General features: G+C 58.8%; 50 protein-coding genes, 1 rRNA gene and 1 pseudogene (2 of these 52 only partly in view). 26 read left to right on the plus strand and 26 right to left on the minus strand.

The window, feature by feature from the left end; translation table 11 throughout:
* The 3 genes from BLU25_RS14205 to BLU25_RS14220 all read right to left on the minus strand — a co-directional run.
* A 16S ribosomal RNA gene (locus BLU25_RS14205) occupies nucleotides 1–699 on the minus strand (it extends 838 nt beyond the left edge of the window).
* Between the two features lie 550 nt (nucleotides 700–1,249).
* The gene (locus BLU25_RS14215) at nucleotides 1,250–2,470 is read right to left on the minus strand and encodes a CaiB/BaiF CoA transferase family protein (protein WP_016782960.1); all 1,221 of its coding nucleotides are present in this window, start codon (nucleotides 2,468–2,470) and stop codon (nucleotides 1,250–1,252) included.
* A 14-nt stretch (nucleotides 2,471–2,484) separates the two neighbouring features.
* Nucleotides 2,485–3,666 carry an acyl-CoA dehydrogenase gene (locus BLU25_RS14220; protein ID WP_016782959.1) on the minus strand — a complete coding sequence of 394 codons (1,182 nt, stop codon included), beginning with the start codon at nucleotides 3,664–3,666 and terminating at the stop codon, nucleotides 2,485–2,487.
* 158 nt (nucleotides 3,667–3,824) lie between these two features.
* Between BLU25_RS14220 and BLU25_RS14225 the strand changes: the two genes are divergently transcribed.
* From BLU25_RS14225 to BLU25_RS14270, 10 genes are all read left to right on the plus strand, one after another.
* Entirely contained in the window at nucleotides 3,825–4,721 is an 897-nt protein-coding gene (locus BLU25_RS14225) for a LysR family transcriptional regulator (protein WP_016782958.1), read from the plus strand.
* Nucleotides 4,722–5,157: 436 nt separating this feature from the next.
* On the plus strand, nucleotides 5,158–6,279 hold the full coding sequence (locus tag BLU25_RS14230) for a Re/Si-specific NAD(P)(+) transhydrogenase subunit alpha (protein ID WP_016782957.1): 1,122 nt from the start codon (nucleotides 5,158–5,160) through the stop codon (nucleotides 6,277–6,279).
* A gap of 11 nt (nucleotides 6,280–6,290) precedes the next feature.
* A complete protein-coding gene (locus BLU25_RS14235) occupies nucleotides 6,291–6,614 on the plus strand; it encodes an NAD(P) transhydrogenase subunit alpha part 2 (RefSeq protein ID WP_003438157.1) in 324 nt (107 codons plus the stop codon).
* Complete coding sequence (locus tag BLU25_RS14240) at nucleotides 6,611–8,047, plus strand: NAD(P)(+) transhydrogenase (Re/Si-specific) subunit beta (protein ID WP_016782956.1); 1,437 nt, start codon at nucleotides 6,611–6,613, stop codon at nucleotides 8,045–8,047. Before BLU25_RS14235 ends, BLU25_RS14240 begins: the two co-directional genes overlap by 4 nt.
* Before the next feature lie 181 nt (nucleotides 8,048–8,228).
* Nucleotides 8,229–9,719: an acetyl-CoA hydrolase/transferase family protein gene (locus BLU25_RS14245; RefSeq protein WP_016782955.1), complete on the plus strand. Its 1,491-nt coding sequence runs from the start codon at nucleotides 8,229–8,231 to the stop codon at nucleotides 9,717–9,719.
* A gap of 318 nt (nucleotides 9,720–10,037) precedes the next feature.
* On the plus strand, nucleotides 10,038–10,253 hold the full coding sequence (locus BLU25_RS14250) for a DUF1127 domain-containing protein (RefSeq protein ID WP_083369693.1): 216 nt from the start codon (nucleotides 10,038–10,040) through the stop codon (nucleotides 10,251–10,253).
* A gap of 301 nt (nucleotides 10,254–10,554) precedes the next feature.
* A complete protein-coding gene (locus BLU25_RS14255) occupies nucleotides 10,555–10,872 on the plus strand; it encodes a DUF2388 domain-containing protein (RefSeq protein ID WP_016782953.1) in 318 nt (105 codons plus the stop codon).
* A 200-nt stretch (nucleotides 10,873–11,072) separates the two neighbouring features.
* On the plus strand, nucleotides 11,073–11,366 hold the full coding sequence (locus tag BLU25_RS14260) for a DUF2388 domain-containing protein (protein WP_016782952.1): 294 nt from the start codon (nucleotides 11,073–11,075) through the stop codon (nucleotides 11,364–11,366).
* A gap of 26 nt (nucleotides 11,367–11,392) precedes the next feature.
* The gene (locus BLU25_RS14265; protein ID WP_016782951.1) at nucleotides 11,393–11,713 is read left to right on the plus strand and encodes a DUF2388 domain-containing protein; all 321 of its coding nucleotides are present in this window, start codon (nucleotides 11,393–11,395) and stop codon (nucleotides 11,711–11,713) included.
* The gene (locus tag BLU25_RS14270) at nucleotides 11,710–13,671 is read left to right on the plus strand and encodes a DUF7844 domain-containing protein (protein ID WP_083369694.1); all 1,962 of its coding nucleotides are present in this window, start codon (nucleotides 11,710–11,712) and stop codon (nucleotides 13,669–13,671) included. Before BLU25_RS14265 ends, BLU25_RS14270 begins: the two co-directional genes overlap by 4 nt.
* Nucleotides 13,672–13,779: 108 nt before the next feature.
* On the opposite strand, the gene BLU25_RS14275 is transcribed toward BLU25_RS14270, so the two are convergent.
* From BLU25_RS14275 to BLU25_RS14305, 7 genes are all read right to left on the minus strand, one after another.
* On the minus strand, nucleotides 13,780–14,670 hold the full coding sequence (locus BLU25_RS14275) for a response regulator (protein WP_016782948.1): 891 nt from the start codon (nucleotides 14,668–14,670) through the stop codon (nucleotides 13,780–13,782).
* 77 nt (nucleotides 14,671–14,747) lie between these two features.
* Nucleotides 14,748–15,509 (minus strand): phosphate signaling complex protein PhoU, encoded by a 762-nt coding sequence (gene phoU, locus BLU25_RS14280; protein WP_016782947.1) that lies wholly within the window; start codon nucleotides 15,507–15,509, stop codon nucleotides 14,748–14,750.
* A gap of 85 nt (nucleotides 15,510–15,594) precedes the next feature.
* Nucleotides 15,595–16,428 (minus strand): phosphate ABC transporter ATP-binding protein PstB, encoded by an 834-nt coding sequence (gene pstB, locus BLU25_RS14285; RefSeq protein ID WP_016782946.1) that lies wholly within the window; start codon nucleotides 16,426–16,428, stop codon nucleotides 15,595–15,597.
* A 155-nt stretch (nucleotides 16,429–16,583) separates the two neighbouring features.
* Nucleotides 16,584–18,254: a phosphate ABC transporter permease PstA gene (gene pstA, locus BLU25_RS14290; RefSeq protein WP_016782945.1), complete on the minus strand. Its 1,671-nt coding sequence runs from the start codon at nucleotides 18,252–18,254 to the stop codon at nucleotides 16,584–16,586.
* A gap of 15 nt (nucleotides 18,255–18,269) precedes the next feature.
* A complete protein-coding gene (locus tag BLU25_RS14295) occupies nucleotides 18,270–20,555 on the minus strand; it encodes an ABC transporter permease subunit (protein WP_016782944.1) in 2,286 nt (761 codons plus the stop codon).
* A 217-nt stretch (nucleotides 20,556–20,772) separates the two neighbouring features.
* Nucleotides 20,773–21,759, minus strand: a complete 987-nt coding sequence (locus BLU25_RS14300; RefSeq protein ID WP_016782943.1) for a phosphate ABC transporter substrate-binding protein PstS — start codon at nucleotides 21,757–21,759, stop codon at nucleotides 20,773–20,775.
* 166 nt (nucleotides 21,760–21,925) lie between these two features.
* Nucleotides 21,926–23,215 carry an MFS transporter gene (locus BLU25_RS14305; RefSeq protein ID WP_016782942.1) on the minus strand — a complete coding sequence of 430 codons (1,290 nt, stop codon included), beginning with the start codon at nucleotides 23,213–23,215 and terminating at the stop codon, nucleotides 21,926–21,928.
* A gap of 373 nt (nucleotides 23,216–23,588) precedes the next feature.
* On the opposite strand from BLU25_RS14305, the gene BLU25_RS14310 reads away from it, so the two are divergent.
* Complete coding sequence (locus BLU25_RS14310; protein WP_003438129.1) at nucleotides 23,589–23,990, plus strand: acyl-CoA thioesterase; 402 nt, start codon at nucleotides 23,589–23,591, stop codon at nucleotides 23,988–23,990.
* A gap of 22 nt (nucleotides 23,991–24,012) precedes the next feature.
* Nucleotides 24,013–24,912 (plus strand): D-hexose-6-phosphate mutarotase, encoded by a 900-nt coding sequence (locus BLU25_RS14315; protein ID WP_016782941.1) that lies wholly within the window; start codon nucleotides 24,013–24,015, stop codon nucleotides 24,910–24,912.
* Between the two features lie 240 nt (nucleotides 24,913–25,152).
* Here BLU25_RS14315 and BLU25_RS14320 read toward each other — a convergent pair whose 3' ends face one another.
* From BLU25_RS14320 to BLU25_RS14340, 5 genes are all read right to left on the minus strand, one after another.
* Nucleotides 25,153–25,689, minus strand: a complete 537-nt coding sequence (locus tag BLU25_RS14320) for a DUF3299 domain-containing protein (RefSeq protein WP_016782940.1) — start codon at nucleotides 25,687–25,689, stop codon at nucleotides 25,153–25,155.
* Nucleotides 25,690–25,769: 80 nt separating this feature from the next.
* Nucleotides 25,770–26,018, minus strand: coding sequence for a GlsB/YeaQ/YmgE family stress response membrane protein (locus tag BLU25_RS14325; protein ID WP_016782939.1), 249 nt, complete (start codon nucleotides 26,016–26,018; stop codon nucleotides 25,770–25,772).
* A 104-nt stretch (nucleotides 26,019–26,122) separates the two neighbouring features.
* Nucleotides 26,123–27,208 carry a 5-(carboxyamino)imidazole ribonucleotide synthase gene (locus tag BLU25_RS14330; RefSeq protein WP_016782938.1) on the minus strand — a complete coding sequence of 362 codons (1,086 nt, stop codon included), beginning with the start codon at nucleotides 27,206–27,208 and terminating at the stop codon, nucleotides 26,123–26,125.
* Nucleotides 27,209–27,219: 11 nt separating this feature from the next.
* Complete coding sequence (gene purE, locus BLU25_RS14335) at nucleotides 27,220–27,711, minus strand: 5-(carboxyamino)imidazole ribonucleotide mutase (protein WP_016782937.1); 492 nt, start codon at nucleotides 27,709–27,711, stop codon at nucleotides 27,220–27,222.
* Nucleotides 27,712–27,942: 231 nt separating this feature from the next.
* Nucleotides 27,943–28,860: a LysR substrate-binding domain-containing protein gene (locus BLU25_RS14340; protein WP_016782936.1), complete on the minus strand. Its 918-nt coding sequence runs from the start codon at nucleotides 28,858–28,860 to the stop codon at nucleotides 27,943–27,945.
* A 180-nt stretch (nucleotides 28,861–29,040) separates the two neighbouring features.
* On the opposite strand from BLU25_RS14340, the gene aspA reads away from it, so the two are divergent.
* From aspA to BLU25_RS14365, 5 genes are all read left to right on the plus strand, one after another.
* Nucleotides 29,041–30,465, plus strand: a complete 1,425-nt coding sequence (gene aspA / locus BLU25_RS14345; RefSeq protein ID WP_016782935.1) for an aspartate ammonia-lyase — start codon at nucleotides 29,041–29,043, stop codon at nucleotides 30,463–30,465.
* 502 nt (nucleotides 30,466–30,967) lie between these two features.
* Nucleotides 30,968–32,389 (plus strand): alanine/glycine:cation symporter family protein, encoded by a 1,422-nt coding sequence (locus BLU25_RS14350; protein WP_016782934.1) that lies wholly within the window; start codon nucleotides 30,968–30,970, stop codon nucleotides 32,387–32,389.
* 56 nt (nucleotides 32,390–32,445) lie between these two features.
* Entirely contained in the window at nucleotides 32,446–33,450 is a 1,005-nt protein-coding gene (locus tag BLU25_RS14355) for an asparaginase (protein WP_016782933.1), read from the plus strand.
* A gap of 110 nt (nucleotides 33,451–33,560) precedes the next feature.
* Nucleotides 33,561–34,553 carry an AraC family transcriptional regulator gene (locus BLU25_RS14360; RefSeq protein WP_016782932.1) on the plus strand — a complete coding sequence of 331 codons (993 nt, stop codon included), beginning with the start codon at nucleotides 33,561–33,563 and terminating at the stop codon, nucleotides 34,551–34,553.
* Between the two features lie 128 nt (nucleotides 34,554–34,681).
* Entirely contained in the window at nucleotides 34,682–35,713 is a 1,032-nt protein-coding gene (locus tag BLU25_RS14365) for a histone deacetylase family protein (RefSeq protein ID WP_016782931.1), read from the plus strand.
* A 102-nt stretch (nucleotides 35,714–35,815) separates the two neighbouring features.
* Here the strand turns inward: BLU25_RS14365 and pdxR are convergent, their stop codons facing one another.
* Nucleotides 35,816–37,372 (minus strand): MocR-like pyridoxine biosynthesis transcription factor PdxR, encoded by a 1,557-nt coding sequence (pdxR, locus tag BLU25_RS14370; RefSeq protein ID WP_016782930.1) that lies wholly within the window; start codon nucleotides 37,370–37,372, stop codon nucleotides 35,816–35,818.
* 89 nt (nucleotides 37,373–37,461) lie between these two features.
* Here pdxR and BLU25_RS14375 point away from each other — a divergent pair, with 89 nt between their 5' ends.
* The 3 genes from BLU25_RS14375 to BLU25_RS14385 are packed head-to-tail and all read left to right on the plus strand — an operon-like array spanning nucleotide 37,462 to nucleotide 39,242.
* On the plus strand, nucleotides 37,462–38,091 hold the full coding sequence (locus BLU25_RS14375; protein ID WP_016782929.1) for an FMN-binding negative transcriptional regulator: 630 nt from the start codon (nucleotides 37,462–37,464) through the stop codon (nucleotides 38,089–38,091).
* A gap of 6 nt (nucleotides 38,092–38,097) precedes the next feature.
* On the plus strand, nucleotides 38,098–38,547 hold the full coding sequence (locus BLU25_RS14380) for a GNAT family N-acetyltransferase (RefSeq protein ID WP_016782928.1): 450 nt from the start codon (nucleotides 38,098–38,100) through the stop codon (nucleotides 38,545–38,547).
* A gap of 14 nt (nucleotides 38,548–38,561) precedes the next feature.
* Complete coding sequence (locus tag BLU25_RS14385) at nucleotides 38,562–39,242, plus strand: GNAT family N-acetyltransferase (protein WP_029611662.1); 681 nt, start codon at nucleotides 38,562–38,564, stop codon at nucleotides 39,240–39,242.
* A 336-nt stretch (nucleotides 39,243–39,578) separates the two neighbouring features.
* On the opposite strand, the gene oadA is transcribed toward BLU25_RS14385, so the two are convergent.
* Both oadA and BLU25_RS14395 read right to left on the minus strand, forming a co-directional pair.
* Nucleotides 39,579–41,387 (minus strand): sodium-extruding oxaloacetate decarboxylase subunit alpha, encoded by a 1,809-nt coding sequence (oadA, locus tag BLU25_RS14390; RefSeq protein ID WP_016782926.1) that lies wholly within the window; start codon nucleotides 41,385–41,387, stop codon nucleotides 39,579–39,581.
* Nucleotides 41,388–41,398: 11 nt separating this feature from the next.
* Nucleotides 41,399–42,814 carry an acetyl-CoA carboxylase biotin carboxylase subunit gene (locus BLU25_RS14395; protein ID WP_016782925.1) on the minus strand — a complete coding sequence of 472 codons (1,416 nt, stop codon included), beginning with the start codon at nucleotides 42,812–42,814 and terminating at the stop codon, nucleotides 41,399–41,401.
* A gap of 190 nt (nucleotides 42,815–43,004) precedes the next feature.
* On the opposite strand from BLU25_RS14395, the gene BLU25_RS14400 reads away from it, so the two are divergent.
* A complete protein-coding gene (locus tag BLU25_RS14400; protein WP_029611661.1) occupies nucleotides 43,005–43,967 on the plus strand; it encodes a LysR family transcriptional regulator in 963 nt (320 codons plus the stop codon).
* Here the strand turns inward: BLU25_RS14400 and BLU25_RS14405 are convergent.
* The 3 genes and pseudogenes from BLU25_RS14405 to BLU25_RS14415 form a co-directional block, all read right to left on the minus strand.
* A complete protein-coding gene (locus tag BLU25_RS14405) occupies nucleotides 43,909–44,121 on the minus strand; it encodes a PA3496 family putative envelope integrity protein (protein WP_029611660.1) in 213 nt (70 codons plus the stop codon). The genes BLU25_RS14400 and BLU25_RS14405 overlap by 59 nt on opposite strands.
* Before the next feature lie 253 nt (nucleotides 44,122–44,374).
* The gene (gene hexR, locus BLU25_RS14410) at nucleotides 44,375–45,241 is read right to left on the minus strand and encodes a transcriptional regulator HexR (protein ID WP_016782922.1); all 867 of its coding nucleotides are present in this window, start codon (nucleotides 45,239–45,241) and stop codon (nucleotides 44,375–44,377) included.
* 157 nt (nucleotides 45,242–45,398) lie between these two features.
* Nucleotides 45,399–46,724 (minus strand): annotated as a pseudogene (locus BLU25_RS14415) (putative bifunctional diguanylate cyclase/phosphodiesterase); the annotation flags it as partial.
* 404 nt (nucleotides 46,725–47,128) lie between these two features.
* On the opposite strand from BLU25_RS14415, the gene uvrD reads away from it, so the two are divergent.
* The 3 genes from uvrD to BLU25_RS14430 all read left to right on the plus strand — a co-directional run bounded on the left by uvrD (nucleotide 47,129) and on the right by BLU25_RS14430 (nucleotide 50,965).
* Nucleotides 47,129–49,312, plus strand: coding sequence for a DNA helicase II (uvrD, locus tag BLU25_RS14420; RefSeq protein WP_029611659.1), 2,184 nt, complete (start codon nucleotides 47,129–47,131; stop codon nucleotides 49,310–49,312).
* A 266-nt stretch (nucleotides 49,313–49,578) separates the two neighbouring features.
* A complete protein-coding gene (locus BLU25_RS14425) occupies nucleotides 49,579–50,424 on the plus strand; it encodes a Tim44 domain-containing protein (RefSeq protein WP_016782919.1) in 846 nt (281 codons plus the stop codon).
* A gap of 133 nt (nucleotides 50,425–50,557) precedes the next feature.
* Nucleotides 50,558–50,965 carry an SMI1/KNR4 family protein gene (locus tag BLU25_RS14430; protein WP_016782918.1) on the plus strand — a complete coding sequence of 136 codons (408 nt, stop codon included), beginning with the start codon at nucleotides 50,558–50,560 and terminating at the stop codon, nucleotides 50,963–50,965.
* Between the two features lie 49 nt (nucleotides 50,966–51,014).
* Here the strand turns inward: BLU25_RS14430 and BLU25_RS14435 are convergent, their stop codons facing one another.
* Nucleotides 51,015–52,775: a cation:proton antiporter gene (locus BLU25_RS14435; protein WP_016782917.1), complete on the minus strand. Its 1,761-nt coding sequence runs from the start codon at nucleotides 52,773–52,775 to the stop codon at nucleotides 51,015–51,017.
* Nucleotides 52,776–53,062: 287 nt separating this feature from the next.
* Between BLU25_RS14435 and BLU25_RS14440 the strand changes: the two genes are divergently transcribed.
* On the plus strand, nucleotides 53,063–53,548 hold the full coding sequence (locus BLU25_RS14440; protein WP_029611658.1) for an acyl-CoA thioesterase: 486 nt from the start codon (nucleotides 53,063–53,065) through the stop codon (nucleotides 53,546–53,548).
* Nucleotides 53,549–53,658: 110 nt separating this feature from the next.
* Here the strand turns inward: BLU25_RS14440 and pdxY are convergent, their stop codons facing one another.
* Nucleotides 53,659–54,531, minus strand: coding sequence for a pyridoxal kinase PdxY (pdxY, locus tag BLU25_RS14445; protein WP_016782915.1), 873 nt, complete (start codon nucleotides 54,529–54,531; stop codon nucleotides 53,659–53,661).
* 113 nt (nucleotides 54,532–54,644) lie between these two features.
* Here pdxY and BLU25_RS14450 point away from each other — a divergent pair, with 113 nt between their 5' ends.
* Nucleotides 54,645–55,046 (plus strand): DUF3301 domain-containing protein, encoded by a 402-nt coding sequence (locus tag BLU25_RS14450; protein WP_016782914.1) that lies wholly within the window; start codon nucleotides 54,645–54,647, stop codon nucleotides 55,044–55,046.
* A gap of 287 nt (nucleotides 55,047–55,333) precedes the next feature.
* Here BLU25_RS14450 and BLU25_RS14455 read toward each other — a convergent pair whose 3' ends face one another.
* The 3 genes in view from BLU25_RS14455 to zigA are tightly spaced (at most 39 nt apart) and all read right to left on the minus strand, a layout consistent with a single transcriptional unit that may run on beyond the window.
* Nucleotides 55,334–56,308: a CobW family GTP-binding protein gene (locus BLU25_RS14455; protein WP_029611657.1), complete on the minus strand. Its 975-nt coding sequence runs from the start codon at nucleotides 56,306–56,308 to the stop codon at nucleotides 55,334–55,336.
* A gap of 39 nt (nucleotides 56,309–56,347) precedes the next feature.
* Nucleotides 56,348–57,001, minus strand: coding sequence for a DUF1826 domain-containing protein (locus BLU25_RS14460; RefSeq protein WP_016782912.1), 654 nt, complete (start codon nucleotides 56,999–57,001; stop codon nucleotides 56,348–56,350).
* Nucleotides 56,998–57,240, minus strand: partial view of a zinc metallochaperone GTPase ZigA gene (gene zigA / locus BLU25_RS14465; protein ID WP_016782911.1) — the 3' portion only. The gene runs 966 nt beyond the window's last position; 243 of the gene's 1,209 nt are visible here — the last part of the coding sequence; its start codon lies off the right edge, out of view; the stop codon is at nucleotides 56,998–57,000. Before zigA ends, BLU25_RS14460 begins: the two co-directional genes overlap by 4 nt.

A 57,240-nucleotide genomic window follows, 5' to 3' on the forward strand; every position in this document is an offset into this window, starting at 1 on the left:
ATCTACGCATTTCACCGCTACACAGGAAATTCCACTACCCTCTACCATACTCTAGCTTGCCAGTTTTGGATGCAGTTCCCAGGTTGAGCCCGGGGATTTCACATTCAACTTAACAAACCACCTACGCGCGCTTTACGCCCAGTAATTCCGATTAACGCTTGCACCCTCTGTATTACCGCGGCTGCTGGCACAGAGTTAGCCGGTGCTTATTCTGTCGGTAACGTCAAGACACCAACGTATTAGGTTAATGCCCTTCCTCCCAACTTAAAGTGCTTTACAATCCGAAGACCTTCTTCACACACGCGGCATGGCTGGATCAGGCTTTCGCCCATTGTCCAATATTCCCCACTGCTGCCTCCCGTAGGAGTCTGGACCGTGTCTCAGTTCCAGTGTGACTGATCATCCTCTCAGACCAGTTACGGATCGTAGCCTTGGTGAGCCATTACCTCACCAACTAGCTAATCCGACCTAGGCTCATCTGATAGCGCAAGGCCCGAAGGTCCCCTGCTTTCTCCCGTAGGACGTATGCGGTATTAGCGTCCGTTTCCGAACGTTATCCCCCACTATCAGGCAGATTCCTAGGTATTACTCACCCGTCCGCCGCTCTCAAGAGAAGCAAGCTTCTCTCTACCGCTCGACTTGCATGTGTTAGGCCTGCCGCCAGCGTTCAATCTGAGCCATGATCAAACTCTTCAGTTCAAACATCTTTGGGTTTTTAAGAAACCCTAAACTTGGCTCAGCAATCGTTGGTTACATCTTTGATTTCTCGCGGAGTAACTTGTGATGCTGATAATCTTGTTGACTATCAGTCTGACTCCACAAGCACCCACACGAATTGCTTGATTCAGTTGTTAAAGAGCGGTTGGTTTAGCTTTCGCTGTACCGAGGCGCGCATTCTACAGCAGCCTCTGTTGCTGTCAAGCGGTTATTTTAAGATGTTTTCAAAGTTTCCTCTGTAACATCAACCACTTGCGCTTTCGATCTCTCGTTAGCGGGAGGCGAATTCTACAGCGTTACACGCTGCTGTCAACACCTCATTTCCTGCTTCGATGACTTGAAGCTGGCACCGCCGAAAACTCATCCAACTCATTGAAACTCAAGGAGTTTTCCGTTTCGACTGCGCCGGAAGTGGGGCGAATTATAGACAGTTACAAACCTGAGTCAAGGACTAATTGAGCTGCTCTATCACTTAACCCGAAAACGCCTTTAACACAGCTATATAGAGGGGGCTGACGCCCCCTCTATATAGCTACAGCACACCCGACTGCCGCAAAGCCTCTACCGCATCCGCGTGCAACCCCAGCACCTGCTCCAACACCTGCCGGGTATGCTCACCCAGCAAAGGAGGGGCATTACGGTACTCCACCGGGGTTTCGGACAACCGGATAGGGCTCGCCACTTGCGGCACCAACCCCGCCAGGGCATGGGGCAACTGCATCGCCAAGCCTCGAGCCTGAACCTGCGGATCAGCAAACACCTGCGCCAAGTCATTGATGGGCCCGCAGGGCACACCAACCGCCTCCAGCTGGGTCACCCACTCGGCTGTCGTCTTGAACACCGTTGCCTGCCGCAGAAGCGGCACCAACACTGACCGGTTTGCAACACGCAGCGTGTTGGTAGCAAAGCGTGGATCGTCCGCCCACTCGGGCCTTCCAGCCACTTCAGCAAACTTGCGGAACTGGCTGTCATTTCCCACAGTCAGGATGAAGTCACCATCTGCCGTCGGAAAATCCTGATAAGGCACGATATTCGGATGTGCATTACCCAAGCGTTGCGGAGCCACACCCGTGGTCAGGTAGTTCATCGCCTGATTTGCCAGACAAGCAACCTGCACGTCCAGCAACGCCATATCAATATGCTGACCACCGCCATCATGCTGACGATGAGCAAGTGCCGCCAGAATCGCGACCGTCGAGTAGAGCCCAGTCAGTATGTCGGTCAGCGCCACGCCCACCTTTACCGGCCCCGCACCCTCCTCACCTTCAGGCCGCCCGGTAAGGCTCATCAGCCCACCCAGCCCCTGGACCATAAAGTCATAGCCCGCCCGCTTGGCATAGGGACCGGTTTGACCGAACCCCGTGATCGAGCAATAGATCAGATCAGGGTTCAACGCCTTGAGCGACGCATAGTCCAGGCCATACGCCTCCAGACCACCCACCTTGAAGTTCTCGATCAGGATGTCGGACTTGGCGGCCAGCGCTCGAACCAGTTGCTGGCCTTGTGGCTTGGTGAAATCGATAGTGACCGATTGTTTGTTGCGGTTGGCCGACAAATAGTAAGCCGCCTCCCCCGTGCTCTCACCATAAGCATCCTTAAGGAAGGGCGGCCCCCAGGCCCGGGTGTCATCACCATTGCCCGGGCGCTCAACCTTGATCACCTCGGCACCCAGGTCAGCCAGTATCTGCCCCGCCCACGGCCCCGCCAGCACACGAGACAAATCCAGCACCCGCAAATGCGATAAAGCACCCATGAGCCGAGCTCCTGTTAATAGAATGCCTGCAGGCCGGTTTGCGCACGCCCAAGGATCAAGGCATGCACGTCGTGCGTGCCTTCATAGGTGTTCACCACTTCCAGGTTGACCAGATGACGCGCCACGCCGAATTCATCGGAGATCCCGTTGCCACCCAGCATGTCGCGCGCCATGCGTGCGATATCCAGCGACTTGCCACACGAGTTGCGCTTCATGATCGAGGTAATTTCAACGGCCGCAGTGCCTTCATCCTTCATCCGCCCCAGACGCAGGCAACCCTGCAGGGCCAATGTAATTTCGGTCTGCATATCTGCGAGTTTTTTCTGGATCAACTGAGTCGCCGCCAAAGGCCGACCAAACTGGTGACGATCCAGGGTGTACTGGCGCGCGGTATGCCAGCAGAACTCGGCCGCACCCAATGCCCCCCAGGAGATGCCATAGCGCGCAGAGTTAAGGCAGGTAAAAGGGCCTTTCAAGCCGCGCACATCCGGGAAGATGTTCTCTTGCGGCACAAATACGTTGTCCATGACGATTTCGCCGGTAATGGACGCACGCAAGCCGACCTTGCCGTGAATCGCAGGCGTAGTCAGGCCTTTCCAGCCTTTTTCCAGAACAAAGCCACGAATGTCGCCTTCATCGTCCTTCGCCCACACCACAAACACATCGGCGATGGGGCTGTTGGTGATCCACATTTTGCTGCCCGTCAGGCTGTAGCCGCCATCCACCGACCGCGCACGGGTAATCATCGCGCCAGGGTCGGAGCCGTGGTTAGGCTCGGTAAGACCGAAGCAGCCAATCCATTCGCCCGACGCCAGCTTGGGCAGGTACTTCTGTTTCTGCGCTTCGGTACCGAACTCATTGATCGGCACCATGACCAGGGAAGACTGCACACTCATCATCGAGCGGTAGCCCGAGTCCACCCGCTCCACTTCGCGGGCAATCAGCCCGTAGCTGACGTAATTGAGGCCACTGCCACCGTACTGCTCAGGGATCATCGCGCCCAGCAAACCGGTCTCACCCATCTCACGAAAAATCGCAGGGTCGGTCTTCTCATTGCGGAAAGCCTCAAGCACACGCGGCGCCAGCTTGTCCTGAGCAAATTGCTCGGCACTGTCGCGCACCATGCGCTCTTCTTCAGTGAGCTGTTGATCCAGCAACAGTGGATCAATCCAGTTGAAGCTTGCCTTACCCGCCATGAGAGAACCCTCGCGTAATAGATCAAATGTCGTGAGCCGATCCTAGGCCCCTTCTATATAGAAGGACAAACGAGGATTCGGCACCATGTTGTGATAATTTCTCACTCCGTGAACCGCAAGAAAGCCATTTCTGACTGTATTTAGTGAGGAAGCCGTACATGCGCCGCAAGATCCCCAGCACAACCGCCCTGATCAGCTTTGAAGCGGCTGCGCGCCATGAAAGCTTTACCAAGGCCGCACAAGAGCTTTCCCTCACTCAAGGGGCCATTTGCCGACAGATCGCCAGCCTGGAAGAGTTTTTGAGTGTAGAACTGTTCCGACGCTCCAAGCGCGGGGTAAAGCTGACCGAAGCAGGCATCTCCTACAGCCGGCGCATTGCGACCCAACTGGATGCTGTAGAACGGGACACGTTGTCCGTCATGGGCCAACAAGGTGCCAATGTGATCGAGCTGGCCGTAGTACCCACCTTCGGCACGCAATGGCTACTGCCCCGCCTCAAGGACTTCCAGCAACTGCACCCGGACGTCACGGTCAACCTGACCAACCGCACACGGCCTTTCCTGTTCGCAGATACCGACTTCGATGCAGCCATCTACTTCGGGGATGCTGACTGGTCCGGCACTTCGTCCTACCGCCTGATGGGCGAAAACCCGGTCCCCGTGTGCAGCCCTGCACTACTGCGTTCGCACAAATGCCTCTCCCCGCACACCCTTGCCGAACTGCCCCTGCTGCAGCAAACCACTCGCCCCTACGCCTGGCGCCAATGGTTCAACGCCCAGGACATGAATGTGCCCCGCGACATGACCGGCCCACGCTACGAGCTGTTTTCGATGCTGGCCCAGGCCGCCATGCATGAAATGGGCGTTGCGCTGATCCCGCCCTTCCTGATTCAGCGCGAATTGGCCGAAAAGCGCCTGGTGATCGCCAATGACCGCAGCCTGCCCAGTACCAAGGCTTACTACCTGATGATCCCCGAACGCAAAATTGAGTCTGCCTCACTGCAGGCCTTCCGCGACTGGCTGATCAAGCAGGCCGAGGGCTACAGCCTGATTTAAAGGACCGCATCGTCCGTACAAACTATGTAGCGCACTACAAAAAAGCACTACATATATAAGTAAATGTCGCGTTTAAATACCCTGTACTTTGGTCTAGCTGGACAAACCTGCAAGCCAGTAACCACGCGGGCTACAGGGTATTTCTCAAAGTTATGCAGCGATAACCAAAAGAAATCTGAAAAAAACTCAAAAAACCTGCAAATCCCCTGAAAGCCATGTGTTTAAAGGGATGCAGCCGAGCGTTGCGACATTCGGTCACTGCATGACTTGTAGTTTGTATCTCGTCATCCTCCATAAGTCCTTGAAGGGCAAAAAAATTGCCAGCAGAATGCCCCGCCCCACCCATACTTTGGTGGGATCGTGCTGATCGGCCGCCCCAGTCGCACCATCCGTAGTGCGCTGGCTTTCTTATAAAAGATCACGCAGGAGATATGACGTGCACATTGGTGTTCCTCTCGAGACCCATACGGGTGAAACGCGGGTTGCTGCAACCCCGGAAACCATCAAGAAGCTGATCGGCCAAGGCCATAAAGTGACTGTCCAAAGCGGCGCCGGCGTTAATGCCAGCGTTATCGACAGTGCTTATGAAGCCGCCGGCGCAACTATTGGCAACGCTACAGATGCTTTCGGCGCAGAGCTGATTCTCAAGGTTGTCGCCCCCAGCGACAGCGAACTGGCCCTGATCAAAACCGGCACCGTGCTCATTGGCATGCTCAACCCGTTCAGCAATGAAACCATTGCCAAACTGGCCGAGCGTGGGATCACCGCCTTCTCTCTTGAAGCCGCCCCCCGCACTTCTCGTGCGCAAAGTCTTGATGTGCTGTCATCCCAGGCCAACATTGCCGGTTATAAAGCCGTCCTGATTGCTGCTCACCACTATCCGCGCTTTATGCCGATGCTGATGACCGCCGCCGGGACCGTTAAGGCCGCTCGGGTACTGATTCTGGGTGCCGGTGTTGCCGGTTTGCAGGCCATTGCCACTGCCAAGCGTCTGGGTGCGGTAATCGAGGCGTCCGATGTGCGCCCTGCGGTTAAAGAGCAGATCGAATCGCTGGGTGCCAAGTTTGTCGACGTGCCTTACGAAACCGACGAAGAGCGCGAATGCGCCGTTGGCGTAGGCGGCTATGCACGCCCGATGCCTGCCAGCTGGATGCAGCGCCAGGCCCTGGCCGTTCATGAGCGCGCCAAGCAGGCGGATATCGTGATCACCACAGCCCTGATTCCCGGCCGTAAAGCACCCGTTCTGCTCAGCGCAGAAACCGTAGCGCAGATGAAACCGGGCTCGGTGGTCATCGACCTGGCTGCAGCCCAGGGCGGCAACTGCCCGCTGACCGTTGCCGACCAGGTCGTGGTCGAGCATGGTGTCACCATCGTTGGCCACACCAATCTGCCTGCAATGGTTGCCGCAGACGCTTCGGCGCTCTACGCCCGCAACCTGCTGGACTTCCTCAAGCTGGTCTTCACCCCCGAAGGGCAGTTCCAGATCAACCTTGAAGACGACATCGTCGCCGCGTGCCTGATGTGCCGCGACGGTCAAGTCGTGCGCAAAAACGGCTGAGGATAAAAACAATGGAAGAACTCATCTCCCCCGGTATCTACAACCTGATCATCTTCGTGCTGGCCATTTATGTGGGCTATCACGTGGTCTGGAACGTAACCCCGGCACTGCACACTCCGTTGATGGCCGTCACCAACGCCATTTCCGCGATCGTGATTGTGGGCGCCATGCTCGCAGCCGCACTGACTGTCACCCCGCTGGGTAAAACCATGGGCACCCTGGCAGTCGCGCTGGCCGCCGTAAACGTATTCGGTGGTTTTTTGGTCACCCGGCGCATGCTGGAAATGTTCAAGAAGAAAGCACCTAAAGCCAAAGAAGAGGTGCGCAAGCCATGAGCATGAACCTGGTCACTGTTCTGTATCTGGTTGCGTCAATCTGCTTCATTCAAGCCCTCAAGGGCCTGTCGCACCCCACCACTTCGCGTCGCGGCAACCTGTTCGGCATGCTCGGCATGGGCCTGGCGATCATTACTACGGTCGGCCTGATTTATAAACTGGGCGCCGAAATTGCCACCGCCGGTATCGGCTATGTCATTGTCGGCCTGCTGGTCGGTGGCACAGCTGGCTCGATCATGGCCAAGCGCGTCGAAATGACCAAAATGCCTGAGCTGGTCGCCTTCATGCACAGCATGATCGGCCTCGCAGCCGTGTTCATTGCCATTGCCGCCGTCGTTGAGCCGCAATCGCTGGGCATCGTCAAACACCTGGGCGACGCCATTCCTGCGGGCAACCGTCTGGAGCTGTTCCTTGGCGCGGCCATTGGTGCAATCACCTTCTCCGGTTCGGTAATCGCCTTCGGCAAACTCTCGGGCAAGTACAAGTTCCGTCTGTTCCAGGGCGCGCCGGTACAGTTCGGCGGCCAGCACAAGCTGAACCTGGTGCTGGGCCTGGCCACGCTGGCCCTGGGCATCACCTTTATGCTCACCGGCAACCTCAATGCCTTCGCGCTGATGCTGGCTCTGGCATTCGTGCTGGGTGTGCTGATCATCATCCCGATTGGCGGCGCCGACATGCCGGTGGTGGTGTCGATGCTTAATAGCTATTCGGGCTGGGCGGCAGCCGGTATCGGTTTCTCGCTGAACAACTCGATGCTGATCATTGCCGGTTCGCTGGTAGGTTCTTCGGGTGCGATCCTGTCGTACATCATGTGCAAGGCGATGAACCGTTCGTTCTTCAACGTGATCCTCGGCGGCTTTGGCGGTGCGGTAGACGCGGGTGGTCCGGCAGGTGCGCAAGAAGCTCGCCCGGTGAAATCCGGTTCGGCCGACGATGCCACGTTCCTGTTGATGAACGCCGATACCGTGATCATCGTTCCGGGTTACGGCCTGGCGGTGGCACGGGCGCAGCACGCACTTAAAGAGCTGACTGAAAAGCTGACTCACCGCGGCGTGACCGTGAAGTATGCGATCCACCCGGTGGCTGGCCGCATGCCAGGCCATATGAACGTACTGCTCGCCGAGGCCGAAGTGCCTTACGACCAGGTGTTCGAGATGGAAGACATCAACTCCGAGTTCGGCCAGGCCGACGTGGTGCTCGTACTGGGCGCCAACGACGTGGTCAACCCGGCGGCCAAGAACGATCCAAAATCGCCGATTGCCGGCATGCCGATCCTCGAAGCCTATAAAGCCAAGACTGTCATCGTGAACAAGCGCTCAATGGCCAGCGGCTATGCCGGCCTGGATAACGAATTGTTTTATCTGGATAAAACCATGATGGTCTTCGGCGACGCCAAGAAAGTTATTGAAGATATGGTTAAAGCGGTCGAGTAACATCCTGCCCCACAGCAATAACGAGAACCCCGGCGCTGTATTGGCCGGGGTTTTTCTTTTTCCAAGGAACCCGACCAAAGGCTCTAAATCGGCCGCTGGCATTCGACCATGGTAGCGGGACGAAAGGCTCTGAAAATGAATAGACTGCGCCTCTTGCTTCCGTTGCCCGAGATAACAATCCATGTACCGTGAACGTATTCGCCTGAACTCCCTGCACGATAAGGTCATGAGCGCCGAAGAAGCCGCCGCCCTTATCCAAGACGGCATGACCGTCGGCATGAGCGGTTTTACCCGTGCCGGTGAAGCCAAAGCCGTGCCCCAGGCCCTGGCCGAGCGGGCCAAGAAGTCGCCGCTGAAAATCACCCTGATGACCGGCGCCAGCCTGGGCAACGATCTGGACAAGCAACTGACCGAAGCCGGCGTACTGGCTCGTCGCATGCCGTTCCAGGTAGACAGCACCCTGCGCAAGGCGATCAACGCCGGCGAAGTGATGTTTATCGACCAGCATTTGTCCGAAACCGTTGAGCAACTGCGCAACAACCAGCTCAAGCTGCCGGACATTGCAGTTATTGAAGCAGTGGCCATTACCGAGCAAGGTCATATCGTTCCGACGACCTCCGTGGGCAACTCCGCCAGCTTCGCGATTTTCGCCAAGCAAGTGATCGTCGAGATCAACCTGGCGCACAACCCGAACCTGGAAGGTCTGCACGACATCTATATCCCGACCTACCGTCCGACGCGTACGCCGATCCCGCTGGTGAAAGTCGATGACCGTATCGGCAGCACCGCGATCCCGATTCCGGCGGAAAAAATCGTCGCCATCGTGATCACCAACAAGCCGGACTCGCCGTCCACCGTGTCCGAGCCAGACAGCGAAACCGACGGTATCGCCTTCCACCTGATCAACTTCCTTAAAGCCGAAGTTGAAGCAGGCCGCATGACCAACAAGCTCGGCCCGCTGCAAGCCGGTATCGGCAACATCGCCAACGCGGTGATGTGCGGCCTGATCGACTCGCCGTTCGAAGACCTGACCATGTACTCCGAAGTACTGCAGGATTCGACCTTCGACCTGATCGACGCAGGCAAGATGAGCTTCGCGTCGGGCAGCTCCATCACGTTGTCGGAACGTCGCAATTCGGACGTGTTCGGCAACCTGGAGCGCTACAAGGACAAACTGGTGCTGCGCCCGCAAGAGATCTCCAACCACCCTGAAGTGGTTCGTCGCCTGGGCATCATCGGGATCAATACCGCCCTGGAATTCGACATCTACGGCAACGTCAACTCCACCCACGTGTGCGGCACGCGGATGATGAACGGTATCGGCGGTTCGGGCGACTTCGCCCGCAACGCACACTTGGCGATTTTTGTGACCAAGTCGATTGCCAAGGCGGGCGCGATTTCCAGCGTAGTGCCAATGGTCAGCCACGTTGACCACACCGAGCACGACGTCGACATCCTGGTGACCGAGCAAGGCCTGGCCGACCTGCGCGGCCTGGCCCCGCGTGAGCGTGCACGCGTGATCATCGACAACTGTGTACACCCGGACTTCCGTGACGCCCTCAATGACTATTACGCCAGGGCCTGTGCGATTGGCGGCCACACGCCGCACATCCTGCGCGAAGCGTTGAGCTGGCATATCAACCTGGAAGAAACCGGGAAAATGCTGCCGTAACCCGCACGCTAGACAGCCGCTGACGTAAACACTGTTTCGTCAGCGGCTTTTTTATGACTGTATTTTAAAAAACTGTACTACTGTACTGGTCATTTCCCGCCTGCAACACCCACTCGCCCTACCGATTTGGCCAATTTCGCACCATTTAAGTGCGGACAGGTACAGTTGTGCGCATTAATGCCCGTACAGCGGGCATAAACAGTTAACTGGCCCATTGCAATACAGATGAACTGTATCTAGAGACCCTCGACAAAGAGGAGGATCATTGGCATCAGTTAAACCACTAGCCAATGCCGCCACAAGCGGAAGGATGTCACCATGGAACGTACACTCAGTTCCGAACTGTTCAGCGAAAGCAACACTGTAAACACCCAGGCTTCCATGCCTTTGCGCGTACTGGCCAACCTGGTGTTGTGGCAGCGCCGCATCTCCAGCCGCCATCAACTGGCTCGCCTGGACTCGCGTCTTCTGGCTGATGCCGGGATTAGCGAAGCACAGCGTTACGAAGAGCTGAGCAAGCCGTTCTGGCGCTGATTAGCGCTCGCTGGCCCTGACCACCGGTCCACCGCCAGCAACCCGAATTGAAAAAACAGAACCCGTCGCGGGTAACCGCTGACGGGTTTTGTCGTTTATGGCAGCGGGTTTTACCCACTTGCAAAGCGACAGGTACAGTTCTAAATTTACCTAAAACATACAAGTACAGTTAAGCAAATACCTGATCCAGAGCATTCTGGCGGTGACAACAGGTAAAACATCCTTTGCCTGATGCCCCCCTGAGCCTACTATTCGGCCCATAACCGTCTACTTTCATAAGTTCATGTTCAGGAGTATTACCATGTCCACACTTCGCCTACTTAGTGCAGCGGCTTTGCTGGCCGTTGCTGCCAGCGCCAACGCCACAAGCTTCATCGCGACCACCGATGGCATCGTGGGCACCCTCAAGGCCACCACAGACCTGACATCGGATGCCACCGGTTCGTTTCGCGATAACAAGATCGTGCGTGCGGCCCGCGACGACGCAGCCAGCTTCGTGGCCAGCGAAGGCGCCATCCGTGGCGTGAAACTGGAAAGTGCCTTCGAGGCCATCCGCCAGCAAGCGCCACAGCTGCAGGCAACTGATGCACAACTGGCTCAGGCCATCCTGACGATCTGATCGGGGACTCTGTGGGAGCGGGCTTGCTCGCGATTCAGGCGCCCTGGTTTCTCAGGTAAACCGCGCCGATACAATCGCGAGCAAGCCCGCTCCCACAAGTACGGTGCCTGCATGAAGAAATTTTTCAGCAACGCCCCCAAGCTGGCCCTGCCCCGGCCATTACGCTAGCCTTGGCGCTCATTCAAACAGCCTCGAGACCCATGCGTTTTTCCTTATTAGCCCTGCTTGCACTCTGCTGGACTCAATCAGCCAACGCCTTCGACCTGACCACCCAAAATGTGGTGCTCAGTGGTTACGTCACCAGTAAAGTGACGTCTGCGCCGTTCGATCACAAACTCATACGTGCCGCCCGGGATGATGCCGCCGTCTTTATCGCCAGTGATGGCCAGACGAGAGGCGTACAGCTGGAGTCTGCCCTGGGTTATTTGCGCCAACACTCGCCAAAATTGAATGCCAGCGACCTTGAACTGGCGCAGTCAATTCTCGTCCAATAAATACCCGCTTTATCTGGAGAAGTTTCATGCGTAGCCCCCTGATTGTCGCCACCCTTGGCCTGTTGCTGCTGGCCGATGTGGCTCAGGCACAAACCGTCGTGCAAACCAGTAACATCATCGTGCGTGCTTTTGGCCGCACCATCGACTTTACGTCCGACACCACCACCTCGATCCGTGACTCCAAAGTCGTGCGCGAAGCCCACGACGACGCCGCCACTTTCGTCGCCAGCCAGGGCGACATTCGCGGTGTGCAGCTGGAAGCCGCTTTCAGCACCCTGCGCGATCGCGTGCCTGAAGCGCGCAACGCCAGCGATCATGACCTCGCTGAAGCCATCCTCGCACTGTGAAGCCACTCACGCGCTGGCTTGCCACCTGTGGCCTGCTGCTACTCGCCAGCAGCGCCCAGGCTGCGCTGCATCTGCAACTCAAGACCGAGGGCCTGAGCCCGGCTGAACAACAGGCCAGCCAAGCCCTGCTTGATGAAGCAATGCAGAGCCTGCCACCGCGTTTTATTGAACAACTGGACCGGCAGATTCTGGTGGGCTGGACCGATGACATGCCCGCCAACGCCTACGGCCAGGCGTCGCTGACCTCCGAGCTGGACCTCAACCGCAAGCTGCTGGCCGCACTCACCGACGGCTCGGCGGCCACCCAACAGACCCACCGCCCCCACGGCACTGTGCGCAGGGAAATGCTCGCCACCGTGCTGCACGAGCTGACGCACATTTATGACCGCGCCCGCCTCTGGCCCGCCGCCGAACGCACACTGATCCGTCGCTGCGCCCGGCAAAGCAGCAACGCAGGGCTGATTGGCCTGCCCGATCAGTGCCGCGGGCAGACCGAGCGCCGCTTTACCCTTAGCGATGACCCGCGCCTGCTCGACCTCGCTGGCTGGCAGCAATATGTGGGCCGGCGGGGCGAACGCGAGCAGGACAACCACCAGATCGTGCGCAGCCCGGATCTGTACGAAGTCAGCAGCCCCAAGGAATTTGTCGCGGTCAATATGGAGTACTTCCTCCTCGACCCGGCCTACGCCTGCCGCCGCCCGGCGCTGTATCGCTACTACCAGCAACATTTCGGCTGGGCGCCTGCCGCCAAGGATGAATGCCCCAAGGGCTTTGCCTTCCTCAATGCCGGCAACGATTTCGCCAAGCAGCCGCTGGGGACCGTGGACCCGGAGCGGGTGTACGCCGTCGACTACCTGCTGGCCGAAGCCAACCAGGAATGGGCCAGCCGCTGGGGGCACAGCATGTTGCGCCTGGTGATCTGTGCGCCCGGTCGCCCACGCGGGCCAGACTGCCGACTCGACCTGCAGGAGCATCTGGTGTTGTCCTACCGGGCGTTCGTCAATGACGTACAACTCTCCAGTTGGGACGGCCTGACCGGCGCCTACCCTTCACGACTGTTTGTATTGCCGCTGGCCCAGGTGATCGACGAATACACCAAGACCGAACTGCGCAGCCTGGCGTCGGTGCCGCTCAAGCTCAGCCGAGCGGAAATCGAGGAAGTGGTCGAGCATGCCGCCGAAATGCACTGGAGCTATGACGGCAACTACTATTTCATCTCCAATAACTGCGCGGTCGAAACCCTGAAGCTGCTGCGCAGCGGCAGCGACAATGCCCGGCTCAAGGGCCTGGACAGCATCATGCCCAACGGCCTGCTGGACGTGCTCAAGGCTCGCGGGCTGGCCGATACCAGCGTGCTGGACGATCCCAAGGAAGCGTTGCGCCTGGGGTATCGCTTTGATTCCTACCGCGACCGTTACCAGGCGATGTTCGACGTGCTCAAGACCCGCTTGCCAATCAAGCAGACCACGGTCGAAGACTGGCTGGCCCTGGATGCCGTGCAACGCCGGCCGTGGATCGAGCAGGCCGACCTGCGCGCCAGCGCAGCTTTGTTGCTGCTGGAGCAGGCCAGCTTTCGCCGGCAACTGCTGCTGGCCCAGGACGAGGTCAAACAGAAGTACCTGGGCGCGCGCGCGCTCAAGGATGGCGGCATGGACAAGGCCAACAAGACCCTGCAAGAGATTCTCGCCAGCAGCGGCTTCCTGAGTCGCCCGGCTGAATTGCTCGGTAGCGGCGGCTACGGCCTGCCGCAAGCCAAGGAATGGGAAATGCTCGAGTCCGAAAGCAGCCAGCGCCAGCAGCAACTACTGCGCCTGACCACCGACCTGGACAAGGAAGTGCGCAGCCTGCTGGAACCGGCGCGAGCGGCCGAGATTGCCGCTACTGAAGCCAACGTCAAACAGATCGGTGAACGTTTGCGGGCCATTCACAAGGCCTCGGGTGGGTTGCAGTTGCCTTGATGCACACATGACCTGTGGGAGCGGGCTTGCTCGCGATGCAGACGGCGCGGTCGCTCGGTCAAACCGCATCGATTCCATCGCGAGCAAGCCCGCTCCCACAAGAGCAGCTCACGCACCCGGCACAAAATGCTTTTGCGCCGTGCCGTGGGCGATCAGCCGCGACAGGTAATTCATTTTGTCGGCATCCTGGTCGACAAAGCGGAAGGTCAGTTGCAGCCAGGCGCTGTCCGGTTTTGGCTCGAATGCCACGATGGCATGCAGGTAACCGTTCAATCGCGCCACCTCGGCGCTCTCGCCCTGCTCAAGGTCCAGCACGGCGCTGTCCAGTACCTGAGGCAGCACTTCGCCTCGACGCACCACCAGCAGCGCCTCCTTGAGGCTCAATGCCTTGATCACGCACGCCTGGGTGCCGCTGGGCAAACGCAGTTGCCCCTGGCCACGGCTGGTCAGTGCCGGCGCCGCCGCAGGGGCCGGGCGCGGAGTCGGGGCAACAGGCGCGGGGGCTGCCGCCGTGGCCGTCACGACCTGGGCCTTGCCGCCGGTCAACGCATTCAGTGAATCATTGCCAAACGCCGAGCTAGCCCGCGCCGGGGTGCTGGCCATCACGGCGCTCAACAATCCCGCCTTGGTGAACGCCTTCTTCACCTTCGACAGCAACTGCTCATTGGTGAAGGGCTTGCTGACGAAATCCGAAACCCCGGCCTGGATGGCCTGGATCACGTTCTCTTTGTCACCGCGGCTGGTGACCATGATAAACGGCAGCGTTTTCAGCCGGTATTGCTCACGGCACCAGGTCAACAGCTCAAGACCGGACATCTCCGGCATTTCCCAGTCGCACAGCACTAGATCGAAGGCTTCACGCGACAGCAAGGCCTGGGCTTTACGGCCGTTGACCGCGTCTTCGATCCTGATGCCCGGGAAGTAGTTACGCAGGCAATTTTTAACCAGATCACGAATAAACGACGCGTCATCTACCACCAGCACACTAACCTTGCTCATCGACTGCTCCTTGGATATGAACGCCCGAAAACCAAAACGCCCGGCATTGAGCCGGGCGTTTTTTAGATCGGGCTGTCCTATTTATCGTCAGGCGACGGCGCAACATTAGCGTTATCGCCACCCGTACCCTGAACTTCTTCGCGCATGCGCTTGAGGCCCATGTGCCGCACGTCCGTGCCGCGCACCAGATAAATCACCAGTTCCGAGATATTGCGGGCGTGGTCGCCGATTCGTTCCAGCGAACGCAGTACCCAGATAATGCTCAGCACGCGTGAGATAGAACGCGGATCTTCCATCATGTAAGTGGCCAGTTCGCGCAGCGCGGTCTTGTACTCGCGGTCGATGATTTTGTCGTATTGCGCCACCGACAGGGCCAGGTCGGCGTCGAAGCGGGCAAACGCATCCAGTGCATCACGCACCATGTTGCGTACCTGGTCGCCAATGTGACGCACCTCAACGTAGCCGCGCGGCGCCTCACCCTCTTCGCACAACTGGATGGCCCGGCGGGCGATCTTGGTCGCTTCGTCACCGATGCGTTCAAGGTCGATCACCGACTTGGAGATGCTGATGATCAAGCGCAGGTCAGAGGCCGCTGGCTGACGACGGGCCAGAATGCGCAGGCATTCCTCGTCGATATTGCGCTCCATCTGGTTGATCTGCTCATCGATCTCGCGCACCTGTTGCGCCAGCCCCGAGTCAGCCTCGATCAGTGCGGTGACTGCATCGTTGACCTGCTTCTCGACCAGGCCGCCCATCGCCAGCAGGTGGCTGCGCACGTCTTCGAGTTCCGCGTTGAACTGCGCGGAAATGTGATGGGTGAGGCCATCCTTTGAAATCATGGTTCTGCTCCGCAAAAGCTGTGAGCTGCGCGCTGTAAGCGGCCAGCCGAATTATCGTGACATCGAACGGGCAATGCCGCTCAGACTAGCCATAGCGCCCGGTGATGTAGTCTTCGGTCTGCTTTTTGGCCGGGTTGGTGAACAGCGTGTCAGTGTCGCCGTACTCGACCATCTTGCCCATGTACATGAACGCCGTGTAATCCGAAACCCGGGCCGCCTGTTGCATGTTGTGGGTCACGATGACGATGGTGAACTTGGACTTGAGTTCGTAGATCAGCTCTTCGACTTTCAGCGTCGAGATCGGGTCGAGTGCCGAGCACGGTTCATCGAGCAGCAACACTTCGGGCTCGACCGCGATGGTACGCGCAATCACCAGACGCTGTTGCTGGCCGCCGGACAGGCCCAGTGCCGAGTCGTGCAGGCGGTCTTTGACTTCGTCCCACAACGCCGCGCCCTTGAGGGCCCATTCAACCGCTTCGTCGAGCACGCGTTTTTTGTTGATGCCCTGAATGCGCAGGCCATACACCACGTTTTCGTAGATGGTCTTTGGAAACGGGTTGGGCTTCTGGAACACCATGCCGACGCGACGACGCAGCTCGGCCACATCCTCGCCCTTGCGGTAGATGTTGTTGCCGTACAGGTTGATCTCGCCTTCGACGCGGCAGCCGTCCACCAGGTCGTTCATGCGGTTGAAGGTGCGCAGCAGCGTGGACTTGCCACAGCCGGACGGACCGATAAACGCCGTTACCCGTTGCTTCGGGATATTCAGGCTGACGTCGTACAGTGCCTGTTTTTCACCGTAGAAAAGATTCAGGCCGGGTACTTCAATGGCCACTTCTTCGTTGGCCAGGTTCAAGCTTTGTTTGGTGCGACCCAAGGCGGACATGTTGATGCCGTGGGCTGAGGATTCATGCTGCATGGGTTGCTCCATACGCTAAAAATTCGTTTCGGTTTTTCAGTCACCGGGTTTCTTCTGTGGGAGCGGGCTTGCTCGCGATTCAGGCACCTCGGTTTCACGTTGAAACCTTACCGATACCATCGCGGGCAAGCCCGCTCCCACAGGTCTTGTGTCTATCAGCTATCCAGCGCCTTGTACTTCTCGCGCAGGTGGTTACGAATCCATACGGCCGACAGGTTCAGGGTCGCGATCACCAGTACCAGCAGCAGCGCCGTGGCGTATACCAGCGGTCGGGCCGCTTCGACGTTGGGGCTCTGGAAGCCGACGTCATAAATATGGAAGCCCAGGTGCATGATCTTCTGGTCAAGGTGCAGGTACGGGTAGTTGCCGTCCAGCGGCAGCGACGGCGCCAGCTTGACCACACCGACCAGCATCAGCGGTGCCACTTCACCCGCAGCACGGGCCACGGCGAGGATCATGCCGGTCATCATGGCCGGGCTGGCCATCGGCAACACGATTTTCCACAGGGTTTCCGATTTGGTTGCACCCAGCGCCAGCGAGCCTTCGCGCACTGTACGCGGGATCCGCGCCAGCCCTTCTTCGGTGGCCACAATCACCACCGGCACAGCCAGCAACGCCAGAGTCAGCGAAGCCCACATCAGGCCCGGCGTACCAAAGGTCGGCGCAGGCAAGGCTTCAGCGAAGAACAGACGGTCAACCGAGCCGCCCAGCACATACACAAAGAAGCCCAGACCAAATACGCCGTACACAATGGCCGGTACACCCGCCAGGTTGTTCACCGCGATCCGGATAACCCGGGTCAGGGTGTTTTGCTTGGCATATTCACGCAGGTAAACCGCCGCCAGCACGCCAAACGGCGTCACGATCACCGCCATGATCAGGGTCATCATCACGGTACCGAAAATAGCCGGGAAGATCCCGCCCTCGGTGTTGGCTTCACGCGGGTCCTGGCTCAGGAATTCCCAGATATTGCTGAAGTACATCGCCAGTTTCTGCCAGCTGTTCATCGCGTTCGGCTGGTAGACCTTGACCACTTTGCCGATGCCGATTTCCAGCTCTTTACCGTTGGCATCGCGGGCCGTGAGGCTGTCGCGGTTGAACTGTGCATGCAACTCGCCCAGGCGGTCTTCGATGGCCTTGTAGCGTGCATTCAGCTCGGCGCGCTCGGCTTCCATGTCGGCCTGTGCCTGCGGCGTCAGCTTGCCTTCCAGTTCCAGCTTGCGACCGTGCAGGCGGATGCGCTCCAGCCCATAGTTGATCGCACCGATATCTTTCTTCTCAAGCTGGCTCAGTTGCGAGGCCAGGTCATTGACCCGCTTGACCCGCGCTTGCAGCTCCGGCCAGGCCGCAGCGCCTTCTGCCACCACCTTGCCGTTTTCCTTGACGTTGACCAGGTAGCCGTAGAAGTTGCCCCACTCGCGGCGCTCAATGGCCATCAACTCGGGTGGCGTGCTCTGGTTGGTCAGCCACTCGCCGACCACCCAGGTAAAGTCATTGCCGTTCAAGTCACGGTTGCCGACCTTGATCAGCTCACGGGTCATGAACTCCGGGCCTTGTTCCGGTACCGGCAGGCCCGCGCTTTTCAGACGCTCGCGGGGCACTTCTTCCTTTTGCACCACTTCGCCGATGACCAGGTGATTGGCATCACCCGGTACGTTGTATTCAGCGTGGATCAGGTCGGCCGGCCAGAAGTGACCCAGGCCACGCACGGCGATCACCGACAGCAGGCCGATGGTCATGATGACGGCGATAGACACTGCACCACCGCTGATCCAGACGCCTGGCGCGCCGCTCTTGAACCAGCCTTTGAGGGAATTCTGTTTCACAGACTTCTACCTTCCTTAAAGCGACGAATATTTCTTGCGCAGACGCTGACGGATCAGCTCGGCAAGAGTGTTCATGATGAAGGTGAACAGCAGCAGCACCAACGCCGAGAGGAACAGCACACGGTAATGACTGCCGCCCACTTCCGACTCCGGCATTTCCACCGCCACGTTCGCCGCCAGGGTACGCAGGCCTTCGAACAGGTTCATTTCCATGACCGGGGTGTTACCGGTGGCCATCAACACAATCATCGTCTCGCCGACCGCACGGCCCATACCAATCATCAGTGCCGAGAAGATCCCCGGGCTGGCGGTCAGGATGACCACGCGGGTCATGGTCTGCCACGGCGTGGCACCCAGCGCCAGCGAACCCAGGGTCAGGCCGCGAGGCACGCTGAACACGGCGTCTTCAGCAATGGAGTAGATGTTGGGGATCACCGCGAAACCCATCGCCAGGCCGACCACCAGGGCGTTGCGCTGATCGTAGGTGATGCCCAGGTCGTGGGAGATCCACAGGCGCATGTCGCCACCGAAGAACCAGGCTTCCATAAACGGGCTCATGTACAGCGACAGGCCACACACAAACAGGATCACCGGGATCAGGATCAGGCTTTCCCAGCCCTCCGGCACACGCAGGCGGATCGACTCGGGCAGGCGGCTCCAGCTGAAGCCCGCCACCAGAATGCCGATCGGCATCAGCACCAGCAGGCTGAAAATACCCGGCAAGTGGCCTTCCACATACGGCGCCAGAAACAGGCCGGCGAAGAAACCGAGGATCACCGTCGGCATCGCTTCCATCAGTTCGATCACCGGCTTGACCTTGCGGCGCAGGGTCGGTGCCATGAAGTAAGCGGTGTAGATCGCTGCAGCAACGGCCAGCGGAGCCGCCAGTAACATCGCGTAGAACGCAGCTTTCAAGGTACCGAAGGTCAATGGCGCAAGGCTCATCTTCGGTTCGAAGTCAGTGTTGGCGGCTGTCGATTGCCAGACGTATTTAGGCTCGTCGTAGTTCTCGTACCAGACCTTGCTCCACAGCGCGCTCCAGGACACTTCCGGGTGCGGGTTTTTCAAGGTCAGTGGCAGCAGCTTGCCGCCCTCTTCCACGATGATGCGGTTGGCACGCGGCGACAACGCCATGATGCCAGGGCCTTCGGCAACCTTCTCGACCAGCAGGGTGCGGTGTGCAGTGCTGTGGAACACACCGATTTCGCCGGCCGCATCCAGGGCCAGGAAGCCCTTGCGGCGTTGCTCGGCGGTGATTTCAACAATCGGCGAAGTGCCCATCTGGAAGCTGCGGATATGCTTGAAGCGCTGCTCGCCATCCGGGTCGCGGGCCATGAACCACTGGCTCAGGCCACCCTTGGAATCGCCAAAGATCAGCGAGATACCGCCCACCAGCTGGGTGCTGGCGGTGATCTCGGTGGTTGCGTCATCCACCAGCTTGTAGCGACCGTTGAGGCTTTTGTCGCGCAGGCTGAACACATCGGCCTGGGCGCGATCATTGATCACATACAACCACTGCTGACGCGGGTCGATATACAGCGCTTTGACCTTCGCGGTCATCTGCGGCAGGTCGATACGAGTCTCGGTGTTGGTGACCTCATCGGTCATCATGTTTTCTTCGCGGGCCAGTGACAGCACATTCAGTTTCGAGCCCGTGGAGCCGGCCAGCACCAGCGTTGAATCGTTGACGCTGAGGTTGACGTGATCCAGTGCACCACCCTGCGGGTCGAGCACGATTGGCGTTTCGCCATACGGGTACTCAATCGCCGGGGTGATGGTCTTCTTGCCATCGGGGTAGCTGACTTTATAGCTGTGACGGAACACCAGCGCCTGACCGTTGGACAGGCCCAGTACCACCACCGGGTTACCCGGCTGGTCTTCGCCCAGCGAAGTCACTTGTGTACCGGCCGGCAACGGCAGGTTGACCCGCGACAACTCTTCGCCGTTCTTCGCGTTGAAGAACAACACCATGCCCTTGTCGGAGACCCGCATGCCGACCTGGTTTTGCTCCTCGACGGAGATCATCAGCGGCTTGCCGGCGTCCTGCATCCATACGGGCGTGATCGCCTGCTTGGCGTTCAGGTCGGCGCCCTGGAACAGCGGGTAAACCACATAGCCCAGGAAGAAGAAAATCAGGGTAATTGCGCCGAGCACGGCAAGCCCGCCGATAAATACATACCAGCGGGTCAGGTGGTCTTTAAGCGCGCGGATACGGCGCTTGCGCTGCAGTTCAGGCGTATTGAAATCAATGCGCTTGGGAGCGGATGTCGTAGTCATTGGGGAATTGGCCAGATCATTCATGCGCACACCCTAGCGGTCCTGTATGACAGAAAGATGACAAAGCAGTGACGCAAAAAATCCGCCGCCCGACGGTGCTGGCAGCGGAATGGAAAATTTGGTGAAGCGGTTGCGTGGCAACCCTGTGGGAGCGGGCTTGCTCGCGATGGCATCAACTCAACAGGCCTGATGTACCGCGTTGCCTGAATCGCGAGCAAGCCCGCTCCCACATGGCGTCTACTTATGCGCCTTCTTTCAGACCCAGGTCAGCCAATGCTTTGGCAGCGACCTTGGCTGGCAGCGGGATGTAGCCATCCTTCACGACCACTTCTTGACCTTGCTTGGACAGCACCAGCTTGATGAACTCGGCTTCCAGCGGGTTCAGCGGCTTGTTCGGCGCCTTGTTCACGTACACGTAGAGGAAACGCGACAGCGGGTATTTGCCGTTCAGTGCGTTTTCTTCGGTGTCTTCGATGAACTCGGTGCTGCCTTTTTTAGCCAAAGGCACGGTCTTCACGCTGGCGGTTTTGTAACCGATGCCCGAGTAACCGACGCCGTTGAGCGAGCTGCTGATCGACTGCACAACCGAAGCCGAACCTGGCTGTTCGTTCACGTTAGGCTTGTAGTCGCCTTTGCACAGGGCTTCTTCCTTGAAGTAGCCGTAAGTGCCGGATACCGAGTTACGACCGAACAGTTGAACCGGCTTGTTGGCCAGGTCGCCGGTCACACCCAGGTCGCCCCAGGTTTTAACGTCGGCTTTGGCGCCGCACAGACGGGTCGAAGAGAAGATCGCATCAACCTGTTCCATGGTCAGGTGCTTGATCGGGTTGTCCTTGTGCACGAACACGGCCAGGGCATCCACGGCTACCGGGATAGCGGTAGGCTTGTAGCCGTACTTCTGCTCGAAGGCAGCCAGTTCGTTGTCTTTCATTTTGCGGCTCATCGGGCCCAGGTTGGCGGTGCCTTCAGTAATCGCAGGCGGCGCGGTCGAAGAACCGGCAGCTTGAATCTGGATGTTTACGTTTGGATATTCTTTTTTGTACGCCTCGGCCCACAAGGTCATCAGGTTCGCCAGGGTGTCAGAACCAACGCTGGACAGGTTGCCCGACACACCAGTGGTCTTCACGTAGGGCTGAATAGCCGGGTCAACACCAGCGGCAACCGCATTGGCAGTTGCAACGCCTGCGGCGACAAAAGTCAGGGCCGCCATCACACGCTTCAGTTTCATGCCTTACTCCTAGCAAACGGGGTTAGATGAATCGGGGACCAGTATCTGCAGGCCATGTGACTACTCTATGAACCGATTGTGACAATTAGATGAAAGGCCATCATTCGTTACAAATGATGGCCTTCGGGGAGAGGCGGATGAGGTGTTGCGGCGGATCAGGCCTGGATCAGCGGCCCTTTTTCCACAGATAAGCGCCGACCACCAGGCCCATCGTGCAAATGATTGCCACGTAATACGCCGGGCCCATCGGGCTTTCCTTGAGCAACAGGGTCACGGCCATCGGGGTCAGGCCGCCAAAAATGGCGTAGGCCAGGTTGTAGGAAAACGACAGACCGCTGAAACGCACCACTGGCGGGAAGGCCTTAACCATTACATAAGGCACCGCGCCGATGGTGCCTACAAACAGGCCGCTCAAGGCGTACAGCGGGAACAGCCAGTCCGGGTGTTGCAGCAGGCTGTGGTAGAAGGTCCACGATGTAATCAGCAACCCGGCGCAACCGATCACAAACACCTTGCCCGCCCCAAAGCGGTCAGCCAGTGCGCCCGAGGCGATGCAACCCAGGCTCAGGAAGACGATTGCCAGGCTGTTGGCCTGCAACGAGGTGGTCGCTGAAAAACCATAAATGGTTTGCAACACCGTGGGCGTCATCAGAATGACCACGATGATCCCGGCAGACAGCAACCAGGTCAGCAGCATGGAGACCACAATCGCCCCGCGATGGTCGCGCAGCACGGTCTTGAGCGGGACTTCCGCCGCCAGCGCCTTGCGCAGCTGCAACTCGGCAAAGACCGGTGTCTCGTGCAACCAGCGACGCAGGTACACCGAGAACAGGCCGAACACGCCACCCATCAGGAACGGAATCCGCCAGGCAAAGTCAGACACTTCAGCCGGTGTATAGATCGTGTTGATCGCCGTAGCCATCAACGAACCCAGCAAGATGCCCGCCGTCAGCCCGCAAGTCAGGGTGCCACAGGCGTAGCCCACATGCCGTGGCGGTACATGCTCGGCCACGAACACCCAGGCCCCGGGCACCTCACCGCCAATGGCCGCGCCCTGGATCACGCGCATCAGCAGCAACAGAATCGGTGCCCACATGCCAATCTGCGCATAGGTAGGCAGCAAGCCCATGATCAAGGTCGGTACGGCCATCATGAAGATGCTCAGGGTGAACATCTTTTTGCGCCCCAGCAGATCGCCAAAGTGCGCCATGACAATGCCGCCCAAAGGACGCGCCAGGTAACCCGCGGCAAAAATGCCGAAGGTTTGCATCAGGCGTAGCCACTCGGGCATGTCTGCCGGGAAGAACAGTTTCCCGACCACGGTGGCGAAAAACACAAAAATAATGAAATCGTAAAACTCCAGCGCACCACCCAAGGCAGACAGCGACAAGGTTTTATAGTCATTACGGGTTAACGGCCGCGAAGGCGGTGCAGCACTGGAAGGCTCTGTGATCATGGGGTATTGCTTCTCTTATTAGGCGCGGCAAAAAGCTGCAACTTCGCCGGCAAGGGCTGGGCAGGTTTTGAAAGATAACAAATTGTTTGCAAAAGCACAGAGCTAGACGTGCAGCGCACCCAAAAAGCAGAATCCGGAGGTCGTCGGCCAGGCTGTCGCCCGATATACTCACGCTGTAAGAAACACTTGGTAACTTCTGAGGTTGCTGTGCGAAAACGCCCGCTGGACACTTCAGCCGATTTCGCAGAGTTTTCCCTTGGTGCGGCTTATGAAGAACGTGACGAACGTAGTATGTTCGGGCTGAATCGTTTTTCTAAAGACGCTTTTTCACCCGCAGTACTTATGATGAATCACGGGTCAGAGGCCCTTAGGCATGCTAGAGCTCGAACAAGAAGATCCAATCCCGCAAGGCGACCTGGCCTTGCAAATCACCGCCCTGCCGCGCGAGACCAATGGTTTCGGCGATATTTTTGGCGGCTGGCTGGTCTCCCAAATGGACCTGGCCGGTACCGCAATGGCCAGCAAGGTTGCCGGTGGCCGCGTAGCCACTGTCGCGATTGATCGTATGGCGTTTCTGGTACCGGTGGCGGTGGGCGCACAATTGTCGTTCTATACCCAGGCACTGGAGATCGGCCGCAGCTCGATCCAGATGATGGTTGAAGTGTGGAGTGACGACCCGTTGTCCAGCGAATGGCGCAAAGTGACCGAAGCGGTCTTTGTATTTGTCGCCATTGATGGCAGCGGCCGCACCCGCTCCGTTCCGCCACGCCGTTAAACCTATCAATAGAGAACCTGCCATGCACCACATTGAGTCAGTCACCCTGGATGAACTGGAGTGCTGGCACTTCCAGCATGGCCATGCACAACTGCTGGTCGCCAAGCAAGGCGCGCAGGTTCTCAGTTATCAGGTGGGTGATGAGCCGCCAATCATCTGGCTCAACGAAAAAGCCCAGTTCAAGCAAGGCCACGGCATCCGCACCGGCGTACCGGTGTGTTGGCCCTGGTTCGGCAACCTGGCGATGAACCCGCAGAGCGTGCAGGCCATGCGCCACAGCGATGAGCCTGCCACGGCCCACGGCTTGGTGCGTACACGCGAATGGGAAATGCTGGAGATCGATGACGCCGGTGAAGCGCTGCATATTGAGCTGGGCTTGCCCCGCATCGAAGGCGGCCTTCCCGGCTGGCCCCACGACGTGGCGCTGACCCTGAGCATCCGCCTCGACACCCAGCTGCATATCAGCCTCACCAGCCATAACCGCAGTGACATTCCGGTGAACATCAGCCAGGCGCTGCACAGCTATTTCGCGGTCAGCGACGTGCGCAAGGTTCAGGTCAAAGGCGTCGAGGGCCTGACCTATATCGACACCCTCAAAGACTGGAAACGGGTTGAGCAAGCGGGCGAGTTGACCTTCAGCGGCGAAACCGACCGTATCTACCTCGATACCCCGCAGCAGTTGAGCATTGTCGACCCGGACTGGTCGCGCACCCTTGAGCTGACCAGCCGTGGGTCGCGCTCGGCAGTGATCTGGAATCCGTGGATCGACAAGACCGCCACGCTCGGCGATATGGCCGCAGATGGCTGGCAGCGCATGCTGTGCATCGAAACCGCCAATGTGATGGAAGACATTATCACCCTGGCGCCGGGCGCCAGCCATACGTTGGGTGTGAGTATTGCAAGCAAACGCATGAGCGCCTGATACGCACTAAACCTCTGCAAGCAGGCTTGCCTGCGATGCTGGCGCTGCGGTCTGTCAGGTGAACCGCGCTGCTGCCATCGCGAGCAAGCCCGCTCCCACAAGGACCAGGGCAAACATCACGCTATCAAAGCAGCACAAACCTGTGGGAGCGGGCTTGCTCGCGATTCAGTCGCTGCGGTCTATCAGGCAAACCGCGCTGCTGCCATCGCGAGCAAGCCCGCTCCCACATCGTTCAGGGCGCTACAGGTCTTCCTCAACCACCACCCGCACCTTGCTGGCATCCAGCGCATAGGCCGCATCGGCCAGGTCATTGCTAACCTTCTCGACCTTCAGCGTGCCCATCACCCACAGCGGCGTGTAGATGTCGTCCAGCTTCAGGCCTTTGGGGTAGCGCACCAACACCAACTGATTGGGCGGCGGAGGCGGTACATGAATGCAGGCGCCCGGGTACGGCACCAGGAAAAACAGCGTGCTGCGCCCCTTGGCGTCTGTTTCCAGAGGCACGGGGTAGCCACCCAAACGGATATTCTTGCCGTTCATGCTGGCCACTGTCTTGCTCGAATACATCACCGCGGGCAGGCCCTTGCTCTGCTTCAATCCGCCCTTGTCGGTAAACGTACCGTTGGCCTCGGGCGAGTCATGGTCAATTTCGGGCATTTGCTCAAGGGCTACTTGATCCGACTTGGGCATCAGTTCCAGCCAGTCGGTTTCGGGCAATTCTGCCGCGTGTGCCAGGCCTGAGCCCAGCAAAAGAAAAGTCAGGAGAAGACGGCGCATGCAAAACTCGACAGGTGAGAAATCAACGCGCACATCTTAGCCCTCTCTGCGGCTGGCGCAGAGAGAACCAAAGCGTTTAATCAGGACTTTTTCGACACCAGGCCGTAGATCACCAGCAAGATCACGGCGCCAACCACTGCACCGATAAAGCCGGCACCCTCGCCTGCCTTGTAGATACCAATCGCCTGACCACCATAGGTCGCCGCCAGCGAGCCGCCGATACCCAGCAGGATGGTCATGATCCAGCCCATGCTGTCGTCACCCGGTTTCAGGAAACGAGCCAGCAGGCCAACGATCAAGCCGATAAAAATGGTTCCGATGATGCCCATGGACGCGTCCTCTTGATTGATGGCGTTTTACCAAAGCCTAGTCAGCACTTTGGCATCACGCCATCAGAGGGTAGCGGCAACCCAATGGTTCCGTGCAAAGCGATTTACGCTTCGTCGATCAGGGCTTCAACCTTGAGGATTTGCGCTTGCAGGGTCGCCATGTCGGCGCAGCGCAGGTTGGCATGACCGACCTTGCGGCCGACCTTGAACGCCTTGCCGTAGTGATGCAGATGGCAGTCGGCAATCGCAATCACCTTCTCAACCGGCGGCACGCTGCCGATAAAGTTGAGCATGGCGCTTTCGCCCACCTTGGCCGTCGAACCCAGCGGCAGGCCAGCAATGGCGCGCAAGTGGTTTTCGAACTGGCTGCACTCGGCGCCTTCAGTGGTCCAGTGCCCGGAGTTATGCACACGCGGGGCGATTTCGTTGGCCTTGAGGCCACCGTCGACTTCAAAGAACTCGAACGCCATCACGCCGACATAATCCAGCTGCTTGAGCACACGGCTGGAGTAATCTTCAGCCAGGGCCTGCAGCGGGTGATTGGTGCTGGCAACCGACAGCTTGAGAATGCCGCTGTCGTGGGTGTTGTGTACCAACGGGTAGAACTGCGTTTCGCCATCGCGACCGCGCACGGCAATCAACGACACTTCGCCAGTGAAAGGTACAAAACCTTCCAGCAGGCACGCCACACTGCCCAGCTCGGCAAACGTATCCACTACATCAGCAGCGGTGCGCAGCACTTTCTGGCCCTTGCCGTCATAGCCCAGGGTGCGGGTCTTGAGCACGGCAGGCAGGCCGATGGTGGCCACTGCTGCGTCCAGGTCTGCCTGGGACTGGATGTCGGCAAATGCCGGCGTCGGAATGCCAAGGTCCTTGAACATGCTTTTTTCGAACCAGCGGTCGCGAGCAATGCGCAGCGCTTCGGCACTCGGGTACACCGGGACGAATTGCGACAGGAAAGCCACGGTTTCAGCCGGAACGCTTTCGAACTCGAATGTTACCAGGTCGACTTCGTCAGCCAACTGGCGCAAATGGTCCGGGTCGCTGTAGTCCGCACGCAAGTGCTCGCCCAACGAGGCGGCGCAGGCATCGGGTGCCGGGTCCAGGAAAGCGAAGTTCATGCCCAGCGGAGTACCCGCCAGGGCCAGCATGCGGCCCAGTTGGCCGCCACCGATTACACCGATTTTCATCGTCAGAAACCTCAGGCTACGCGCGGGTCTGGATTGTCCAGCACGCTGTCTGTCTGTTCAGCACGGAATGCTTTCAAAACGGTATGGAACTGCGGGTGCTTGGCGCCCAGGATGCTCGCCGACAGCAGCGCCGCGTTGATCGCGCCCGCCTTGCCGATGGCCAGGGTGGCAACCGGAATGCCCGCAGGCATCTGCACGATCGACAGCAGCGAATCGACGCCCGACAGCATGGCCGATTGCACTGGCACGCCCAGTACTGGCAAATGGGTCTTGGCGGCACACATGCCTGGCAGGTGGGCTGCGCCACCGGCACCGGCGATGATGACCTCGATCCCGCGGCCTTCGGCCTCTTCGGCATACTGGAACAGCAGATCCGGAGTGCGGTGGGCAGAGACCACTTTCACTTCGTAGGGAATGCCGAGTTTTTCCAGCATATCGGCGGTGTGGCTGAGGGTGGACCAATCGGACTTGGAGCCCATGATCACGCCTACCAGTGCACTCATCGTCGCGCCTCTTCTCTTGGGCGCCCGCAGGCGCGTCAAAAAACAACAAGCCACGTGGAGGATCCGACGTGGCTTGTTATAGGAATTAAGGCCGGTCAAGCCAGCCGAAGGCCGCGCAGTATACCCCAAACATGTGCCTTGAAAGCACCTTTGGCGACCATCTGTCTTGACCGGCAAAAACCGCCCGGACGCCCGGTTTTATTGACTCTTAGGTCAGGGTAAAAAATCGGTTCAGGTGGGCACTGGTGCCTGGCCGGTCGGGTTCTCCAGCTTGCGCCACAACAACCGCACGTTGGCCTTGCGCACCAGGGCACAGCGGTACAGGCGAATCTCCAGCGGCACATGCCATTGCGGTCCACCGCACACCACCAGCTCGCCCCGCGCCAGCTCGGCACGCACGCTCAAATGTGGCACCCAGGCGATGCCCAACCCTTCGAGCGCCATGCTTTTAAGGCTGTCGGCCATCGCGGTCTCATAGATAGTGGTAAAACGCAGGCTACGCTGGCGCAGCAGCAAATTCACCGAGCGACCCAAAAATGCCCCGGCGCTATAGGCCAGCAACGGCACACTGGCATCGCCTTCCAGATCGAACAACGGCTTGCCGTCGGCATCGGCCGCGCACACCGGGAGCATTTCGGTATTACCCAGGTGCAGGGACGGGAAAATTTCCGGATCCATCTGCAAGGCCGCATCAGGATCGTAAAAAGCCAGCATCAAATCGCAGCCGCCTTCGCGCAAAGCATGCACGGCGTCTCCGACGTTAGTCGCAACCAGCCGTGTGGCGATGTTCAGCCCTTCATTGCGCAATTGGGCGATCCAGCGCGGGAAAAATCCCAGTGCCAGGGAGTGCGCCGCAGCCACTTGCATGACCTCGCCCTGCCCGCCTTCGAGGTGATGCAGGTGACGCAACACCTCACCCAACTGCTCGACCACGGTGCGCGCCGTGACCAAAAACAGCTGACCGGCCGCAGTCAACTCCACCGGGGTGCGGGAACGATTCACCAAGGTCAGCCCCAGCGCCGCTTCCAGGCTGCGAATACGCCGGCTGAAAGCCGGCTGAGTGACGAAGCGGCGCTCTGCTGCCTGGGAAAAACTGCGGGTCGCAGCCAAGGCACTGAAGTCCTCCAACCATTTACTTTCGAGATTCATCGAGTCCTCCCGGACGCGCACCAAAATGGGTCACACGCTCGACGCGCCTGCCGCGTCACGTCGCTATTATGCCGTTTATGCATAGGATAGTGTTTAAAGGCATTGGCCCAAAATAGACTGCAGGCCTAGGATTCGCAGCGTTCCGGCCCAGACCGGGTTCATATCGAGATGATTTCTATCATGTCCTCCGCTGCATCTTTCCGTACCGAAAAAGACCTGCTTGGCGTACTCGAAGTACCCGCTCAAGCGTATTACGGCATCCAGACCCTGCGAGCGGTGAACAACTTCCGTCTCTCGGGCGTTCCGATTTCGCATTACCCGAAGCTGGTTGTGGGCCTGGCCATGGTGAAACAGGCCGCTGCTGACGCCAACCGTGAGTTGGGTCATCTCAGCGATGCCAAGCACGCAGCCATCAGCGAAGCCTGTGCACGTCTGATCCGCGGCGATTTCCACGAAGAGTTCGTGGTGGACATGATTCAAGGCGGCGCTGGCACTTCAACCAACATGAATGCCAACGAAGTCATCGCCAACATCGCGCTGGAGGCCATGGGCCATCAGAAGGGCGAATACCAATACCTGCACCCGAACAACGACGTCAACATGGCGCAGTCGACCAACGACGCCTACCCGACGGCCATCCGTCTGGGCCTGTTGCTGGGTCACGACGCACTGCTGGCCAGCCTCGACAGCCTGATCCAGTCGTTCGCGGCCAAAGGCGTCGAGTTCAGCCACGTCCTGAAAATGGGCCGTACCCAGCTGCAAGACGCCGTGCCGATGACCCTGGGTCAAGAGTTCCGCGCCTTCGCCACGACATTGAGTGAAGACCTGGCCCGCCTGAAAACCCTGGCGCCAGAGCTGCTGACTGAAGTGAACCTGGGTGGCACCGCCATCGGTACTGGCATCAACGCCGACCCGCGCTACCAGATGCTGGCCGTGAACCGCCTGGCGACCATCAGCGGTCACCCGCTGGTACCGGCTGCCGACCTGATCGAAGCCACTTCCGACATGGGCGCCTTCGTACTGTTCTCCGGCATGCTCAAGCGTACCGCGGTCAAGCTGTCGAAGATCTGCAACGACTTGCGCCTGCTGTCCAGCGGCCCACGCACTGGCATCAACGAAATCAACCTGCCAGCACGTCAGCCAGGCAGCTCGATCATGCCAGGCAAGGTCAACCCGGTTATCCCGGAAGCCGTCAACCAGGTGGCGTTCCAGATCATCGGTAACGACCTGGCCCTGACCATCGCCGCCGAAGGTGGCCAGCTGCAACTGAACGTGATGGAGCCGCTGATCGCATTCAAGATCTTCGACTCGATCCGCCTGCTGCAACGCGCCATGGACATGCTGCGCGAGCACTGCATCACCGGCATCACGGCCAACGAAGCGCGCTGCCGTGAACTGGTCGAGCACTCGATTGGTCTGGTGACTGCACTTAACCCGTACATCGGCTATGAAAACGCCACCCGCATCGCCCGTATCGCTCTTGAAAGCGGCCGCGGCGTGCTGGAACTGGTGCGCGAAGAAGGCTTGCTCGACGACGCCATGCTCGACGACATCCTGCGCCCGGAAAACATGATTGCTCCGCGTCTGGTGCCTCTCAAGGCCTGATGCTGTAACACGCTCAACGCTCACCAGGTCGAGGGACTAGACACCTCTCACCTTTTGAGGGCTTGCAGACACGTCTGCAGGCCCTTTTTTTTGGCCTGAAATTTTGAAGCCCCTCACCCTGCCCCCTCTCCCGGAGGTAGAGGGCACCACAGGCAAAAGCAGATCTGCGTAACGCCACCAATCGAGCCCCCTCTCCCTTTGGGAGAGGGCTGGGGTGAGGGCATATACGACTCAAAATGAAGCCATATCAGACAACCAGCACATGAAAATTCAGTCACTTATGCAGACGCTTCCCACACTCCTAGGTATAGTGCCGGCCCTCTTCCTGTGCCCGGCCCCAGCACCAGCGGCCATCGTCAGCACGGAAACAGCATCGTAAACCAAGCAGCAACATGGCCAGGGTCGCCTTGATCGCCTACGTTTATGCCTTGCTCAAGCAGGTGTAACGCGATATTTCGACCCGCCCGTGTTGCCATCAGATAAAAACAGCGAGGAATAATCCATGCTTGAAGTCATCAATGACTTCCTCTCAGGGAAAGTGCTAATCGTGCTCATGGTCGGGCTCGGTGGCTACTTCACGATCCGCTCGCGTTTCGTTCAGTTTCGTTACTTCCTGCACATGTTTTCGGTATTCAAGGACAGTCTGCGCAGCAGCGCCGGTGAGTTGAGCTCGTTTCAGGCATTGATGCTGAGCCTGGCCGGCCGTGTGGGCGCGGGCAACATTGCCGGCGTCGGTATTGCCGTGACCCTGGGCGGCCCCGGTGCCGTGTTCTGGATGTGGGTGACCGCACTGGTCGGCATGTCCAGCAGCCTGATCGAATGCTCCCTGGGCCAGCTGTACAAGCGTCGGGACTCGGAAGGTCAACTGCGCGGCGGCCCTTCCTTCTATATGAAGTACGGCCTGGGCAAAGCCTGGATGGGTAAACTGATGGCAGTTTTGCTGCTGATCACCTTCGGTTTTGCCTTCATGGGCCTGCAAGCCCATGCCGTGACCCACTCGTTGCAAGACGCCTTCGGCTTCAAGGTCAACTACTCGGGCCTGGCCATCGCCATCCTGCTGGGTCTGGTGTTTATCGGCGGTATCAAGCGTATCGCTTCGGTGGCCGACCTGCTGGTACCGGTCAAGACCCTGGCCTATATCTCGGTCACCCTGTATGTGATCGTGCTGCAATTCGACCATGTGCCCGCCATGCTGGGTCATATCGTTAAAAGCGCCTTCGGCCTGGACCCGGTGTTCGGTGGCCTGATCGGCAGTGCGATCGTGATGGGCGTCAAACGTGGCGTGTTCGCCAACGAAGCTGGTCTGGGCAGTGCCCCGAACGTGGCCGCCGTGGCCGATGTTGAACACCCGATCGCCCAAGGCGTGGTGCAGGCGTTCAGCGTATTCCTCGATACCTTCGTGATCTGCACCTGTACGGCCTTGCTGATTCTGTTGTCGGGCTTCTACACCCCGGGCTTTGAAGGCGACGGCATTGCCCTGACCCAGAACTCCCTGGCAGCCGTAGTGGGTGAATGGGGTCGTGTGTTTATCAGCGTGGCCCTGGCCCTGTTCGTGTTCACCTCGATGCTCTACAACTACTATCTGGGCGAGAACAACCTGCGCTTTTTGGTTGGCGAAAGCCGCAAGGCGCTGATGGGTTACCGCGCCCTGGTACTGGTGCTGATCTTTTGGGGCTCGATCGAGAACCTGCAAACGGTCTTCGCCTTTGCCGACATTGCCATGACCATGCTGGCCTTCGTCAACCTGGTCGCCCTGGCCATGCTCTTCAAGATCTGCATGCGCGTGCTCAAGGATTACGATGACCAGCGCCGCGCGGGGATCAAGACACCCGTGTTCGATTCCAGTAAATTCCCGGACCTGGATCTCGATCTGAAGGCCTGGCCGCCAAAGCCGGCCGCCAAGGCCGAAGACACACAACGCTGATACTTGACGCGGCGGTTCTCCAGAACCGCCGCGTTTTTGCTTATGGGGACTCAACAATGACCGCAGCCACTCATCACACCGCCCAACGCGTCAGGGTGCTCTACACCGGCGGCACCATCGGCATGCAGGCCAGCGCCAGCGGCCTGGCGCCAGCCTCGGGTTTTGAAGCGCGCATGAGCGAGCACCTGGCCAGCCAACCGCAGTTACAAGTGCCACAGTGGTCCTTTCGCGAAATGAGCCCGCTGATCGACAGCGCCAACATGACCCCGGCCTACTGGCTGCGCCTGCGGGCCGCGATCATCGAAGCCGTGGACAAGGATGGCTGCGATGGCGTCCTGGTCCTGCATGGCACAGACACGCTGGCCTACAGCGCTGCGGCCATGTGCTTTCAACTGCTGGGCTTGCCGGCGCCGGTGCTGTTTACCGGCTCCATGCTGCCAGCGGGCGTACCCGACAGCGATGCCTGGGAAAACGTCAGTGGTGCCTTGCAGGCGCTGGGCCAAGGCCAGCCGCATGGCGTGCAGCTGTACTTTCACGGCAAGCTGATGGCACCCACACGCTGCGCCAAAGTGCGCAGCTTTGGCCGAAACCCATTTGTGACACTGACACGCAACGGCGGCGGAGCCAGGGCGACTTCCCTCCCGGCCGAACTGGCCTACAGCCACCCCAAACATGAGGCCAGCGTGGGTGTGTTGCCGCTGGTGCCGGGCATTGGCGCGGCCCAGCTCGACGCCCTGCTCAACAGCGGGATCGAGGCCCTGGTACTGGAGTGCTTCGGCAGCGGCACCGGCCCCAGTGACAACCCGGACTTTCTCGCCAGCCTGCAACGGGCGCAGGAAAACGGCATCGTGATTGTGGCTATCACCCAATGCCATGAAGGCGGTGTGGAACTGGACGTGTACGAAGCAGGCAGCCGCTTGCGTGGGGCGGGCGTACTCTCGGGCGGCGGCATGACCCGTGAGGCCGTGTTCGGCAAGCTGCATGCGTTGCTGGGCGCCGACCTTCCCCTGGCTGAAGTGCGCCGGCTGGTCGAGCTGGATGTGTGCGGGGAGCTGGCGTAAAGGCCACTCCAGCGGCGGCTACTGGAATTCCTACGGGGTTTGTGGCTGCCGTGGGCATCCCCCGGCACACAACTTGCTCGTTTCCTGCACCTCTCAGGCAGGAAACGGGCATGCTCCATTCTCATCTCACCACGCTCAACGCCGTCTCGCTGGTGCTCAGCACCTTCAACGCCGAAGGCCTGCCCAGCGAAGCGCTGTTGGCCGGTAGCGGTATCCGCGCAGCGGACTTGAGCCGTGCGGACACGCGCATCACCACCAACCAGGAAATGCGCGTATGCGCCAATGCCGTAGCCCTGCGCCGCGAAATCGGCCTGGAACTGGGGCGACGTATGCATGTGTCGTCCTACGGCATGCTCGGTTACGCCTTACTCACCAGTGCCACCTTAGGTGACGCATTGCGTCTGGCTTTACGCTACCCGGCGCTGCTGGGAACACTTTTTGAGCTGAGCCTGGAGGTCGAAGGCGAACAGGTCTGGTTCTGCGCCAATGGTTATGCCGAGAACCCGCAAATGGCGGTGTTCAATACCGAGCTGTGCCTGGCCTCGCTCAAGGTCATTTGTGAAGACCTGCTGGGCCAACGGTTGCCACTATCAGGGGCACGCTTTGCCCACAGCGCACCGGACTACCACGCCCGCTACGGGCTAAGTTTCGATTGCCCGCGCCAGTTCGAGGCCCACGGCAATGGTTTTGCCTTCGCCAAACACTGGCTCGAGCAGCCTTTGCCACTGGCCGACACCGTCACCCATCAGGCGATGGCCGAGCGCTGTCGCAAACAGAATCTGGAATTCACCGGGCGGCAAACCTGGCTGGAGCGTATTCGTCAGTTACTGGCTGCACAACTGCATGCCGCCCCCGGGCTTGAAGGCCTGGCCGAACAAATGAACTGCTCGCCACGCACCCTGCGCCGGCATTTGCACGATGTGGGCTGCAGCTACCAGACACTGCTCGACGACCTGCGCTTTGAGCGAGCCAAGCTGCTGCTCAACGACACCGAATGGCCCATCTACCAGATTGCCGAAGCCCTGGGCTTCAGTGAAACCGCCAGCTTTCGCCATGCGTTTGTGCGCTGGAGCGGGGTCGCACCCAGCCAGTTTCGAGCCTGATTCAGGGGGCCCGTTGCGGTCAGCTATTTTGGCCGTATCCATCTCGTTTTGGCCGCTCCTGCCGTTCTCTCAAACGCCCTGCGCCGCAAAACTGTAAGCCAGCGCTCAAGCCTTGGGAGAACAAGAAAATGCTGACGATCTATTCGGACGATCATCACCTGCATCATGGCCGTTGTGAGTTGATGGACGGGCAACTGATGCCCTGCTTTGAAATGCCCTCACGCGCCGACCATATTCTGCAACGTGTCCAGACTCGTGAACTCGGCCCCGTGCGTGCGCCTCAAGATTTTGGCCGTGGGCCTGTCGAGCGAATTCACAGCAGTGCTTATCTGGATTTTTTCCAGGGTGCGTGGGATCGCTGGACCGAACATGGCCGCGATGGCGACTTGCTGCCCTACACCTGGCCCGCCCGAACCTTGCGCGCCGTACTGCCCACCAGCCTGCACGGCCAGTTGGGTTATTACAGCTTCGACGGCGGCGCACCTATTACCGCAGGCACTTGGCAAGCGGCCTACAGTGCTGCGCAAGTAGCCCTGACGGCTCAAGCTGAAATTCAAAATGGCGCCCACAGCGCTTTCGCACTTTGCCGCCCGCCAGGTCATCACGCCGCAAGCGACCTGATGGGTGGTTACTGCTACCTGAACAACGCCGCCATTGCCGCCCAGGCCTTTCTCGATCAGGGCCGCAGCAAGGTGGCGATCCTCGACGTGGACTACCATCACGGCAATGGCACGCAGTCGATTTTCTATGACCGTAATGACGTCCTGTTTACCTCAATCCACGGCCATCCTGAAGCCGAGTTTCCGTTCTTTTTGGGCTATGAAGACGAGCTGGGTGAAGGGCCGGGTGAAGGCTTCAATTTTAATTACCCACTGCCCGCAGGCTCGGCCTGGGACCGCTGGAGCGCAGCGCTGGAATTGGCCTGCGCCGAGATTGAGCGTTACGACGCTGATGTGATTGTGGTTTCCCTGGGTGTGGATACATTCAAGAACGACCCGATCTCCCAGTTCAAGCTCGACAGCCCGGACTACCTGCGCATGGGCGAGCGTATTGCGCGGCTGGGTAAACCGACCTTATTTGTGATGGAAGGCGGTTACGCGGTCGAAGAAATCGGCGTCAATGCGGTGAATGTGCTGGAGGGGTTTGAACGCGCGCAATGAGCAAGCCCGCCCTGTGGGAACGGGCTTGGTCGCGCTTCAGGCGGCGGGGTTTGCCCGGATTGATGCGCTGATGCCATCGCGGGCAAGCCCGCTCCCACAAGTTCAATGCCCGCCATTCCACACCTTGCCCAGCCGCTCCAGCGCCGCCTTGATTTCCACCTCCGGCACTGCTGCAAATCCCAGCACCAAACCGGCGCGGTTATCCACAGGCTCGACCGAGTCTTGCTGCCAATAACTGCTCAGCCCGTTGATTTCCACCTCCACCGCCCGGGCCTGCGCCAGCAGTTCCTGCTCACGGGCCAACCCCGCAACCGGCACAGCCACATGCAACCCCGCCGCAATCGCCGGCATCGCCCCAACCCCCGCGACATCCCGTGGCCAGTTGGCCAGCAACACATCGCGGCGGCTCAACGCCGCACGACGCATCCGGCGGATATGCCGCTGAAAATGCCCCGCCGCCATAAATTCGGCCATTACCGCCTGGGTGCTGACCTCCGAATGACGCATATCCAGCGAGCGGCGCCGGGCAAACGGCTCGGTCAGCCCCTTGGGCAGTACCAGGTACCCCAGGCGCAACGCCGGAAACGCCACCTTGCCGAAGGTACCCACATAAATTACCCGCCCGCTGCGGTCCAAAGCCGCCAACGGGGCCAGCGGCGCGCCGCTGTAGCGGTACTCGCCATCGTAGTCGTCCTCGACAATCCAGCCTTGCGTGCGCTCGGCCCAGGCCAGCAGCTCCAGGCGCCGGGCCAGGCTCAGGGTGACTCCACTGGGGTATTGATGAGAAGGCGTTACATAGACCAGCCGACAGTTGTTCAAGTGCGCCAGCGCTGAACAGTCCATACCGTCCTGATCCACCGCCACGCCCTGCACATTCGCCCCGGCAATCGCAAAGGCATAGGCCGCTGCGCGATAGCCGGGGTTTTCCACAGCCACCCCCTCGCCGGGCTCCACCAGCAGCTGTGCACAAAGGCTAATTCCCTGCTGCGCGCCACTGGTGATCAAAATTTGTTCAGCCGAGCACGATAAACCCCGCGAAGTACGCAAATAGGCCGCGATCAACCCACGCAGTCGCTCATCGCCAGCCGGGTCGCCATAACACAGCTGCTGCAAGTCCGGCTTACGCCAAAAAGCCGCCTGCAGCTTGCTCCATACCTCGAAAGGGAATAAGTCAAACGCCGGAACTCCCACTCGAAAAGCACGCGGAACGCCGCTTGGAGGCAGGTCAAGCGCGTGCTCGGCAACCCTGCTCAGCGCTGTACTGTGGATAACTTTACTGGATGTAATTACAGGTATTTCGGCTGATTTTGTGGATAACCCTGGGGATAAGCTTGTTGAAAACCCTGTGGATAAGTTGGTGGACAACTTTTTCAGGGGCAGGGCTTTGGCTGGCAATTTTGCGACATAGGTGCCGTCCCCAACCCTCCCCTCAATAAAACCTTCGGCATACAACTGGTCATAGGCCCGCACCACGCTATTGCGGGAAATCCCCAGGGCGCTCGCCATGTCACGACTGGCAGGCAAGCGCGAGCCGCCACCCAAGCGGCCATCCAGCACGCGCTGGCGCAATGTCTGATACAGCTGGCGGCTCAGGCCCTTTTTCGGATCAAGCTCGATGCCGGCAGGGTTGAAGGCAATGGACAGCGCTGAATCACTCATGGATTGGACCTATGAAAATGACCATTAATGGCTCTTACAACCAACCAATAGCCTGCCTAGGATGAAGCCATTCGCCAAGGATAATTTCCATGTACGTACCCCGCGCCTTCGCCGTTGACGACATTCAAATCCTGCACCAGCAGATGCAGGCCTGCCCCCTGCCCGTCCTGGTCACACACACCAGCCAGGGCTTGCTCGCCAGCCATGTGCCTTTGCTGTTGGCCCCGGACGAAGGCGCGTACGGCACGTTGTACGGGCACCTTGCCCGCGCCAACCCGCACGGCAAGGCACTGGCGCAAGGCACCGAGAGCCTGGTGATCTTCGCCGGCGAGCAGGCCTATATCAGCCCGTCCTTTTACCCGAGCAAGGCCGACCACGGCAAAGCCGTGCCCACCTGGAATTACCTGGCCGTACATGCCTATGGCACAGCCAAGGTATTCGAGGATGCCGAGCGCTTGCTGGCGCTGGTCAGCCGCCTGAGCAGCCAACACGAAGCCGGGCGCCCCGCCCCTTGGGCGGTCAGCGATGCACCAGACGACTATATCGACAGCATGCTCAAGGCCATTGTGGGTTTTCGCCTGCCCATCACTCGCCTGCAAGGCAAACGCAAACTCAGCCAGAACCGCGACGCCGCCGACCAGGCCGGCGTGCGCCAGGGCCTGCTGGCCAACAGCAACCCGCAAGACCACGCACTCGCTCATTTAATGGTTAAGGAATAACTGAAAATGACTCAAATCCAGATCAAACCCGCCACCGCCGCCGATCGCGAACAGTGGCTACCGCTGTGGCAGGCCTACCTGCGCTTTTACAAGACCGAACTGTCCGATGACATCACCCAGTCCACCTGGTCGCGGTTCCTCGATCCGGCAGAACCGACCACCCTGGCTCTGGCCTGGCAAGGTGATAAAGCAGTGGGCATGGTGCAGTGCGTTTATCACCGCACCAACTGGAGCATCAAAAACGCCTGCTATCTTCAAGACCTGTTTGTCAGCCCCGAGGTGCGCGGCAAGGGCGTTGGGCGCCAGCTGATCGAGCACGTATATGCCGCCGCCCGCGACAAGGATTGCTGCAAAGTTCATTGGCTTACCCAGGAAACCAACGCCACGGCCATTCAGTTGTATGAGCGCATTGGCGAGCGCCCCGGCTTTATTCAGTTTCGCAAAACCTTGTCATAAATAAGGAACGCGCAATGCCCGACTCTCTAGAACACTGGCTGACGGCCAGAACACCGGATAACCGCACCCTTGAAGGACGATTCATTCGTCTGGAAAAGCTCGACCCCGCACGTCATGGCGATGAACTATGGCTAGCCTTACAAGGGCCAAAGGCCGATCCCAAGCTTTGGGACTACTTGCCCTACGGCCCCTTCAATGAGCGGCCGGCATTTGATGCCTGGCTGCAAAACCATGCTGCCAGCCGCGACCCACATTTTTATGCCGTTATCGACAAGTCGAGCGGTGAGGCACAAGGCCTGCTCAGCCTGATGTGCATCGTCCCGGAACACGGGCGCATCGAGATCGGTCACGTTGCCTTTGGCGCCCCCATGCAGCGCTCGCCCAAAAGCACCGAGGCCGTCTACCTGCTGGCCAGGGAAGCCTTCGCACTGGGCAACCGTCGCCTGGAGTGGAAGTGCAACAACGACAACGCCCGCTCAAAGCGTACAGCAGTACGATTGGGGTACACATACGAAGGCGTATTCCGCCAGCATATGGTGGTCAAAGGCAAGAATCGTGATACCACATGGTACAGTATCATCAGTACGGAATGGCCCGCAGTAGCGGTAGGGTTCGAAAAATGGCTGGCACTGGATAACCAACCAGAAAGCGGCCAAATAAAGACCCTGGAGGAATGCCGGGGCAAAGCTGTATAAAATTTGATCAGTGCGCCCAACAAGGACTGTTGGGCGTTTTTGTGTCTGGAACAGACATATTTCCGCTACCCGACCTCTAGATACCCTATTTGCACAGGGAGAAGCGCAAACGTTCGTAGCAGCGCAATGCACCTGAAACACCATGACTAAGTGGCTTGTGTCTAACGCCTCGCACGGGCACGCCTCGCGCTAATCGCCAACCGCTACAGGCGCTTTCCAGCCTTGTCGTCGCCCGGATCCCTGGGTCGAAACGCGCGGAAAAACCTCAATTCAAGAGCAAAAAAAAGGGGAGCACATGCTCCCCCGAGGTTTAAAGCGTTTACATCAAAGGCAGTATCAGGCTTCGATTTCGATCAGAATTTCGCCCGGGTTAACACGGTCGCCCTTGATAACGTGGATGGTGACGATTTTCCCTGCGATGCCGGCCTGGACTTCAGTTTCCATTTTCATGGCTTCAGTGATCAGTACCGACTGGCCAGCCTTGACCACATCGCCTACAGCGACCAGTACATCAACGATGTTGCCCGGCATTGCCGTGCTCACATGGCCTGGCTCGCTTGCCTGCTTGCGCTTGCTTGAGGTGCCGCCAACAAATTCGTTGAGCGGTTCGAACACCACTTCTTCCGGCATGCCATCGATGGACAGGTAGAAGTGACGCTTGCCCTCAGCCTTGACGCCCACACCGGTGATGTCAACGCGATAGCTCTCGCCGTGCACGTCGATCACGAACTCGGTCGGCACGCCTTCACCGCTCGCCTTGGTCACACCGCCCGCCTCAGGGATAGGCAGCAACACTTCCGGAGTCAGGGTGCCGGCAGCACGCTCCTCAAGGAATTTACGACCGATGTCCGGGAACATGGCGAAGGTCAGCACGTCTTCTTCCGACTTGGCCAGGGCACCAATTTCAGCACGCAACTTGACCATTTCTGGCTTGAGCAGGTCTGCAGGACGTACGTCGATCAGCTCTTCGTTGCCAATGGCCTGACGACGCAGTTGCTCGTTGACCACCCCCGGCGCCTTGCCGTAGCCGCCTTGCAGGTAAAGCTTCACTTCGTTGGTGATGGTTTTGTAACGCTCGCCGGCCAGCACGTTAAAGAACGCCTGGGTACCGACAATTTGCGAGGTCGGCGTTACCAGCGGCGGGTAACCGAGGTCTTCGCGCACACGCGGGATTTCGGCCAGCACTTCGCTCATGCGGTTCAGCGCGCCCTGCTCTTTGAGCTGGTTGGCAAGGTTGGAAATCATCCCGCCCGGCACCTGGTTGACTTGCACGCGGGTGTCGACGGCGGTGAATTCGCTTTCAAACTGGTGATACTTCTTACGCACGGCGTAGAAGTACATGCCGATTTCCTGCAGCAGCGACAAATCGAGACCGGTGTCGTATTCGCTGCCTTTAAGCGCAGCAACCATCGACTCAGTGCCTGGGTGGCTGGTGCCCCACGCGAAGCTGGAGATCGCGGTGTCGATATGGTCGGCACCGTTCTCGATCGCCTTGAGCTGGCACATGGCAGCCAGACCCGCGGTGTCGTGGGAGTGAATAAAGATCGGCAGGGTGATTTCGGCTTTCAGCGCCTTGACCAGTTCGCCAGTGGCGTACGGGGTCAGCAGGCCGGCCATGTCCTTGATGGCGACCGAGTCGCAGCCCATCGCTTCCATTTGCTTGGCCTGGGCCACAAACGCCTCGGTGGTGTGCACCGGGCTGGTGGTGTAGGCGATGGTGCCCTGGGCATGCTTGCCAGCGGCCTTGACGGCCTCGATGGCCACGCGCAGGTTACGCACGTCGTTCATGGCGTCAAAGATGCGGAACACGTCGATACCGTTAACCGCCGCCTTGGCCACGAACGCCTTGACCACGTCGTCGCTGTAATGGCGATAGCCCAGCAGGTTCTGACCGCGCAGCAGCATTTGCAGGCGGGTGTTGGGCAAGGCGGCACGCAGCTGGCGCAGGCGCTCCCACGGGTCTTCTTTGAGGAAGCGCACGCAGGCGTCAAAGGTGGCGCCGCCCCAGACTTCCAGCGACCAGTAGCCGACCTTGTCGAGCTTGTCGCAGATCGGCAGCATGTCTTCAGTGCGCATGCGGGTGGCCAGCAGCGACTGGTGGGCGTCACGCAGGATGGTGTCGGTTACGAAAATCTTCTTGCTCATTATTCTTTTCCTCACAGGCCTGCGTGGGCGGCGATGGCGGCGGCGATGGCCAGGGCCAGCTCTTCGGGTTTGCGCTTGATCGAGTAGTTGGTCAGCTCAGGGTGGCTTTCTACGAAGCTGGTGTTGAACTGGCCACTACGGAATTCCGGGTTACGCAGGATTTCCTGGTAATACGCGGCGGTGGTTTTGACCCCTTGCAGACGCATGTCGTCGAGGGCGCGCAAACCACGGTCCATCGCTTCTTCCCAGGTCAGGGCCCACACCACCAGTTTCAGACACATGGAGTCGTAATACGGCGGGATGGTATAGCCGGTGTAGATCGCCGTATCGGTACGCACACCAGGGCCGCCGGGCGCGTAGTAACGGGTGATCTTGCCGAAACTTGGCAGGAAGTTGTTTTTCGGGTCTTCGGCATTGATCCGGAACTGCAGGGCAAAGCCGCGGTGCTGCACGTCTTCCTGCTTGATCGACAGCGGCAGGCCGGAGGCGATACGGATTTGCTCACGGACAATGTCGATGCCGGTGATTTCTTCGGTGATGGTGTGTTCCACCTGCACCCGGGTGTTCATCTCCATGAAGTACACCTCGCCTTCGGCGAGCAGGAACTCCACGGTACCGGCGTTCTCGTAACCCACGGCCTTGGCTGCACGCACCGACAGGTCGCCGATATAGGCGCGCTGTTCCGGGGTCAGCTGAGGGCTTGGGGCGATTTCGATCAGCTTCTGGTTGCGACGCTGGATCGAGCAGTCGCGCTCAAACAGGTGCACCACATTGCCAAAGCTGTCACCTAGGATCTGCGCTTCGATGTGCTTGGGGTTGACGATGCATTTTTCCAGAAACACTTCGGCCGAACCAAAAGCCTTGGTAGCTTCCGAGATCACCCGCGGGAAGGCTTGCTCCAGCTCTTCACGGCTGTTGCAGCGACGAATGCCGCGACCGCCACCACCCGAGGTGGCCTTGAGCATCACCGGGTAACCAATGCGCTCGCCTTCAATCAAGGCTTCGTGGATGTCGGCAACGTTGCCTTCAGTGCCCGGCGTAACCGGAACACCAGCCTTGATCATGCTGCGGCGCGCTTCAGTCTTGTCGCCCATGCGGCGAATGACTTCAGCGGCAGGGCCGATGAACTTGATCCCGCGCTCGGCGCAGATATCAGCCAATTCAGCATTTTCTGACAGAAAACCGTAACCGGGATGCAAGGCATCACAACCGGTTTCAACGGCCAGGTTAACCAGCTTGCGCGGGTTCAAATAACCGGCCAGCGGGTCTTCGCCGATATTGTGTGCTTCGTCAGCGCGCTTGACGTGCAAGGCATGCCGATCAGCTTCGGAATAGACCGCTACAGAGCGAATCCCCATCTCGGCGCAGGCACGCACGATGCGGACGGCGATTTCTCCGCGGTTGGCGATCAGGATCTTTTTTATCACTTGGAATCTTCCTAAAGCCCATGGAACAAACGACCTGCTAGACCAGGTCGGGACGTGTCCAAATGTGTCTGAACCGTTGTGTTGTCACACTAGACCTGCGCAGCGATAAACAAAAATCAATAATTCTTGGGTCGTGCATAAGTAACAACTTATAGTCAGAGCACTTCCCGCTTCGGATAATTTTATAAAAATGCGTAAGTCATTGATGCGTATCACTTTTCGCCAATTGCAGGTGTTTAACGAAGTCTGTGATTTGCGCTCTTACAGCCGCGCCGCAGAAGAAATGTCGCTGACGCAACCCGCCGTAAGTCTACAAATTCGTCAGCTTGAAGAGCTGATTGGCCAGCCTTTGTTCGACTACGTTGGCAAAAAGCTGTACATGACCGAGGCCGCTGAAGCGCTTCAGTTGGCCAGCCGGGATATTTTCGGCCGCCTGGAAAACCTCGACATGCAGCTTTCCGACATGCTCGGGTCATTGCAGGGGCAGCTAAAACTGGCGGTGGAGTCGAGTGCGAAATATTTTGTGCCGCATCTGTTTGCTGCCTTCAAGCGCCAGCACCCGGAAGTCAATTTGCAACTGACCGTGGTCAACCGGGCGCAGGCCGTTCGTCGGCTATCCGATAACCGCGACGATCTGGTGATCATGTCGATGGTGCCGCAGGACATGGGCCTGGAGTTTCTGCCGTTTTTGAATAACCCGATTGTGGCCGTTGCACCTGCCGAACACCCGCTGTGCATGCAAGGGCCGCTGCGGTTGCAGGATCTTGAGCCGTATACCCTGCTGATGCGCGAACAGGGTTCGGGCACGCGCATGGCGTGTGAGGAGTATTTCAAGGAGAAGCGCGTGCACTTCAATCAGACGCTGGAAGTGTCGTCCAACGAGTCTCAGCGCGAATGTGCGGTGGCCGGGTTGGGCGTGGCGCTGTTAACACGCCACGCCGTCAGCCTGGAGCTGGCGACCGGCCTGCTGCGCGAGCTGCCGGTCGAAGAATTGCCGTTGTACCGCAGCTGGTGCGTGGTGCAGGCCAAGGCCAAGCGCCTGTCGCCGGTGGCGCATGCATTTCTGGGGTTTATTCGCAGTGAGCGCCTGCAGATCAGCGCGCTGGTTGAGCGCTTCGACGGCCACTTGCCGACGCAGCCTGCCAATAGTTGATCGATCCCAGGTCGGGGTAGTCAGAGGTTTCCAGGCGCAGTTGGCGCTGGCTCGTATGGTCTTCAATCGCACGACGGAAGGCCATGCGGCGCTGGTCTTCTTGCTGACGGCGGGTTTTGACGGCGCTATTGCGTTCTTCGTAAGGCTGAGCCATTTCGAGTCTCCCAAGGCGTGTACGGGAGTTTCACGATGGACTATGTTTGTGACGGCTTTGCGAAGCCTGGATGACAGGGGGATGAAATTGCTTGGCGATCAAGAGCACCCTCACCCCAACCCTCTCCCGGAGGGAGAGGGAGCTAACCGGGTAAATTTCGGATTCAACGCAGCCACTTCAGACGGCCATAAAACTGCAACACCCCCCAATCAGTCCCCTCTCCCTCTGGGAGAGGGTTAGGGTGAGGGCGCTTTTAATCTTCGTGGCTTTTCAGCGACTTGGGCGACAGGCGCAAGCTGCGCAGGCTGCGCTTGACGCTCTTGAGGTGGTTGACCAGGCTCGGGCCGCGGGCCATCGCAACACCCATCGCCAGCACGTCAATCACCACCAGGTGGGCAATACGCGAGGTTAGCGGGGTGTAGATTTCGGTGTCTTCATGCACATCGATCGCCAGGTTGACCGTCGCCAGTTCTGCCAGCGGCGTCTGGCTCGGACACAAGGTGATCAAGGTCGCGCCGCTTTCACGCACCAGGTTGGCGGTGATCAGCAAGTCTTTGGAGCGGCCCGACTGGGAAATGCAGATTGCCACGTCGGTGGGCTTCAAGGTCACCGCCGACATCGCTTGCATATGCGGGTCGGAATACGCCGCAGCGGTCAGCAACAAACGGAAAAACTTGTGCTGGGCATCTGCCGCTACTGCACCCGACGCACCAAAACCGTAGAACTCGACCCGCTGTGCTTGCGACATGGCCGTTACCGCACGCTGCAAGGCGACCGGGTCGAGCTTCTCGCGCACGTCCATCAGGGTGTGCAGCGTCGTGTCGAAAATCTTCAGGCTGTAGTCCGCAACCGAATCGTCTTCGTGGATCGCGAACTGACCAAAACTGGCCCCTGCCGCCAGGCTTTGCGCCAGCTTGAGCTTCAAGTCCTGGAACCCCGAGCAGCCTATCGCACGGCAAAAACGCACGATGGTGGGCTCGCTGATACCGACGCTGTGGGCAAGGTCGGCCATGGAACTGTGCATTACAGCCGCAGGATCAAGCAGCACGTGATCGGCGACCTTGAGTTCCGATTTACGTAACAGGTGGCGTGACTGGGCAATATGTTGCAGCAGGTTCAAAGGGCAGGACTCGGTCTGTAAGCGGCGGGTGCCGGGGATGTAGCAATCTTGTAGTTATACTACAAGAATTCGTTTTCTGCCCACCCAATACGCCCTATCTATTACTGTTATCACCCTTTAATCAAGCAGGATCAGGCGTGTGTAGCCCTTTTTCGCACTACAAGGCAGCGGCACCTGCGCGCAACAAGTCGCCCAATTGCTGTGCACTGACTGGACGGCTGATCAAGTAACCCTGCACTTCATCGCACTGGCGAGCCTTGAGAAAGGCCAGTTGCGCCTCGTTTTCAACGCCCTCTGCCACGACCTTGAGGGCCAGGCTGTGGGCCATGTCGATAATTGCCAGGGTGATGGCCTCGTCTTCGCTACAGCGCCCCACGCCGTGAATAAAGGTTTTATCGATCTTGACGTAATCCACCGCAAACCGCTTGAGGTAACTGAGCGATGAATAACCGGTGCCAAAATCATCAATCGCCAGCTTCACCCCCAGCGCATGCAATTGCTCAAAGGTGGCGATGATGTATTCAACATTGTCGAGCAGCTGGCTCTCTGTCAGTTCCAGCTCAAGGCAATGCGGTGCCAGCCCTGTGTCTTCGAGCACCTGGCGCACCAGGCTGACCAGCTTGCCCTGGCGCAGTTGATGCCCCGACAGGTTCACCGACACCCGTATCGGCGCCAGCCCTTCATGTTGCCATTCGCAGGCCTGGCGGCAGGCTTCACGCAGCACAAATTCACCGATGGCGCTGATCAGGCCAGTCTCCTCGGCCAGGGCGATAAAGTCGCTCGGCGGCACGCTGCCCAATTGCGGGTGATCCCAGCGCACCAGCGCTTCGGCGGCGTGCAGGCGGCCGCTGGCCAGGCACAGCTTGGGTTGATAGAACACATCGAGCTGGCGCTCGGCAATGGCCTTGCGCAACTGGTTCTCCAACTGCAGGCGCTCCAGGGTGCTGCGTTGCAGGCTGTGACTGTAGAACTGAAAAGTGCCACCACCCAGGTGCTTGGCCTGATGCATGGCCTTGTTGGCCTGATGGACCAGGCTCGCAATGTCCCGTGCGCTACCCGGTAACAAACTGATGCCAATGGATACACTGATCACTAACTCATGGCCGTCCACCATCAGCGGCCGACTGAGTTTTTCCAGAAGCCGGGTGGCTACCCGCGCCAGGCTGGTCAGGCTGTTATAGGCATCAAACAACACGGCAAATTCATCACCCGACAGGCGCGCAAGGGTGTCGGCCTCAGGCAAGGCCTTGGTGATGCGCTCAGCCATTTTTTGCAACACATGATCGGCCAGTTCATGGCCAAAGTTGTCATTGAGCAGCTTGAAACGATCGAGGTTGATGTGCAGCAAGGTCAGATTGCACGAACCCTGGCGCACGCGCTGGCTGGCCTCCTCCAGGCGCTCCTTGAACAGGGAACGATTGGCCAGGCCGGTCAACTCATCAAACTGGCTAAGGTGGCGCACCCGCGCCTCCACCACACGCCGCTGCTCCACTTCGCGGGCCAGTTCGGTGTGCAGTTGCTCGCTACGGTCATTGGCCTGCTGCAAGTCGGCGAACAGGCCTTGTTGCTGCAAGCGCCTCGCCTTGCGCCGTTGTTTGATCCGGTTGAACTGCCAACCCAAACCACCCGCCAGCAAAAAAAGGCCGATACCCATGCCGAAAAAAACACCCGGCGAATTTAAACTCTGAACCATCGGCAAGATTCTTATCAGTAGATGAGCCAAAAAGTCATCCGAGCATACACAAGCAATACCCACGACCAAACGCACGGGTGCCATTAAATTGGATGAAACACGCCGGGCTCTTTTACTGCCAGCCTTTTCGACCGCTCGGCCCAAGACCGCCACGCGGCTAGCAATCAAAGGCCAACAGCCCCTAAAATGCCCCGATGCGCGATGATCTCTCTCTCTTGTTAAATTCTCTCAACGATGCCCAACGTCAGGCCGTCACGGCCAGTGTCGGGCGTCAGTTGGTCCTGGCCGGCGCAGGTTCCGGCAAAACCCGTGTGCTGGTGCACCGTATCGCCTGGTTGATCCAGGTCGAAAACGCGTCCCCACACTCCGTGCTGTCGGTGACCTTCACCAACAAGGCTGCCGCCGAGATGCGCCATCGCATCGAGCAGCTGATGGGGATCAACCCCGCCGGTATGTGGGTGGGCACCTTCCACGGCCTGGCTCACCGCCTGCTGCGGGCTCACTGGCAAGAAGCCGGCCTGAGCCAGACGTTCCAGATCCTCGACAGCGACGACCAGCAACGCTTGGTCAAGCGTGTGATCCGTGAACTGGGGCTGGATGAACAGCGCTGGCCGGTGCGTCAGGCACAGTGGTTTATCAACGGCCAGAAAGACGAAGGCCTGCGCCCCAAACATATCCAGGCCAGCGGCGATTTGTTCCTGGCCACCATGCGCAATATTTACGAGGCCTATGAGGTCGCGTGCCAGCGCGCCGGTGTGATCGATTTTTCCGAACTGCTGCTGCGTGCCCTGGACCTGTGGCGCGACAACCCGGGCTTGCTGGCGCACTACCAGAAACGCTTCCGGCACATCCTGGTAGACGAATTCCAGGACACCAACGCCGTTCAATATGCCTGGCTACGATTGCTGGCCCAGGGCGGCGACAGCCTGATGGTGGTGGGCGATGACGACCAGTCGATCTACGGCTGGCGCGGCGCGAAAATCGAAAACATCTACCAGTACTCAACCGACTTCCCGGACGCCGAAACCATCCGCCTGGAGCAGAACTATCGCTCCACGGCCGGCATCCTCAAAGCGGCCAACGCCCTGATTGCCAACAACACCGGGCGCATGGGCAAAGAGCTGTGGACTGACGGCGGCGAAGGCGAAGCCATCAATCTGTACGCCGCGTTCAACGAACACGACGAAGCGCGCTATGTGGTCGAGACCATCGAGAGCGCACTGAAAACCGGCATTGCCCACAGCGATATCGCCATTTTGTATCGCTCCAACGCCCAATCGCGGGTGCTTGAAGAAGCCTTGCTGCGCGAACGCATCCCCTACCGCATCTATGGTGGCCAGCGCTTCTTCGAACGCGCGGAAATCAAGAATGCGATGGCTTATATGCGCCTGCTCGAAGGCCGTGGCAATGATGCGGCGCTGGAGCGGGTGATTAACGTACCAGCCCGCGGCATTGGCGAAAAAACCGTCGAGGCCATCCGTGAACACGCACGCCACAGCGATGTGTCGATGTGGGAAGCGATGCGCCAGCTGATCGCCAATAAAGCCCTCCCCGGCCGTGCTTCGGGCGCTATTGCCGGCTTTATGGAGCTGATTGATAACCTCGCGGCAAAAGTCATGGAGATGCCTTTGCATCTGATGACCCAGACCGTGATCGAGCAGAGCGGCCTGATTGCCTACCATCAGGCGGAAAAAGGCGAAAAAGGCCAGGCCCGGGTAGAAAACCTTGAGGAACTGGTCAGCGCAGCACGCAACTTCGAGAACAATGACGAAGACGAAGAGCTGTCGCCATTGGCCGCCTTCCTCGGCCATGCCTCGCTGGAGGCTGGCGATACCCAGGCCGAAGAGCACGAAGACGGTATCCAGCTGATGACGCTGCACAGCGCCAAAGGCCTGGAGTTCCCGTATGTGTTCCTGGTGGGCATGGAAGAAGGCTTGTTCCCGCACAAGATGAGCCTGGAAGAACCCGGCCGCCTTGAAGAAGAACGGCGCCTGGCCTATGTGGGCATTACCCGCGCCATGCAAAACCTGGTGATGACCTACGCCGAAACCCGACGCCTGTACGGCAGCGAAACCTACAACAAGGTTTCACGCTTCGTTCGTGAGGTACCGAAAGGCCTGATCCAGGAAGTTCGACTGTCCAACAGTGTCAGTCGCCCTTTCGGCGGTGGTCAAAAACAGAGTGCCAGCAGCCTGTTTGGCGGCTCGGAAATCCCGGAAACCGAATTCAAGCTCGGCCAGATGGTCAAGCATGCGGTCTTCGGCGAAGGCGTCATTCTCAACTTCGAGGGCGCCGGAGCCCAGGCACGGGTACAGGTCAACTTCAGCGAAGGCAGCAAATGGCTGATGATGGGCTACGCCAAACTTGAAGCGGTCTGACAGCAATCCGACAGCTTTGCGGGAATAATCTGGATTGATAGATAACGGTGGGAGCGGGCTTGCTCGCGATGGCAGCACCTCGGTGTATCAAATGCACCGAGTGCAGGGAATCTCGAGCAAGCCCGCTCCCACATCAATACGTCCTACAGTAAAAAAATCTGTCTCTTACAGATAAATAAGCAAAAGCCCGAAACACTTCACCGCTAGCCAGTCACAGCTCACCTGTGCAACATGGCGCGCGTGATATCCACAAATGGGAACCCCTTATGAAACGTTTTCTTAGCATCGCCATGGCGTTGTGCATCGGCTTGACGATGAGCATCGACGCGAACGCCAAGCGCTTCGGCGGCGGCAAAAGCGCGGGTGCAGCGCCTAGCCACCAAACGCGTCAAGCCGCTCCAGCTGCAGCCCCTGCGGCTGCCGGTGCTGCAGGCGCCGCCGCAAAAGCCGGCGGTGCTTCGCGCTGGCTTGGCCCTCTGGCCGGCCTCGCTGCCGGTGGCCTGTTGGCGTCCATGTTCATGGGCGGCGGCTTCCAGGGCATGCAGTTCTTCGACATCCTGATCATGGCGGTTATCGCCTTCCTGATCTTCCGCTTTATCGCGGCCCGTCGTCGCAAGCAGGCTGACATGATGGCCCCTGCTGGCCACGCACCCATGCAACGCGAAGCGTTCGACGCCAAGCCAGCAGGTTCGATCTTCGGCGGCTCGGCTGCCCCTGCAGCCCGCCCGGTGATCAATGCGCCGGCCTGGTTCAACGAGCAGAACTTCCTGGAAGCTGCGCGTAACCATTTCCAGTCCCTGCAACAGCACTGGGATGCCAACGAAATGGATAAAATCGCCGAGTTCGTGACGCCGCAGATGCTCGACTTCCTCAAGCGTGAACGCGCTGAGCTGGGTGATGGCTTCCAGTCCACCTACATCGACAACCTGACCGTGCAACTGGACGGACTGGATGATCGTGCAGACAAGACCATCGCCACCCTGACCTTCAGCGGCGTGTCGAAAAACTCGCGCTTTGACCAGGGCGAAGCCTTCAGCGAAAGCTGGAACATGGAGCGCCAGCAAGGCGACAACCAGCCTTGGCTGGTGGCAGGTATCCGCCAGAACGGCTGATCCCGCGAGCGAAACATGCGTTAACCAAAGCCCCGGACTTGTCCGGGGCTTTGCATTTCACGATTGCACTTATAACGAGCTACTGTATAAAGCGCGTCATATAAACCGCGCCATAGAGCATGAGGATGAGGTCGTGGAAGAAATTATTGAAGAGCTACGCGAAAAAAACGAGCCTGTACCGGTTCCCCTGGAACTGCCTGAAGAAGACCAGTTGGTGGAAATCGAAGAACAGCTGTTCATCGATATTCCATTTGTCTTCAGAGAATTTCTGCTGACCGTCAGTGACGTAGTGTATGGCAGCTTGGAGCCGGTCACCGTGACCGACCCGCAATCGCACACCTACCTGCCGGAAGTGGCGGCAAACGCCTGGGATGCCGGCGTAGACCGCAGCCTGATCCCTATTTGCCAGGACGGCGACGACTACTACTGCGTGGAAGAAGACGGCACCGTGGTGCTGTGGTCCGGCGAAGAAGAACTCGTCACCGAAGAAACCTGGGAGTCGGTCTGGCACTGGGCGCGCGACGTCTGGCTGGAAAGCTGATATCTGCCAGTAAGCCCGGCCCGCTTTCCAGCCATTGGTCAGCGGGCTGTCAGTGCCCCCCCTCCTTGTGGTTATCCAGCGTCTCCAGCAGTGCAACCTGCATGCGCGTATGAATCCGGATAAACCAGCGCCACAACAGCGCCGCCACGCCCGCTGCCACGACGGCAATCACCATGAGCAACTCGTTGGTAGGCAAGATGCTCGCCGACAAGGCTGACAGCAGCAAAAAAATCACCAGCAACGATAAAATCGGGATCACTTCCGAGATCACCCGACGCACACGCTGCGTATGGCGCCCGGCCATTTCCGGCTTGACCCCCATCTCCGCCAGGAGCATCGACAGCGCCTTGAGCTTGCGATACGCCGCGATCAAAAACGGCAGCGACAGCAGCAAGGCAGCCCCCCAGATCATCCCCTTTTGCCAGCTCGGCTCCAGAATCCAGCCCTGTAGATAACGCCCGATGCGCGGTGCGAAATAACCGCCGGCAAAGAAAATAGCGATAACCAAAGCCAGATTAACGCCAACCTGCAGCAGGATCTTGCGGATCATGGCCGCCAGCAGCGCCCCCTCACCTTGCGGCTGAATACTGCGCAGCCATTCGCCATAGAGCCCCAACACCCGTGACAGGCGCCCCGGCACCACCTGGGCCAGCTTGAGCGAGAGCGGGTCTGCGGCGCGTATCAGGTAAGGGGTCATCAGGGTGGTCAATACGGATACGGCCACCGCTACGGGGTACAGGAAGCTGCTGGTGACCTGCAGTGTCATACCCAGCGCCGCAATAATGAAAGAAAACTCCCCAATCTGGGACAGCCCCATCCCGACCCGCAGCGAGGTGCGTCCGTCATTGCCTGCGATAAACGCCCCCAACCCGCAGGACAGCATCTTGCCCAGTACCACGGCAACGGTAATCACCACGATGGGCAGCGCATATTCCAGCAGAATGGCCGGGTCGAGCATCAGCCCGATGGCCACAAAGAAAATCGCACTGAACAAGTCACGCACCGGCTCGATCAGCCGTTCGATTTTCAGCAACTGACGCGACTCGGCCATGATCGCACCGATCAAAAACGCCCCGAGCACCATGCTGTATTCCAGCTTGACCACCAGCAGGCAGAAGCCAAAACACAGCCCCAACACGGTAATCAGCAGCATTTCATTGCTTTCGAATCGGGCCACATACGCCAGTACCCGCGGCACCAGCAGAATGCCGATCACCAGGGCCACAATCATGAACAGCGATAATTTACCGACCGTCGAAAACACTTCTTCGGGGCTGACACTGCCGCTGACCGCGATGCTCGACAACAGCGCAATAATCCCGATGCCCAAAATATCTTCAACGATCAACACGCCAAAAATCAGCTGGGCGAAGCGCTCGTTTTTCATCTTCAGGTCGTTGAGCGCCTTGACGATGATGGTGGTCGAGGAAATGGCCAGGATGGCGCCCAAAAACAGCGAATCCATCGTGTTCCAGTCGAACCATCGGCCAATTTCATAGCCGATCCAGATCATCAGCGTAATTTCCATAAACGCTGCGATAAAGGCCGTTGCCCCGACCTTGAACAATTTGCGCAGGCTGAACTCCAGCCCCAGGCAAAACATCAAGAAGATCACCCCCAACTCGGCCAGGGTCTTGATCGTTTCTTCATCGTGGATCAAGCCAAACGGCGGGGTGTGCGGGCCAATGATAAAACCGGCAACGATATAACCCAGCACCACCGGCTGTTTGAAACGGTGGAAAAGAATCGTCACCACACCCGCAACCAGCATGATGACTGCCAGATCCTGAATAAAACTGATGGCATGCATGGCGTGGCACTCCTTGTTTGATATTCACCAGGCAACATGACGACAGACACAGCCTGTCAGGCCGCACGCATCGACTGTTTTAAATGTAGGAAGTATCCGACTAACGGACTTTTGCAGGTTAACACCGCGACTTGCGCCAGAAAGGCGGTGCAATATATGGAAACAGATAGAGATAAGCGTGACGGCAGTCAAAACGGCAACGTCCCGTTAATAACTGTTTCAAAAATCGACAAGTATCCACAGAGATACCCATTTCACTGCTGCAACACAACCGCGAGCCTGCTGCTATGGAACCCGGAAACGCCCAACTGTCGATGACGGTCTTGATGACCCCGGACATGGCCAATTTTTCTGGCAATGTTCACGGCGGAACCCTGCTCAAGTACCTCGATGAAGTCGCCTATGCCTGCGCCAGCCGCTATGCGGGGCGTTATGTGGTCACCTTGTCGGTGGACCAGGTTATTTTCCGCGAGCCGATTCATGTCGGTGAGCTGGTGACCTTCCTCGCCTCGGTCAACTACACCGGCAACACCTCGATGGAAGTTGGCATCAAGGTCGTTACCGAAAATATCCGTGAGCGCTCGGTGCGCCACACCAACAGCTGTTTCTTCACCATGGTAGCCGTGGACGACGACCGTAAACCGGCCGCTGTTCCGCCGTTGCAGCCATTGAACAGCGAAGACAAGCGCCGCTTTATCCAGGGCAAGCAACGCCGCCAGATCCGTCAGGAACTGGAGCAGCGTTACCGCGAACTGAAAGACGAAACACTGTAAGCGACTTGTGGGAGCGGGCTTGCCCGCGATGAAATCAACTCGGTCTTACAGATAAACCGAGTTGCCTGAATCGCGAGCAAGCCCGCTCCCACAGGTTTTGTTCAGTTTGCTTACAAACTGATCGGCACGGCCTCAAACCGCACGCGCGGATGGGCAATGCGGTCCTGGGCGCGCACCAGTTGCAATTCATAGCTGGTGCAGGCCTGGGTTTCCAGCAACACCTCATGAACCGCCGCCGCAGTAAATTCAAATGCAGCCACCAGGCTGTCCCCCAGCAGTACCCGCGCCAGAAACAGCCCTGAGGTCAGATCACCCACGCCCACAGGCTGACGCGGGAAGGCCAGCAGCGGCCGGCGCAAGTGCCAGTTACCCTCTGCCGTAACCAGCAGCATCTCGAAGCTTTCAGCCGGTTTGCCCGGATACGACAAATGCTTCACCAACACCGCTTTCGGGCCGCGGGCCAGCAGGCTGCGGGCCATCGCCAGGCAGTCGAGCAACGATTGCGGGTGACGCCCGCAAAAACTGTCCAGCTCCAGCTGATTGGGGCACAGGAAATCAGCCATCGCCGCCGCCTCTTCCAGCAGGAAGTCACTGACCTCCTGGGGCACGATGCAGCCTTTCTCCGGGTGGCCCATGACCGGGTCACACAGGTACAGCGCATGGGGGTTGACGGCCTTGATACGGGCCACGCCACTCAAAATGGCCCGGCCCTGCGCCGCACTGCCCAGGTAACCGGACAAAACCGCATCACAGTTGCCCAGCTCGCCGATGGCAGCGATTCCGTCGACCAGCGAAGGAATTTGCTCGGGGGCCAACACTTCCCCCGTCCACTGGCCATACTGAGTGTGGTTGGAGAACTGCACCGTGTTCAGAGGCCATACATTCACCCCGACGCGCTGCATAGGAAAAACCGCTGCGCTGTTGCCGGCATGGCCGAAAACCACGTGGGATTGGATGGCGAGTAAATGAGGTGTACGTTTCATGCCGGATTCCAGACTACGGGTGGATTCAAGCCACGCAGTATGCGACCAAACGCGGCCTGTACGACAGGTTGAAGACGCAGTTAAGCTGAGCACAATCTGTTGGAGCACATGTAATGCTGACCCTGGGAAATATGTTTGTCCTCATGCTGCTGGCTGCAGGCGCTGCCTGGCTGTGGCACAACCACGGGTTGCGCGAGCGGGCGCTGGAGCGGGTCAAGCAACACTGCAAAAACCTCGATATCGAGCTGCTCGATGAAAACGTGGCGCTAAAAAAAATCGGCCTGATCCCCGACGCCAATGGCAATAAACGCCTGGCCCGTGTGTATAACTTTGAATTCACGGTGACCGGTGATCAGCGTCATACCGGAACCATCACCCAGTTCGGCGCCCACAGCGTAAAAATCGAGCTGCCGCCCTACCCGTTCCAGAGCGAAGCCGAGCCAAGCGTCATTCCCAGCGCTCAGGTGATCGAACTCAGCCAGTGGCGCCAGGAACACAGCAAGACCCGCCACTGAGCCCAATGCTGTTCACTTAAAAGCAACGCCGTTCAAGCCCGCTCCCACAGAGGCAGAAACCGCTTAAGTGAACAACATTGCGCCACTGAGCCCGCCTTTCAGCGCCTGCAAGCCGGGCGCCTGTGGATAACTTTTCGCAAAACATCGCCAAAACCATTGAGATAGACACCTCTACAGAATTTAGACGGTGAAAATCCCATGTGCACACTTCAAGTTGTAGGACAATTTTACCAGCACAGAACCCACTAAAGCCCCGGGTTTTACGCCTCGCAGCACAGGCCTGCCACCTAAAAAACCTCCTTGAGCAGACAGTTTTCCAGTCCCGATTGAAGAGCATCCAGATCCTGGGGCTGAGCAAAAATCAATTCGAGACGTGAATCCTTGCGCCACTCACTCGATTTCCACTGCGCGATCGAGTTATCCACAGAATTGTTCGAAAACCAGCCCGCCGAACCATGAATAACCAGCTTCGCACGCTGCCAATCCAGGCTTTCGAGCCATTGTTGCAGCAAGTCCAGGTCAAATTGGCGGGAGGGGTGCCAGCGCCAACCTGCGCTCCATCCTTCGGGCTGATGTTGAGTCATCACCATCGGCGTTCGCGGGTCGGAAAAGACACTGCCAACATGATTAAAATCCTTATAAATCAATGAGTTATCCACAGCATGAGAGGTATTCATGTGGGCTGCAGGCAGCGTATTTAAAGGGATACGGCCATGCTCGACCCATAAAACAGGGCACTTTGGCAGGCTGCATGCAATCTGTTCACGTTGCTCATTTGGGACACTATTAGATTTATTCATGACCAGTAAACCGGCACTTTTCAGGGCTTCTTGCTGGGTTTTGGGTAACGGTTTGCCCTGGGCCATCGCTTGCGCATCAAGCACCATGACACAGGGCTGGAGCGCCAAAACCCCCAGCCAGGGCGCTTCGCCGAGCTGCTTTAAAATCTGTGCGGGATGACCCAAGCCAGAAGGCTCGATAAACAGGCGGTCGGGCCTGGACTTGCGCAAAAGGCGACTCAAACCGATCTGAAAAGGCGCGCCATTGACGCAGCACACACAACCACCCGCCACTTCGGTGATAGCAATATCATCGCTTCCCTGGCTCATCAGGGCTGCATCCAGGCCGATTTGACCGAACTCATTGACCAGTACCGCCCAGCGTTCGTGTGGTGGTTTGTGTGCCATCAGGTGCTGAATCAGACTGGTTTTGCCGGCGCCAAGCGGCCCGGCAATCACATGGGTGGGAATGTTCTGCAACATGATCGCCAGCTTCTGTAGGGTCAAAGCAAGCAATATGCCTCAGGCCAGCCAATCGAGGGTCAAAATCAGCCGTCGTTCGCCCGCCGCCAGCGCAGGTGAACGGTGGATCAAGCCCGCCCCCTCGTTACCCTGCCACTTCTCGCCTTTGAGCAGGGCAACTTGCCCGGCACTGATTTGCTGAATCAAGGCCCCCCGGGTGGGCTCAGCGTGTGGTTGCCCGAGCTGACGACGCTCCATCACGCCTTCCTCCAGCCACTGACTGCCCATTCCCGCATAAGTCGTAATAAGTCGTACAGGAACGTGATCCACATGAAAGCGTGGGCACATGGCCTTGTCCAAGGCCCTGAGACGCAGCCCAATGCGTTTGGCGCCCAATAGACACGCATAGGCGCTCACCAGCCAGGAAACATCGGCAATAAAGCCTGTGTAGCCTTCCAGGTCGTTGAATCTGCAAGCCAGGTCCCGAAGGTTGGGTGGCGTCGTTTCATCGCTCATGTCAATAACAATGGCGTCAGCCAGAGGCTCGTCAAGCGAGAGCAACAAGGCGCCGAAATCGACGATATGCACAGGCAATTGACGCTGCCAGATGGCCAGGTTGACGTCTTCATCCAGAATTCGGGTCATGACCTCTGGCGTTTCCCCGCTCACCTGCTGGATCAGGGGTTCAGCGGTACAGGCAAGCGCATTGGTCATGCCGCCACCTCTTCATGCCAATCGCCAAAGGGATCGTTCAGCAGCTTCCATCCCGCTTCGCCCAAGGCCATTTCGGCATCGGTCAGCAAACAGGCATCGAGTTCATCCGCCAGCAAAGAAAAATCGATGTGCTGACCGATGAACACCAGCTCCTGGCGGCAATCGGCAGTCTCAGGCAGCCATTTGTGCAGAATTTCAGCTGTGGCTTGCGGCTCCTGCGGCCATTGGTCGCGGGGCAC

The sequence above is a fragment of the Pseudomonas fragi genome (assembly GCF_900105835.1).
Lineage (GTDB): Bacteria > Pseudomonadota > Gammaproteobacteria > Pseudomonadales > Pseudomonadaceae > Aquipseudomonas > Aquipseudomonas fragi.

What these genes read in the sequence shown, in the direction of transcription:
- BLU25_RS14215 (WP_016782960.1), bottom strand. Translation starts at nt 2,470, where the DNA reads ATGGGTGCTTTATCGCATTTGCGGGTGCTGGATTTGTCTCGTGTGCTG.
- BLU25_RS14220 (WP_016782959.1), bottom strand. Translation starts at nt 3,666, where the DNA reads ATGGCGGGTAAGGCAAGCTTCAACTGGATTGATCCACTGTTGCTGGAT.
- BLU25_RS14225 (WP_016782958.1), top strand. Translation starts at nt 3,825, where the DNA reads ATGCGCCGCAAGATCCCCAGCACAACCGCCCTGATCAGCTTTGAAGCG.
- BLU25_RS14235 (WP_003438157.1), top strand. Translation starts at nt 6,291, where the DNA reads ATGGAAGAACTCATCTCCCCCGGTATCTACAACCTGATCATCTTCGTG.
- BLU25_RS14240 (WP_016782956.1), top strand. Translation starts at nt 6,611, where the DNA reads ATGAGCATGAACCTGGTCACTGTTCTGTATCTGGTTGCGTCAATCTGC.
- BLU25_RS14245 (WP_016782955.1), top strand. Translation starts at nt 8,229, where the DNA reads ATGTACCGTGAACGTATTCGCCTGAACTCCCTGCACGATAAGGTCATG.
- BLU25_RS14250 (WP_083369693.1), top strand. Translation starts at nt 10,038, where the DNA reads ATGGAACGTACACTCAGTTCCGAACTGTTCAGCGAAAGCAACACTGTA.
- BLU25_RS14255 (WP_016782953.1), top strand. Translation starts at nt 10,555, where the DNA reads ATGTCCACACTTCGCCTACTTAGTGCAGCGGCTTTGCTGGCCGTTGCT.
- BLU25_RS14260 (WP_016782952.1), top strand. Translation starts at nt 11,073, where the DNA reads ATGCGTTTTTCCTTATTAGCCCTGCTTGCACTCTGCTGGACTCAATCA.
- BLU25_RS14265 (WP_016782951.1), top strand. Translation starts at nt 11,393, where the DNA reads ATGCGTAGCCCCCTGATTGTCGCCACCCTTGGCCTGTTGCTGCTGGCC.
- BLU25_RS14275 (WP_016782948.1), bottom strand. Translation starts at nt 14,670, where the DNA reads ATGAGCAAGGTTAGTGTGCTGGTGGTAGATGACGCGTCGTTTATTCGT.
- phoU (WP_016782947.1), bottom strand. Translation starts at nt 15,509, where the DNA reads ATGATTTCAAAGGATGGCCTCACCCATCACATTTCCGCGCAGTTCAAC.
- pstB (WP_016782946.1), bottom strand. Translation starts at nt 16,428, where the DNA reads ATGCAGCATGAATCCTCAGCCCACGGCATCAACATGTCCGCCTTGGGT.
- BLU25_RS14295 (WP_016782944.1), bottom strand. Translation starts at nt 20,555, where the DNA reads ATGAATGATCTGGCCAATTCCCCAATGACTACGACATCCGCTCCCAAG.
- BLU25_RS14300 (WP_016782943.1), bottom strand. Translation starts at nt 21,759, where the DNA reads ATGAAACTGAAGCGTGTGATGGCGGCCCTGACTTTTGTCGCCGCAGGC.
- BLU25_RS14305 (WP_016782942.1), bottom strand. Translation starts at nt 23,215, where the DNA reads ATGATCACAGAGCCTTCCAGTGCTGCACCGCCTTCGCGGCCGTTAACC.
- BLU25_RS14310 (WP_003438129.1), top strand. Translation starts at nt 23,589, where the DNA reads ATGCTAGAGCTCGAACAAGAAGATCCAATCCCGCAAGGCGACCTGGCC.
- BLU25_RS14315 (WP_016782941.1), top strand. Translation starts at nt 24,013, where the DNA reads ATGCACCACATTGAGTCAGTCACCCTGGATGAACTGGAGTGCTGGCAC.
- BLU25_RS14320 (WP_016782940.1), bottom strand. Translation starts at nt 25,689, where the DNA reads ATGCGCCGTCTTCTCCTGACTTTTCTTTTGCTGGGCTCAGGCCTGGCA.
- BLU25_RS14325 (WP_016782939.1), bottom strand. Translation starts at nt 26,018, where the DNA reads ATGGGCATCATCGGAACCATTTTTATCGGCTTGATCGTTGGCCTGCTG.
- BLU25_RS14330 (WP_016782938.1), bottom strand. Translation starts at nt 27,208, where the DNA reads ATGAAAATCGGTGTAATCGGTGGCGGCCAACTGGGCCGCATGCTGGCC.
- purE (WP_016782937.1), bottom strand. Translation starts at nt 27,711, where the DNA reads ATGAGTGCACTGGTAGGCGTGATCATGGGCTCCAAGTCCGATTGGTCC.
- BLU25_RS14340 (WP_016782936.1), bottom strand. Translation starts at nt 28,860, where the DNA reads ATGAATCTCGAAAGTAAATGGTTGGAGGACTTCAGTGCCTTGGCTGCG.
- aspA (WP_016782935.1), top strand. Translation starts at nt 29,041, where the DNA reads ATGTCCTCCGCTGCATCTTTCCGTACCGAAAAAGACCTGCTTGGCGTA.
- BLU25_RS14350 (WP_016782934.1), top strand. Translation starts at nt 30,968, where the DNA reads ATGCTTGAAGTCATCAATGACTTCCTCTCAGGGAAAGTGCTAATCGTG.
- BLU25_RS14355 (WP_016782933.1), top strand. Translation starts at nt 32,446, where the DNA reads ATGACCGCAGCCACTCATCACACCGCCCAACGCGTCAGGGTGCTCTAC.
- BLU25_RS14360 (WP_016782932.1), top strand. Translation starts at nt 33,561, where the DNA reads ATGCTCCATTCTCATCTCACCACGCTCAACGCCGTCTCGCTGGTGCTC.
- BLU25_RS14365 (WP_016782931.1), top strand. Translation starts at nt 34,682, where the DNA reads ATGCTGACGATCTATTCGGACGATCATCACCTGCATCATGGCCGTTGT.
- pdxR (WP_016782930.1), bottom strand. Translation starts at nt 37,372, where the DNA reads ATGAGTGATTCAGCGCTGTCCATTGCCTTCAACCCTGCCGGCATCGAG.
- BLU25_RS14375 (WP_016782929.1), top strand. Translation starts at nt 37,462, where the DNA reads ATGTACGTACCCCGCGCCTTCGCCGTTGACGACATTCAAATCCTGCAC.
- BLU25_RS14380 (WP_016782928.1), top strand. Translation starts at nt 38,098, where the DNA reads ATGACTCAAATCCAGATCAAACCCGCCACCGCCGCCGATCGCGAACAG.
- BLU25_RS14385 (WP_029611662.1), top strand. Translation starts at nt 38,562, where the DNA reads ATGCCCGACTCTCTAGAACACTGGCTGACGGCCAGAACACCGGATAAC.
- oadA (WP_016782926.1), bottom strand. Translation starts at nt 41,387, where the DNA reads ATGAGCAAGAAGATTTTCGTAACCGACACCATCCTGCGTGACGCCCAC.
- BLU25_RS14400 (WP_029611661.1), top strand. Translation starts at nt 43,005, where the DNA reads ATGCGTAAGTCATTGATGCGTATCACTTTTCGCCAATTGCAGGTGTTT.
- BLU25_RS14405 (WP_029611660.1), bottom strand. Translation starts at nt 44,121, where the DNA reads ATGGCTCAGCCTTACGAAGAACGCAATAGCGCCGTCAAAACCCGCCGT.
- uvrD (WP_029611659.1), top strand. Translation starts at nt 47,129, where the DNA reads ATGCGCGATGATCTCTCTCTCTTGTTAAATTCTCTCAACGATGCCCAA.
- BLU25_RS14425 (WP_016782919.1), top strand. Translation starts at nt 49,579, where the DNA reads ATGAAACGTTTTCTTAGCATCGCCATGGCGTTGTGCATCGGCTTGACG.
- BLU25_RS14435 (WP_016782917.1), bottom strand. Translation starts at nt 52,775, where the DNA reads ATGCATGCCATCAGTTTTATTCAGGATCTGGCAGTCATCATGCTGGTT.
- BLU25_RS14440 (WP_029611658.1), top strand. Translation starts at nt 53,063, where the DNA reads ATGGAACCCGGAAACGCCCAACTGTCGATGACGGTCTTGATGACCCCG.
- pdxY (WP_016782915.1), bottom strand. Translation starts at nt 54,531, where the DNA reads ATGAAACGTACACCTCATTTACTCGCCATCCAATCCCACGTGGTTTTC.
- BLU25_RS14450 (WP_016782914.1), top strand. Translation starts at nt 54,645, where the DNA reads ATGCTGACCCTGGGAAATATGTTTGTCCTCATGCTGCTGGCTGCAGGC.
- BLU25_RS14455 (WP_029611657.1), bottom strand. Translation starts at nt 56,308, where the DNA reads ATGTTGCAGAACATTCCCACCCATGTGATTGCCGGGCCGCTTGGCGCC.
- BLU25_RS14460 (WP_016782912.1), bottom strand. Translation starts at nt 57,001, where the DNA reads ATGACCAATGCGCTTGCCTGTACCGCTGAACCCCTGATCCAGCAGGTG.